We start from the raw sequence: 55183 nt of genomic DNA on the forward strand, positions 1-55183 counted from the left end.
ACGACTGGGAGTTCATCTCCGAATACTCGCCCTACCAGAACATTTCGGCCACGCGCAAATACCCGCCGGTGCTGATGACGACTTCGACGCGTGACGACCGTGTGCATCCGGGTCACGCCCGCAAGATGACCGCGGCGCTCGAGGCCGCCGGTCAGCCGGTCTTCTACTACGAGAACATCGAGGGCGGCCACGCCGGAGCGGCGGACAACGAACAGGTCGCGTTCAAGTCGGCGCTGACCTACTCGTTCCTGTGGCAGATGCTCACGGCCGGCGCGGGATGAACCGGCGCGGGATTGTGGCGCTGCTGGCGGCGGTTGTCCTTGCATGCGGTTATCAAGGCGTCCAATCCCACGGGGACACAACCACTACCGGCCTGCTGCCGGCGGGCGTGCCCACCGAGGGGTCCCGGCCACCGGCCGCGACATTGCCGCCCGCGGCTGAGCCGCAAAACGCGCCGCCGCCGACCGGGACACCGCCGGGCCGGGTGGTGCCGGTCGCCGGTCATCCGGAAGGCGTCGTCGTCGACGCCCTGACCCGCCTCGTCGCGGTCGCCACGCACGATCCCGATCAGCTTGTCCTGCTCAACGCCGACTCGTTGGTCGTATCGGATCGGATTCCGCTGCCGGGTTCGGCGCGCCATGTCGAGTTGGCCGGCCCGGGCGGACCGGTCCTGGTGCCGGTCGAAAGCGCAAATGCGTTGGTGCAGGTGCAGTTACCGAGCGGCGCTGTATCACCGTCCATCATCACCGGCACATCGCCGCATGACGTCGCGGCGGCGTCCAATGGCACCGTCTTCGTCGGAAACGAACTAGGCGGCACGGTCGCCGCGGTGCGCGGCGGCAAGGTCGTGAAGGTCTTCACCGATTGCGTGCAGCCCGCCGGTCTCGCCGCCGCCGGATCGGCCATCGGAATGCTGGATGCGCGGAGAAACACGCTGACGGTCTACGACGCGGAGCGGTTGGCCATCGTCGGGTCGGCTCCGGCCGGCGCTGGACCCACCCACTTGGTCGCCGATCGGCACGGCCGGATGGTCGCCGCCGATACGCGCGGCGACGCTATCCGGGTGTTCGATCCCATGCCGGCGCCCCACGAAGTCGCCGCCGTCAAGCAGCCCGGCGGTCCCTACGGCATCGCCTACGACGCGGTGCGTGACCGTCTCTGGGTCGCCTCCTCGGGCACCAACGAGATCGTCGGCTACGACGTCAGCCAGCCCCTACCTCGTGAAATCCGGCGGATTCCAACGGTGCAGAACCCGTACAGCGTGGGGGTGGATTCGCAGACGGGACGCCTCGTCGTCGCGGGCGTCACCGCCGAGGCGCTGCAGGTCGTCGAGCCCGGCGTCTGAGCATCCGCCCGCCCTTAAGATCGTCAACGTGGCCGCGATTCAACGCATCGAGCTCACCCTGCTGGCGACGGGATTGATCGGCATCCTGGCCTCGGCGGCCCAGGCGCGCTACCGCTTCATCAAGCACCGTCGCGCCGGCCGGCGGTTCTACTGGGCGACCGCGATCATCGGCATCGTCTGCTTTGCGATCGGAACCGGCCAGCTGTGGCCGAATGCCATCCTGGCGGCGGCGGTCTTTTCGGCCATCGTCGCGTTCTCGGCCTACCTCACCACGCCGTATTTGAAGATCGGCGGACGAATTTATGCGTCCTCGCCGGAGAACCGCGAGCCCGATCCCTAAGGACGCCATGCCGACCAGCGACTTCCAGACCCTGCTCTATCGGACGGCCGGCGCGGTAGCGACCATCACGCTGAACCGTCCGGAGCAGCTCAACACGATCGTGCCGCCGATGCCCGACGAGATCGAGGCCGCCATCGGCCTGGCCGAGCGCGACCCGGCGGTCAAGGTCATCGTGCTGCGCGGTGCGGGCCGCGCCTTCTCCGGCGGCTACGACTTCGGCGGCGGGTTCCAGCACTGGGGCGAAGCCATGATGACCGACGGGAAATGGGATCCGGGCAAGGACTTCGCGATGGTCAGCGCCCGCGAGACCGGGCCGACGCAGAAGTTCATGGCCATCTGGCGCGCGTCGAAGCCGGTGATCGCCCAGGTGCACGGCTGGTGCGTGGGCGGCGCCAGCGACTACGCGCTGTGCGCGGACCTCGTGATCGCCAGTGAGGACGCCGTGATCGGCACGCCATACAGCAGGATGTGGGGGGCGTATCTGACCGGGATGTGGCTGTACCGGCTAAGCCTGGCCAAAGCGAAGTGGCACTCGCTGACCGGCCGGCCGCTGACCGGGGCGCAGGCGGCCGACATCGAGTTGATCAACGAGGCGGTGCCGTTCGAGCGTCTGGAGGCGCGGGTCGCCGAAGTCGCGGCCGAGCTGGCGCAGATTCCCTTATCGCAGCTGCAGGCGCAGAAGCTGATCGTCAATCAGGCCTACGAGAACATGGGGCTGGCGTCCACGCAGACGCTGGGCGGCATCCTCGACGGCCTGATGCGCAATACCCCCGACGCGTTGGCATTCATCAAGACCGCCGACGCCGACGGCGTGCGGGCCGCCATCGAGCGTCGCGACGGCCCGTTCGGTGATTACAGTCAGGCTCCGCCGGAGCTACGGCCCGATCCCACGCACGTCATCGACCCTGGTCGCGAGTGATAGTGAGACGGACTAGCGAAATCCTGAGAGTGAGCTGGAAACTATTCCAGTCGGGCCAAAGGGTGTTACCGTAATAGCTATGTCTCGGCTGAGTACTGGCCTGCGTGCAGGCGCCGCGTTCCTTGCTCTGGGTGTTACCGCTGCGATTTTCCCGTCGACGGCGGTAGCCGACTCCACGGAGGACTTCCCAATCCCCCGCCGAATGATCAACACCACGTGCGACGCCGAGCAGATCCTGGCGGCCTCCCGGGACACCAGCCCGGTGTACTACCAGCGCTACATGATTGACTTCGACAACCACCCGAACGTCCAGCAGGCGACGATCGACAAGGCGCACTGGTTCTACTCGCTGTCACCGCAGGACCGCCGCAACTACTCCGAGAACTTCTACGCGCCCGTGTCCGATCCGCTGTGGGTGGCCTGGCCCAACCACATGAAGATCTTCTGGAACAACAAGGGAGTGGTGGCTAAAGCCACCGACATCTGCAACCAGTACCCACCTGGCGACATGTCGGTCTGGGACTGGGCCGAACCAACTGGTCCGCCCGGGTGGCCAGGGCCTGTCAAGGGCAGGGTCGAACCTCCCCAAGGCTAGGGTCCAGTAATTCAGTAACACGGTGAGGGCGCCCGGAACCGTTCGTGGTCCGGCGCGTTGTCCCCTCGGGGCTGTATCAGCGCACCAACCGCCGGCCTAGATTTGTAGGGCCGAAGCAGCTGATGCACTTCTTCACGCCAGCGTGAATCGCGACACTCACGCGCATCGAAGCTCAGCGTGGTTGTACAACTCCGCCCGCCGGGTGCTGGTCGACGTCTTTGAGGATCAGCTCGCGCACGGCGGGACGCGGTCCGTACGGTCGCAGCATCGTGCTGGCCGGCCGTGGACGCACGTGCTGCGGCCACCAGAACCAGCGCCCGAGCAAGGTGGCCAGCGACGGTGTCATGAACGACCGCACGATCAGGGTGTCGAACAGCAGACCCAGCGCGATCGTCGTACCCACCTGGGCCATCACCAGCAGCGGGCTGAACATGAACGTGGCCATGGTGGCGGCGAACACCAGACCGGCGGAGGTCACCACCGAGCCCGAACCGGCCATCGCGCGGATCGTCCCCGTCTTGAGCCCGGCGTGGATCTCCTCCTTGAACCGCGATATCAGCAGCAGGTTGTAGTCCGAGCCGACCGCCAGCAGCAGGATGACCGCCATCGCCAGCACCATCCAGTGCAACTTCAGGCCCAGGATGTACTGCCACACGAGCACGGAGAGTCCGAATGAGGCGCCCAGCGACAGCAACACCGTTCCGACGATCACGAAGGCCGCCACGACGCTTCGGGTGATCACCAGCATGATGACGAAAATCAATGTGGCTGCGGCGATTCCGGCGATCATCAGGTCGATGTTGGACCCGTCGTGCATGTCCTTGTACGTCGCGGCGGTGCCGCCGAGGTAGACCTTGGCGCCCTCCCAGGGGGTGCCCTTGATCGCCTCGTGCACGGCCTGCTTGATCGGTTCGATGTGTTTGATGCCTTCAGGAGTCGCCGGGTCGCCTTCATGGGAGATGATCAGGCGGACGGCGTGCCCGTTGGGCGAGATGAACTGTTTGAGACCCCGCGCGAAGTCCGGGCTCTTGAACGCCTCCGGCGGTAGGTAGAACGTGTCGTCGTTCTTCGCTTTGTCGAAGGCATCGCCTTGGGCGGTGGCGTTGTCGGACTGCGCTCTCGCCTGTTCGTTGAGACCCTGGGTGATCGCATAGTTCGACATGATGGTGTCGAGGTTGCGCTGCTGGCTCTCGATCTGCGGCGGTATCAGCGCCACCAGTTTCGGCTGGATCCGATCCAGCTTGTCGAGATTCGCACTCAGGTTGACGATGTTCTCGGCCACCTGGTCGATGCCGTCGAGCGCGTTGAAGACCGACCGGAGCGCCCAGCACACCGGAATGTCGTAACAGTGCTTCTCCCAGTAGAAGTAGCTGCGGATCGGCCGCAGGAAGTCGTCGAAGTCCGCGATGTCGTCGCGCAACTTCTCGGTGATCTGGACGGTTTCCTTCGTGAGCCTGGTGGTTTCGTGTGTGGTGTTGCTGAGATCCTGGGTCACCTGCATCTGCTCATGCAGCGTTGCCATCGTCTTGTGCAGCTCATCCGCCTGCTTGAGCAGGTTTGCCGCCTGCTCGTCCTGATAGTGCTGGGTCTGTATCCGGCCCGCGGCTTGCGCGCCCATCTGAAACCCGAGGGTGCTGTGGTCGAGCGGCGTGCCCAACGGCCGGGTGATGGTCTGCACCCGGCCGATACCGGGGATGTGGAAGACCGCCTTGGCGACCTTGTCCAGGACGATGAAGTCGGCAGGGTTACGCAAGTCGTGATCGGTCTCGATCATCAGCAGCTCGGGATTGAGCCGAGCCTGGTCGAAGTGCCGGTCCGCGGCGGCATAGCCGACGTTGGCCGGGGTGTCCGCCGGCAGGAAGTGGCGGTTGTCGTAGTCCGTCTTGTAACCGGGCAGGGCGAGCAGACCGACCAGTGCGACCGCGATGGTCACCGCGAGAACCGGTGCGGGCCAGCGGACGATCGCGGTGCCGATGCGACGCCAGCCCCGGGTCTGCAGCCTGCGCTTCGGATCCATGAGCTTGAAGAACGAAGCCACCGTCAGAATCGCCGGACCCAGCGTCAAAGCCGCGAGCACCGCGACCAGCATGCCGACCGCGCACGGCACCCCCAGCGACTCGAAGTACGGCAGCCGGCAGAAGCTCAGGCAGTACATCGCGCCGGCGATGGTCAGGCCCGATCCCAGCACCACATGCGCGGTGCTGTGGAACATGGTGTAGAACGCTTGTTCGCGGGTCTCGCCCAGACCACGGGCCTCCTGATAGCGGCCGACGACAAAGATCGCATAGTCCGTCCCGGCGGCGATCGCCATCAGCACCAACATGTTGTTGGCGAAGGTCGACAGCCCCATGATCCCGTAATTGCCCAGCGTCGCGACGACGCCACGGGCGGCGGCCAGCTCGATGAACACCATCGCCAGCATGATCAGCATGGTGACCACCGACCGGTAGACGAACAGCAGCATCACCACGATCACCAGGAAGGTGATAAGAGTGACGACCGCGACGCCCTTCTGCCCCGAGTGGGACTGGTCGGCGAACAGCGGGCCCGCGCCGGTGACGTATGCCTTGATTCCCGGCGGCGCGGGCACCGAGTCCACGATCTTGCGGACGGCCTCGGCGGACTCGTTCGCCAGCCCGCTGCCCATGTTGCCGGCGAGGTAAACCTGGACGTACGCGGCCTTTTGATCGTGGCTCTGGGAACCCGCCGCCGTCAGCGGATCACTCCAGAAATCCTGGACGTGCTGGACGTGTTCCTTGTCTTGCTCGACGCGCCTGACGATCTCGTCGTAGTAGCGGTGCGCTTCGGCCCCGAGTGGCTTGTCGCCCTCCAGCAAGATCATGGCCGAGTTGTCGGAGTTGAACTCCTTGAACGTCGATCCGACCCGCATCATCGACTGAAAGGATGCCGCGTCAGTCGGACTCATCGACACCGAGTGGGTTTTGGCGACGACCTCCAGCTGCGGGGCCACGGTGTTGGTGACGAACACGATGCCCAGCCACACCAGGACGATCGGCAGGGCCAGGCGGTGGATCATCCGCGGCAGGAACGGCGGGATCAGCGGCTGATCGACGCGCGGCGGCGCCGCGCCCGGCTCGCTCATGCGGACTTGTCCAGGCAGTAGACGAAGGCGTTCACGGTTTGGTTGGGATCTGATCGGTTCGGAGTCTTGATGACGTCACCGCTCCCGTCGTGCTTGTTCACCACGAACTGGCAGGCGATCCAACTGCCGTCTCCTTGCGCCACCAGGTTTGCCGGGATGCCGGGCTTCGTTGAACTCAATACTTTGCTCCAGGGCAAGGGCACGTTGAGGGCCTGCTGCGGGTGGGAGTTTTCGTCGAGGTAGTTGATGGTTGCCGTGCTGCCCGGTGGGCCCCAGACCTGGAGCGTGATCGTCTTGGCGTTGAACTCGTCGAGGACCTCGCCCGAGGTGCCCCCACCGAACGAGCCCTTGTGGACGCCGAAGACGCCGTGCAATCGGTATACGACGAATCCCGACAGCGCGACAACAGCTGCGATCGTGAGCACCAGCCAGAAACGCCCCAGCAGCGCCCATTTCCCAGCCCGCTGCGGAACGACCTTTTTGCCCTCCCCGCCGGCGGAACCCTGTATGTTCAGCGGCTCGGTCCTGGGCTCAGTGGTCGTCATGGGCGCCCCAAGTCCTTCCCGTTCACCGGTTGCAGTTCGCCAAGCCACAGCGCTCCGGCCCCCTTCCTGAGTTCATGAAGCTTCCGAGATGAGCCCGATGCACGTGGCCGTCAGCAGGCGCGTCAGCGCGGACGCGAAATCCAAGTTCCACTCGGGCGGAACGACTTCGGGCTCCTCGGCGTAGACGTCGGTCAGGTGCGCCGGCGGGTTCGCGACTTGCCACAGCGTCGCGGCCAGCGAGTATGCGGCCAGCAGGATGTCGAGCGAGCCGGACCGTCCGAGTTCGGGCAGCGCGCTTCCGATCGAATCCGCCAGCGAGAGTGTGGCCGCGGTGCTGATCCGCCTGACCTCGATGACCCGCTCCGCGTCCACCTCGTGTTCGAGGTGCAGGTGCAGGTTGGCCAGCAGGTCGCAGAACAACGGATCCTCGGCCAGCGCTTCGGCCAGTGTCTCGGCGATGCGCGAGGGCGACTTCACGCCGGGCTCAGCCAGCTTCTCCGACACCGTATTCGACCATCGCACCCACCCCTCGGCCGACAGGTGCAGCAGAACTTCCTTGTGCGAGGTGAAGTAGCGGCGCACCGCCGAATAGTGAATTCCGGCGCGGCTGGCCACCGCGGTCAGGGTGACCGACGCGACGCCCGTTTCCATTGCCAGCGAGCGTGCGGCTTCCACGAGGGCCTCCGCACGTTGGCGCTTCTTCTCCTCGGTGCGGGCGCGCTGGAATGTTAGTTGCGCCACCGGCCGAGCGTAACGCACATTGTGTGATTTGCATAACGCACGTCACGTGATTTGTCCCCGGTCACTCGCGGTCGTCAGACCAGGTAAAGGTGTAACCATGCTCATCGTCCGGCGCCCATCGAAGCCTTCGGAGTAGCCCGTGCTGACCATCGCGCTGATCGGGTTTCTCGGCGGGCTGATCACCGGCATCTCGCCGTGCATCCTGCCGGTGCTCCCGGTGATTCTGCTGTCCGGCATGGACAGCACCCGGGCCGGCACGCCCACCGTGCGTTCCGCGGCGCGGCCATACCTGGTGATCGCGGGGCTGGTGTGCAGCTTCAGCCTCGCCACGTTGATCGGCTCCGCGCTGCTGACGGCGCTGCACCTGCCACAGGACGCGATCCGGTGGGCCGCACTGGTGGTGCTGGTCCTGATCGGACTGGGCCTGATCTTTCCGCCGGTGCAGCACCTGATCGAGCGGCCGTTCGCCTACCTTCCACAGCGTCAAATCGGCTCGGGGACAAATGGTTTCGCCCTGGGACTGACCTTGGGCGCTCTCTATGTGCCGTGCGCGGGCCCGGTGCTGGCCGCGATCGTGGTTGCCGGCGGGACGTCGTCGATCGGGCTCGGCGCTCTCGTGTTGACGGCGACGTTCGCCGTCGGCAACGCGTTGCCACTCCTGGCCTTCGCACTGGCCGGGCGGCGCGTCGCCGAACGAGTCGCCGCGTTCCGCCGCCGGCAGCGCTGGATTCAGATCACCGGCGGGATCGCGATGATCGTGCTGGCCGCGGCGCTGGTGTTCAACCTGCCGGCGATGCTGCAGCGCGCCGTACCGGACTACACGACGGCGATGCAGAACAAGTTGGGGGCCAACGACATCCAGCGCAGCCTTGCCCCGGGTGCGGTGCAACGGCCGAACCATGGCGGCGGCTTGCAGCTGAGCCGGCCGGGCACCACCAACGGCGGGGCACTGAGCGATTGCGCCGGCGTCTCCGCCGGACTGCAACAGTGCGGACCGGCACCCGCCCTCACCGGCGTCACCGGGTGGCTCAACACCCCGGACGGCAAGCCGCTGGACCCCGCGTCGGTGCGCGGCAAGGTGATCCTGATCGACTTCTGGGCCTACTCGTGCATCAACTGTCAGCGCGCCATCCCCCACGTGATCGATTGGTACAACCGGTATCGCGACAGCGGCTTTCTCGTCATCGGGGTGCACACTCCGGAGTACGCCTTCGAGCGGGTGCCCGCCAATGTGGCCAGCGGCGCCGCCGATCTGCACATCACCTATCCCATCGCACTGGACAACGACTACGCGACGTGGAACAACTTTGACAATCTCTATTGGCCGGCCGAGTATCTGATCGACGCGAATGGGCAAGTGCGGCATACCAAGTTCGGCGAGGGCGACTACGACGACACCGAGGGGCTGATCCGCAAGCTGCTACTCGATGCCCATCCCGGCCACACGCTGCCCGCGCCGACAAAGTCGGTCGACATGACTCCGCAGACCAGGCTCACGCCCGAGACGTATCTGGGTGCCGGCAAGTCTGAGAATTACGGCGGCACAGGGGATTACAAAGCCGGCTCCGCGACACTTGGCTTCCCCCCGCGCCTGGCCGACGACAAGTTCGCCCTTAGCGGCCGCTGGATCCTGGACGACCAGGGCGCCACCGCGGACGGCGACGACTCCGTCATCCGGCTGAACTACACCGCGAAAGATGTGTACGCCGTCGTCGGCGGCAGCGGCACCATCACCGTGACCCGGGACGGCAGGACCACCGCGACCCCGATCGGCGGAGCGCCCACGTTGCACCGGATCGTCGCCGACGACTCCGCGCACCGAGATCAGCTGGACATGCGCGTCAGCAAGGGCTTGCAGGTCTTCTCGTTCACCTTCGGCTAGCCGCCGCGCTCACGACTTCTTGGCGAGACCGCCCAGCACCGCGACGATCACGCCGAATGCGACCACCGCCGCGCCGACAAGCAACGTGGCGTCGAGCCATTGGTGCAGACTGGCTTCGGCGTGGTCGATCATCACCTCGGCGACTTGGCGGACGTTGCCGGTGGTGCGATTCAGCGCATCGTTGACATAGCGGCCGGCGACCTCGATGCCCGCCCAGCCGGCCGCACCGACTAGCAGCGCCGAGACGCCGAGGCTGCTCAGCGCCTTGCCGCGGCGGCGTGCGGCCGCCACCGTGAGCAGCGCGCAGAAACCGCAGAGCGCCGCCGCACCCAAGCTCAGCCACGGACCCCAGCTGGACATCCGGCTCAGCCGCCCCTGCCGCATCGAGTGGGGCGTCGAAACAGTCAGCGGGACAATCAGTTTCGCGGGGACCGCCACGTTATGGCGGGCGAGCAGCGGCTCAATCGAGGCATCGTTGAGCATCGGCGCCACGTCGACCGCCCACTGGTTGCCGTTCTCGCCGGCCCCTGGGTCGGCGAACAACCAGCCGTGCGCCGCCCGGTTCGCCTGGGCGAACAGCGGCGGAAACGCCGGGCCGGCGGTGAAGGCGCGGGCGGCCTCCTGTACCTCGGAACCGTCGACCGCAGAGCCACCCCCGCCATGTTCGGCGATGAGAGTCATTGCCCGGCTGCTCAGTTCGGACGCCATCGCGGACTGCAGGGCGGGATCCGTCGCCGCGTGCCGCGCCAGCGCGGCGTAGCCGTCGGCGTCAACGACATGCAGCTGCGTCCACGCCGCGGGTATCGCGACCGCCAGCGCGAGCGTGGTGATGAGCCACAACAGCACGGTCGCCGCGAATCGCACGCCCGCGAATCTACTGAATGCCCCGCACGTACGCAGCCTGCCCGAGGTGCTGGGCGCAGTCGTCGATGATGCTCACCAGTCGCGCGCTGGCCGTCACCGGCGGATCCCAGTTGGTGTCCACGACGCGGGCCAGTTCGTCGGCGGTGACCCCGGCGACGTATTCGAGGGTGAGCTTGTGCACCGCGTGGTAATAGCCGGACAGTACGTCCGCGGGCGCCCTCACCTTGGCCACGTCCTCGGGCCCGTGTCCGTAACCGGTGTCGTCGCGCGGCAGGTCCAGTCCGAACCGGTCCACCCAGCCGTCGCGGAACCACACCTGCTCGACCCCGGCGACGTCGGCCAGCTGGATGTCCTGCACCCGAGCGCTGTGCCAGAGCAGCCACGCGATGCTATTGGCGTTCGGGGTCGGCCGGTAGCCGGACTCCGCATCGGTCAGCCCCTCGGTGATCTGGTCGACGTGCTCGATCAACCGGGTAAAGGCGTCGCGCAGGAGCTCTTGCAGGACGGCGGCGTCGTCGGTGCTGGCCATACTCGCGACCCTACGGGAGGATCCCGTCGATTACCGCCTCGACGTTGTCGGATCGAGGCGCTCGCGCAGAAGATCCTGGCACGACACACCGCCGCGGTCGTAGATTGTTTGAATGACTTACGACCTCATCATCCGCAACGGCACCATCGTCGACGGGCTGGGGGGCGAGCCGTACGTCGGTGACGTGGCGGTGAAAGACAACGTCATCGAGGCGGTCGGCGCGATCAACGGGGCGAGCGCCGCACGGGAGATCGACGCCACCGGGCTGCTGGTCACCCCGGGCTTCGTCGACCTGCACACCCACTACGACGGCCAGTCCATCTGGTCGGAGCGCCTGACCCCGTCGTCGGCGCACGGCGTGACGACGGTGGTCATGGGTAACTGCGGGGTCGGATTTGCGCCGTGCCGCCAGGAGGACCACGACGTGCTCGTCGACGTGATGGCGGGCGTGGAGGACATACCGGGTGTCGTCATGACCGATGGGCTGCCGTGGACGTGGGAGACGTTCCCCGAATACATGGACGCGCTCGAGTCGGGCAAGCGCGACATCGACGTGGCCGCATACCTGCCGCACTCACCGCTGCGGGTGTACGTGATGGGCCAGCGCGGCGCCGACCGCGAGCCGGCGACCGACGACGACCTGGCCAAGATGCGCGAGCTGGCCAAGGAGGCGATCGAGGTCGGCGCGCTCGGCTTCGCGTCGTCGCGGCTGACGATTCACAAAACCGAAAGCGGTTCGCCCATCCCGAGTTACGAGGCCGCCCGCGAGGAGATCGAGGAGATCGCCCGCGGCGTCGTGGACGGCGGCGGGGGGCTGCTGCAGTTCGTTCCCGACATCCCGTCGGGCGGCTATCAGCCCGTGCTGCAGACGGTGTTCGACGTCGCCGAGGACGTCGGGCTGCCCGTCACCTTCACCCTCGTCGTCGCCAACGCCGGCGACCCGACCTGGCCGGATGCGATCACGATGATCGAGAAGGCCAACGCGGCGGGCGGCGACGTCACGGCGCAGCTGCTGCCGCGTCCGATCGGTCTCATCATCGGGTTGCAGCTGTCGGCGAACCCCTTCGTGCTCTACCCCAGCTACCGCGAGATCGCGCACCTGCCGCTGGCCGAGCGGGTGGCCGAGATGCGCAAGCCCGAGGTCCGGGCCCGCATACTGGCCGACAAGCCCGGTCAAGGTCACCCGATTCTGTTCGTGACCCAGATGTGGGACTGGATCTTCCCGCTCGGCGACACCCCCGATTACGAGCCCGACCCGTCGACCAGCATCGGCGCCCGCGCCCGGGCCCGCGGCGTGGAGCCGATGGAGGAGGCCTACGACCGGCTGCTCGACGACGAGGGCCGGGCCATGCTGCTGGTCGCGACCAGCAACCTGCAGAACAATTCGCTGGACACCGTCGGGGAATTGCTGCACCGCGACGACGTGGTGCTCGGCCTCGGCGACGGCGGCGCGCACTACGGGATGATCTGCGACGCCAGCTACTCGACCTATTTCCTCACGCATTGGGCGCGGGACCGCAAGGCCGGCCGGTTCTCCGTGCCCGAAGCGGTTCGCGAACTCACCTCGGTGCCGGCCCGCATCGCCGGGTTGGGTGATCGCGGCCGGATCGCGGTCGGCTACAAGGCCGATCTCAACGTCATCGACCACGCCGCACTGCGGCTACACAAGCCGATGATCAGCTACGACCTGCCCGCCGGCGGACGGCGCCTGGACCAGACCGCCGACGGATACGTCGCCACGATTGTGGCCGGCGAAGTGATCGCCGAAAACGGCGTTCCCACCGACGCACGCCCGGGCAGGTTGGTGCGAGGCCGCCAGCCCATCCCCGCAGCCTCGCGATAACACCACCAAAAGTGGCATATACCAGCTAAGTTGGGTCCGTGACGAGCCCGCATTTTGCGTGGTTGCCGCCAGAAGTCAACTCGGCATTAATTTTTTCCGGTCCTGGCCCCGGGCCGCTGCTTGCTGCCGCGGCGGCGTGGGACGGGCTGGCCGGAGAGTTGGCATCGTCGGCATCGTCATTTTCTTCGGTGACGGCGGATCTCGCGAGCGGGTCGTGGCAGGGCGCGTCGTCTACGGCGATGATGTCGGTGGCCAGCCACTATGTGAGCTGGCTCAGCGCGGCGGCCGCGCAGGCCGAAGAGGTGTCACACCAGGCCTCGGCCATCGCGACCGCGTTCGAAGTGGCGCTCGCGGCCACCGTACAGCCCGCCGTGGTGGCGGCCAACCGCGCCTTGGTGTCGGCCTTGGCGGCAAATAATCACCTCGGCCAGAACACCCCTGCCATCGCCGACATCGAGGCCGCCTACGAGCAGATGTGGGCCTCCGACGTGGCGGCGATGTTCGGCTACCACGCCGACGCCTCGGCGGCCGTGGCCAAGTTGCCGCCCTGGAACCAGGTGCTGCAGAACCTTGGGTTCTCCAACGCCGGCGCCGCCGTCACGCGCCCGGCGCCGCAGTAAATCCCGCGCCTATCCTGGAAGGTCATGCGCACCAAGAAGAAAGTCGATTTCCAGGCGCTGGCCACCGCGCTGGCCGACTACCCGTACGCCTTCTTGATCACGGTCGACGACGAATACCGGGCGCACACGGTGACGGTCGAGCCGCAGCTGCGCGAGGCCACCCTCGATGTCGGACTCATCGGCGGGCGAACACGTAACAACCTCGCCAAGCGCGCCGACGTGACCCTGTTGTGGCCGCCCGCCCAACCCGGCGGCTACTCGCTGATCGTCGACGGCACCGCCGAAGTGACCGCGGCCGGGCCCGAGACCGCCCGCCTGACCGTGGTTCCCACCCGCGCGCTGCTGCATCGTGACGCCGACTCCCCCGACGCGGCGAAGGGCTGCCTGCACGACTGCGTGGTGTTCTCGCTCCCATCGGGCTAGCGGCGATCGCAAGCGCGGCGAAGCCGGGCGCCGCGGGTCGCCGCCATCGGGGCTAGCGGCGATCGCAAGCGCGGCGAAGCCGGGCGCCGCGGGTCGCCGCCATCGGGGCTAGGGCCGTACAGTCTCATCCGTGAGCCGCGTTGCACCCCTCGCTCCGCCGTGGAGCGAAGAAGATGCGGCAGGCATCAACAGCTGGGGCCACCCCGACCGCACCTATGAGCCGCTGCTCTTGGTGCGTTGCCTGCAGCGCCATCCGGTGCTGGCCTCCCGCTTGCGTAAGCTCGGCGAATCCCTTTACGTCGCAGCGCTTTTGCCGGGACGGACGCGGACCATCGCCATCCTTCGCATCTGCGCGTTGGTGGGCTGTCAGTACGAGTGGGGCGGGCAGGCGGCGTTCTGGGGACCGATCGCGGGCGTCAGCGACGACGAGTGCGACGCGCTGGTCACCCGCGGGCCCGACGACCCGCGGTGGAGCCCGGACGAGCGAACGCTGATCGAGGCGGTGGACGAACTCGAGCGCACCGGCACGTGGTCGGAGCCGACCTGGCTAGCACTGGGGCGCTTCCTTTCCGACGAGCAGCGCATCGAATTGCTCACGGCCGTGGGCTGGTATCGCACGATCTGCACGCTGTGCAACGCGCTCGCGCTGCCGGTGGAGGGCTGGATGCGGCCCTGGCCTTCAGCTTGAGGACCGGTCCCTGCGCAGGCTCGGATGCTGGTTGTTCACCAGCGGCAACAACAGCCGGCGCGGCATGAACTGAAACAGGCGGGTGGTGATCTGGCTTGGCAGCCCGGGGATCACGGTACCGCGATCGCGGTCGAGTGCGTCCACCCCGGCACGCGCCACCTCACACGACGGCTTCCACAGGAACTTCGGGAACGCGGCCGCGAAGTCTCGCTCGTCCATGCCGGCAGTCTTCACGAACTCGGTGCGCACCGGCCCCGGGCATAACAGCGCCACGGTGACGCCGGTGCCCGCGAGTTCACCGCGCAGCCCCTGTGTGTAGTTGTTGACGAACGCCTTGGTGGCCGCGTAGCCGACCTGCCCCGGGAAGGGTTGGTAGCCCGCGGTCGATCCGACGTTGAGGATCGCGCCGCGGCCGCGCGGCACCATCTGCTGGACTGCGCGGGTGGTCAGGTCGATGACGGCCTCGACATTGACCCGCACCTGGGCGATCTCGTCGTTGACGGGCATTTTGGCCACCGAACCCATGGTGCCGATGCCGGCGTTGTTGACCAGGATGTCGGCGGTCAGGCCGCGACGATCGACCTCGTCGAACAGGCCGGCGCGAGCGGCGGAATCGCCGACGTCGCAGGCGATCACCTCGACGCGGACGCGGCCGGCGAGATCGTCGGCGAGCTCGCGAAGCCGCTCTTCGCGGCGGGCGACCAGCGTGACGCCGTGGCCGCGGTCGGCCAACTCGCGCGCGATGTCGGCGCCGATCCCCGACGAGGCGCCGGTCACGACGGCGGTGCTGGTGGGTGAGGGGGTCGGGAGGGCCACGGGTTTTACCCTAGAGCGCCGAGGGTGGCGCCGCCGCGGCCGGTCGTATCGGTTATCGCCCCGCGAGGGCAATCGGCGAATTGCCCGCCTCTGAGCGACAACTCGGCCTGTCGCTGCGAGGCGGGCAAAAAAGCGCCGAACCTTCCAGGGGCGGGTGGTGCGGCCGGGGCGCAAGGAACCGGCGGACACGAAAAAGCCCGGCCCCCTTGCGAGGGCCGGGCTTTCCCGTATTCGAGTCGTGGACTTAGAAGTCCATGCCGCCCATGCCGCCGGTCGGGTCGCCCGCGGGTGCGGCCGCCTTCTCCGGCTTGTCGGCGACGACGGCCTCGGTGGTGAGGAACAGGCCCGCGATGGACGCCGCGTTCTGCAGCGCCGAACGGGTCACCTTCACCGGGTCGGCAACGCCGGCCTTGAGCAGGTCCTCGTACTCACCGGTCGCGGCGTTCAGGCCGGTACCGGCGGGCGAGTTGCGGACCTTCTCGGCGACGACGCCCGGCTCCAGACCACCATTGAAGGCGATCTGCTTCAGCGGAGCCTCGAGCGCCACCCGGACGATGTTGGCCCCGGTCGCCTCGTCACCGGTGAGCTTCAGCTCGTCCAGCGACGGGGTCGCGTGCAGCAGGGCCACGCCACCACCGGCGACGATGCCCTCCTCGACGGCGGCCTTGGCGTTGCGGACCGCGTCCTCGATGCGGTGCTTGCGCTCCTTGAGCTCGACCTCGGTCGCGGCCCCGGCCTTGATCACCGCAACACCGCCGGCCAGCTTGGCCAGGCGCTCCTGCAGCTTCTCGCGGTCGTAGTCGGAGTCGCTGTTCTCGATCTCGCTGCGGATCTGGGCCACCCGGCCGGCGATGGCGTCGGAGTCACCGGCGCCTTCGACGATGGTGGTCTCGTCCTTGGTGACGACGACCTTGCGGGCCTTACCCAGCAGGGCGACGTCGGCACTCTCCAGCGACAGGCCGACCTCTTCGCTGATGACCTGACCACCGGTGAGGATGGCCATGTCCTGCAGCATCGCCTTGCGGCGGTCACCGAAGCCGGGGGCCTTGACGGCCACCGACTTGAAGGTGCCGCGGATCTTGTTGACGACCAGGGTGGACAGCGCCTCGCCCTCGACGTCCTCGGCGATGATCAGCAGCGGCTTACCGGCCTGGATAACCTTCTCCAGCAGGGGCAGCAGGTCCTTGACGGTCGAGACCTTGGAGCTGACCAGCAGGATGAAGGGGTCTTCGAGGACGGCTTCCTGACGCTCGGCGTCGGTGACGAAGTAGCCCGAGATGTAACCCTTGTCGAACCGCATGCCCTCGGTGAGCTCGAGCTGCAGGCCGAAGGTGTTGGACTCCTCGACGGTGATGACACCCTCGTTGCCGACCTTGTCCATCGCCTCGGCGATCAGGTCGCCGATCGACTGATCGCCCGCGGAGATGGCCGCGGTGGCAGCGATCTGGTCCTTGGTCTCGACCTCCTTGGCCGACTTGAGCAGGGTCTCGGTGACCTTCTCGACGGCCTTCTCGATGCCGCGCTTGAGACCAAGCGGGTTGGCGCCGGCCGCGACGTTGCGCAGGCCCTCGCGGACCAACGCCTGGGCCAGAACCGTGGCCGTCGTCGTGCCGTCACCGGCAACGTCGTCGGTCTTCTTGGCGACTTCCTTGACCAGCTCGGCGCCGATCTTCTCGTAGGGGTCCTCCAGCTCGATCTCCTTGGCGATGGACACACCATCGTTGGTGATCGTGGGGGCGCCCCACTTCTTCTCCAGGACGACGTTGCGGCCCTTGGGACCCAACGTCACCTTTACCGCGTCGGCGAGGGCGTTCAGCCCCCGCTCGAGGCCGCGACGGGCCTCTTCGTCGTACGCAATTGTCTTGGCCATTGCGAAGTGATTCCTCCGGATTGGGGATGACACGTTCTGGCCGGGTGCAGTGCCCGCGACGGACGGCAGGGTGTCTTCCGCTTGTCGCGGCCCTAGCCTCACCGTCCCGACCTAGCACTCGCTGGTCGCGAGTGCCAACGTCATTCTTAGCACTCGCCTATGTCGAGTGCAAGCAGTGGTCAGCCCTATCGCCCAGCGCGTAAACCGTCGATGACGACGTCGGTCACCCGCTCGGCCAAGTCCGGGTTGTAGGCCTCCATCGCCTGGCACCCGACCATGATCGCCTTCACTTCGCGCACCCCGATGTCCTGGCGGGCGGACCCGGCGCGCTGCGCGGCTCGCAGCAATTCGTCGAGCATGGCCAGGAATGCGTCCTCGGCGTCGGGGGCGGCGCTGGCGATGTCGATCCCGAATCCGGCCAGCGCGTCGACCAGGCCGCGATCCGCCGCGCCCCAGTGCAGCACCATCGACCGCAGGCAGGCGAACAGCGCTTCGCCGGGCCCGACGGATTCCAGCAGGGCGCGGCCGTCGTCGACCAGTCGCTGCATCCGGTCCTCGATGACCGCCTGGAACAGCGCCTCCTTCGTCGGAAAGTGCCGATAGACGGTGCCGGCCCCCACGCCGGCCCGCCGCGCGATCTCGTCGATGGGCACCGAGAGACCCTCGGCCGCAAAGGTCTCGTAGGCGACTTCCAGCACCCGCGCCCGGTTGCGCGCGGCGTCGGCGCGCAGCGGCCGTGCGGCTTGCGCCATCTGTTCACTCCTCGACGGTTGACAAAGCGGGGCGCGCGTTCCATATAGTGGCACCCAACCGGAGCGATCGCCCCGTTTACTCTACAAGTTCAAGGAGCCTCCCATGGCCAAGTGGACCACCGCCGACATTCCCGACCAGACCGGACGGGTCGCCGTCATCACCGGAGCCAACACGGGCCTGGGCTACGAGACGGCCGTGGCGCTGGCCGACCACGGCGCCCACGTGGTGCTGGCGGTCCGCAACCTGGACAAGGGCAAGGACGCGGCGGCCCGGATCACCGCCCAGAGCCCGCACGCCGACGTCGCGCTACAGGAGCTCGACCTCACGTCGCTGGCGTCGGTCCGGGCGGCGGCCGAGCAGCTGCGGTCCACGCACGACCGCATCGACCTGCTGATCAACAACGCCGGGGTGATGTACACGCCGAAGTCGAACACCAAGGACGGCTTCGAGCTGCAGTTCGGCACCAACCACCTGGGCCACTTCGCCTTCACCGGCCTGTTGCTGGACCGGCTGCTGCCGGTGGCCGGCTCGCGGATCGTCACGGTCAGCAGCGTCGGCCACCGCATCCTCGCCGACATCCACTTCGACGACCTGCAATGGGAGCGCCGCTACAACCGGGTCGCCGCCTACGGCCAGGCCAAGCTCGCCAACCTGCTGTTCACCTACGAGCTGCAACGACGGCTCGCCCCGCACGGCACGACGATCGCCGCGGCCGCGCACCCCGGCATGTCCGACACCGAGTTGATGCGCAACATGCCCGCCCCGCTGATCGTCGCCTTCGAGCGGATCGCCCCACTTGTCGCCCAGAACCCGGCCATGGGCGCGCTGCCCACCCTGCGCGCGGCCACCGACCCGGCGGTGCTCGGTGGGCAGTACTACGGACCCGACGGCCCCGCCCAGACGCGCGGCTATCCGAAGGTCGTGGGCTCCAGCAAGAAGTCGCACGACGTCGACATGCAGCGCCGGTTGTGGACGGTCTCCGAGCAGCTCACCGGCGTGGTCTATCCCCTGGACTAGCTAACCGACGTCGAGCAGCTGCTCGTAGAACCCGCCGAAACCGCGCGGGCGATCGACGAGGTGGATCTCGAGGATCCAGTGGCAGATGCGGCCGCGCGGATCGGTGCGGCGCATCGGCTTGGTTGATCCGGGCATGATGTACCACTCGACGCCGGGGCCGGCGATCTTCTTGTGCGGGAACTCACCTATCAGATGTCCGGCGATGCGGCTGCCCCACTCGAATCCCTCGGTACCGGCCACCCCGACGACGTAGTCGAACAGCTCGGCGCCGGTGATGTCGGGATGGCCGGCGAAGTGGTCGCGGCCCGCCTTCCACACGCGTGGCAGGGCGTCGCGAACGGCCTTCTTGTGCGGGTCGTCGCCGAGCACGAACGTTCGCCCGAAATCCGCCTCCCACTCCTCGAAGATCGGACCCAGGTCGAGGAAGACGATGTCGTCGTCGACGATCACGCGATCCGGCGGGCGTTCCTGGAAGGGCTGCAGCGTGTTCTCCCCGGCCCGCACGATCCGCCGGTGCCAGTGCCGGGTCACCCCGAACATCTCGCCGGCAAGCTCGTGAATCCGGTCGGAGAGTTCCTTCTCGGCCAGCCCGGGGCGAATCATGGCCCGCCGCTCTATTTCGTCGAACAGCCGCGCGGCTTTGCGTTCGGCGTCGAGCAACCGTTGCACGCGAACATCTTCGGCGGTCGATCGGTCCACACCGGCGATGCTATGCGCACACTGGAGGCATGTCCCTCGTCGTGCCGCCCTACCCACCAGCCCGATACACCAAAGACGAACCGGAGGTCAGCGCCTGGCTCAAGCGGGCCGATCAGCCGCCCGACTACGAGACGTCCGGGGTCAAGTACCACTACCTGGCCAACCAGCAAGACACCGCCGGCGACTACGGCCTCTATCGCGTCGACATCGCCCCGGCCGGCGGCGGACCCCCGGCGCACTTCCACCGCGCCATGTCCGAGGCGTTCTTCGTGTTGTCCGGAACGATGAAGCTCTACGACGGCACCCAGTGGACGGACGGCCACCAAGGCGACTTCCTCTACGTCCCGCCAGGCGGCGTGCACGGTTTCCGCAACGAGGCGGACGAGCCGGCGTCGATCCTGATGTTGTTCGCCCCCGGCGCACCGCGCGAGGCGTACTTCGAGGGCTTCGGGGCACTGGCCGACATGACCGACGACGAGCGCCGGGAATGGTTCATTCGCCACGATAATTTCTGGGTGCAGTAAACCCTGGCGTTAACGCGAGATTTCCTCTGCCGTAACGTTTCTGCTTATCCTTCGCCGCGAGGCCGATGCGCGTAGGGTGTGGCCGTGCATACGGGAAAGCCGTCGAAGCGGGCTGCGGCCTGGATGCGGCAGCGGATCGATTGGTCGATGAGCGCACCGGTGATGATCGATCTGCGGATCAAGCGGCGAAAACCCCGGAGCACGCCGGCCTTTCGGCCGCACCCACCGGCGCCGGTCGCCGCGCGGGCGCCGGTCGCCGGCGTCATCGGCTATCAGCGCGGCGGGCGTGGACTACGTGAGCGGGCGCGGGCACGCTTGACCCTCGCACCGCCCGCGGTGACCCGACGGCCGCGCGCGTCGGGTCACCGTCGGCGCGCTGCCGCCGTCGCGGCCAAGAACTACGGACGCAGCAGATAATCCTCGGCGACCATGCCGCGAGTGCGCTCGAAGAATGTCCGGCCGCTGTAGGGCAATTGGGTGACGACCTTTCCGCTGGGATGTCGAAAGTAGTTGGTACAGGCCAGCCAGACCTTGCCCGTCATCGCGGCCTGGATCTCGTCGTTGTAGCGGCGCTGCGCCGCGGCCGTCACCTCGACGGTGCGCGCCCCCCGGGCGCCCATCGCGTCCAGGATGTGCCGAACGAAGGTCGTCTGCGCCTCGTGGATATAGATGATCGAGTTGACGCCGTTGGTGTTAGGGCCATACAGCACAAAGAAATTCGGATATCCCGTAACAAGCGTGCCCAGGTAGGCCTCGGCGCCGTCACTCCAGTCGTCGCGCAGGTGGCGGCCACCGGCGCCGTACACGTCGATGCTCGCCAGGTAGTCGGCGGCGGTGAACCCGGTGCCATAGATGATGGTGTCGACGCGGTGTTCGACGCCGTCGACGGTTCGCACGCCGCGTTCGGTCAGTTCGGCGATGGGCGTTGTTTCCAGGCTGACGTTGGGCAGCGCGAACGTCGGATACCACTCGCGCGACATCAGCGGCCGCTTGCATCCGGCGGGATAGTTCGGTGTCAGCTTGGCACGCAACTCGGGGTCGGCCACCTTGCGGGCCAGATAGCTGCGGGCAAGCTCGGTCGCTTCGAGGGTCTGCGGGTGGCCGACGTCGAAGCTGGCCGACTCGTAGGCGTCGAAGGCCTCGTCGCGCAGCTTCTGCGCGGCGGCCGGGTCACGTTCGAACAGCTCGTGCTGATCGGCGGTGAACGGGAAGTCGAATCGGGGCGCGATCCATATCGGTGTCCGCTGAAACACGGTCAGGTGGGCGGTCTTTCGCGCTATCGCGGGCACGTATTGAATCGCGCTGGCGCCGGTGCCGATGGAAGCGACGCGTTCTCCGTCGGTCGACTTGCTGTGATCCCAGCGCGAGGAATGAAACTGGCGCCCACGAAAGCGCTTAGCCCCCAAGATGTCCGGAACGTACGGCACGTCGAGCATACCGACAGCGCTGACCACCACATCGAAGTCGTACTGTCGGCCGTCAGCACTGGTCAGCGTCCAGCGGCGCCGCGAGTCCGACCAGCGCGCGGCGGTGATCGTGGTGTTGGCTAGCAAGTGTCTGGCCAGCCGGTGGTCGGCCGCCACCCTCTCGAGATAGGCGAGGATCTCGGGCTGGTTGGCATACGTCTTGCTCCAACGAGGGTTGGGCGCAAAGGAATACGAGTAGAGGTGGGACGGAACGTCGCAGGCCGCGCCAGGAAAGGTGTTGTGGCGCCAGGTCCCGCCGAATCCGTCGGCTCGGTCGAAGATCGTGAACTCGTAGCCCGCGTCGGCGAGCTGGATCCCCATCGCGATGCCGCCGGCGCCGGCGCCGATGATCCCGACCGAGGGCTTCGGGCCCACTATGCCCACTGCGCAAAGTACGGTCGCCCGGGCCGGCTCTTTTCCACCAGGATGAACACCACGCCCCATGGATCGACGAACCAGGTGGTACGAAGCCGCGCCACGTCCGCGATTCCGCTGACCAGGAAGCGCACCCCCTTGGACTCCAGTTCCGCGCGCGTGGCGTCGATGTCCGCACAGATCAGCCCGATGTGCGAGAGCCCGGGGTCGGTCAGCGTCCGGCCGTCATCGGGCGGCCCGTTTTCGACTCCGAGGTATTCGATCACCTCGAGCACCCCGTCGCCGTCGTCTTCGAATCCGAGGATGGCCGCTTTCATGCTGGGATCGGCCATCAAATCACCCATGTCCTCGCGAATGTCGTTGCCGGACATGACATACGGCGGCGAGAGGACGCGCAGGCCCAACACGTCTCGGTAGAACGCCACCGCGGCCTCGCAATCCGGAACGCACACCCCGGTGTGAGCCAAACCGGTAATCACGTTCTCACCTTACGTCGTCCGGCCCACCCGCCCATCCGGCGGCGGCAGAACCGAATGAGTATGTTTTGGGCCATGCCTTCCAACGACGAAGAGACCCGCTCATGGTCGGAGGGTGACGTCCCGGATCAGAGCGGCCGCGTGGTCGTCGTCACCGGCGCCAACACCGGCATCGGTTACGAGGCTGCGGCCGTACTGGCCTACCGCGGCGCCCACGTCGTGCTCGCGGTGCGCAACCTGGAGAAGGGCAATGCGGCGCTGTCGCGCATCGTCGCCGCCAGTCCGCGCGCGGATGTCACGTTGCAGCATCTGGATCTGACCTCCCTGGACTCCATCCGCTCGGCCGCCGACGCGCTACGCGCGGCCTACCCGCGTATCGACCTGCTGATCAACAACGCGGGGGTGATGTGGACGCCCAAGCAGGTCACGCAGGACGGGTTCGAATTGCAGTTCGGCACCAACCATCTGGGGCACTTCGCGCTGACCGGGCTGCTCCTGGAAAGCCTGCTGGTGGTGCGGGATTCGCGGGTGGTGACGGTCAGCAGCCTCGGGCACCGACTGCGGGCGGCGATTCACTTCGACGACCTGCAATCCGAACACGGCTACGACCGGATCGCCGCCTACGGGCAATCCAAGCTGGCCAACCTGCTGTTCACCTACGAGCTGCAGCGACGGCTGGCGGCCAAGCCCGACGCGAAGACCATTGCCGTCGCGGCGCACCCGGGCGGTTCCAACACAGAGCTGGCCCGCAACCTGCCGAGCGTCTTCCGTCCGGTGAAGGCCGTGCTGGCCCCCGTGCTGTTCCAGAGCCCGGCCATGGGCGCGCTGCCCACACTGCGGGCCGCCACCGACCCTGCCGTCGAGGGCGGCCAGTACTACGGCCCGTCCGGCTTCCTCGAGCAGCGGGGCCGCCCGAAGCTGGTGAAATCCAGCGCCCAGTCCCACGACGAGAAGCTGCAGCGCCGGCTCTGGGCCGTCTCCGAGGAACTCACCGGCGTCAGCTTCCCGGTCTGACGCGCGGATAATGGCTTCGATGCGTTCAGTCGCCGAACATCAGCGGGTCGTCACCGAGTTGATCCGTGCGCGCCCGCCGGTCTCGGTTCCCCTAACCGACGCTCAGGGCATGGTCTTGGCCGAGGACGTGGTGGCGCCGCTGGCGTTGCCGGTCTTCGACAACTCCGCGATGGATGGCTACGCGGTGCTCGCCGAAGACACGACCGGGGCCACGCCGGAGAATCCGGTGGTGTTGCGCGTCGCCGAGGACATTCCGGCCGGGCGCACCGACGAACTGACGTTGCAGCCGGGGACGGCGCACCGCATCATGACGGGCGCACCGCTGCCGGCGGGGGCTACGGCCGTCGTGCCGGTGGAGGACACCGACGGCGGCGTGGACGTGGTGTCGATCCGCGCGCCCCGCGAGGCGGGCAGGCACATCCGCCGCGCGGGTGAGGACGTCTCCCCCGGCACCACGGTCTTGCGCCAGGGTCAGGTCGTGACGCCGGCCGTGCTCGGCCTGGTGGCGGCGCTGGGCATCGCCGAATTGCCGGTGATCCCGCGCCAGCGGGTGCTGGTGATCTCGACCGGATCGGAGCTGGTGACACCGGGCACGGCGCTGCTGCCGGGGCAGATCTACGAGTCCAACTCGATCATGCTGGCCGGCGCCGTCCGGGACGCGGGTGCGGATCTGGTAGCCGTCGCGACGGCGGAAGACGAAGTGGCCCAATTCAGTTCGATCATCGACCGATACGCGGGCGACACCGACCTGATCATCACCAGTGGCGGCGTCAGCGCCGGCGCCTACGAGGTGGTCAAGGACGCGTTCGGGCGCGAGGGCGACCAGGGCGTGGAATTCGTCAAGGTCGCCATGCAGCCGGGCATGCCGCAGGGCGTGGGACGGGTTGCCGGCGCCACGATCGTCACGCTGCCCGGCAACCCGGTCAGCGCCCTGGTGTCTTTCGAGGTGTTCATCCGGCCCGCGCTGCGTAGGGCGATGGGCCTGCCGGACCCGGAACGCCCGCACCGCACGGCGGTCCTCGCCGAGTCGCTGACGTCGCCGCCCGGCAAGCGACAGTTCCGGCGCGCGGTGCTCAACCAGGACGCCAGCACGGTCACCAGTTACGGACCACCGGCGTCTCACCACCTGCGCTGGTTGGCATCGGCGAACGGACTGCTGGACATCCCCGAGGACGTCGTCGAGGTGCCCGAGGGAACCCAACTGCAGGTCTGGGACCTGCGTTAGCGGGCTCACTAGGCCGCGGGCGTGGCCACGTCGCGATGGAACTCGTCGGCCTTGTCGAAAGCCCCACAGCGCCAACGCACCGAACAGGGCGGCGACGGACCTTGCCAGGCCGACCGTCGTTCCGGCCACGACATAGCCCGCCACGGTGACCGGGATCAGCCGGCGGCTGCCCCAGCGGGGCAGCGCCCAGTGGCTGAGCAGGGTGGCCACCACCGATCCCAGCGGCGCGCCGAACAGCGCCGTTCCAAGCGCCGCGTCGGAAAGGCCGAGCTCGGCCTTGACGTGGGGAATGTGAGCGGCCCAGGAGGAGAACACCAGACCGTGCGCGATGAATACGGCGGTGACCGTGACTTTCACCCCAAGCAGCTGTGGTGCTCGCCAATCGTCCGATTGCATGTCGAAGGTGGGCGTTCCCTCTGCGGGCGGCCACGAATCAGTCGTGCGCTCCGTAAGATGGCCGCGTGGCACGACGCCCTCGCACTATCGGCCCCTCTGCTCAGGATCCGGGCTTCAGCCCGCAGCATGCGCTGGACCTGGTGCGCTCCGCCATCCCACCGGTGCATCCGGCGGGACGTCCGTTCATCGGCGCCGGACTGGCGCTGGCCCTCGTGGGGCGCAAGCACCGATGGGTGCGACGGGCGGGCCTGCTGGCCGCGGGCGCCTGCGCGGGTTTCTTCCGTCACCCACCGCGAGTGCCGCCCACCCGGTCCGGCGCGATCGTCGCACCCGCCGACGGCGAGATCTGCGTGATCGACTTCGCCGCCCCGCCGGCCGAACTGAGCATGGGCGACGGGCCATTGCCGCGAGTCAGCATCTTCCTGTCGCTGTTGGACGCCCATGTGCAGCGCGCCCCGGTTAGCGGCGAGGTGCTCGCCGTGCAGCACCGGCCGGGCCGATTCGGCTCGGCCGACCTGGCCACGGCGAGCACCGAGAACGAACGCACCAGCCTGCACCTGCGCACCGCCGACGGCGCGGACGTCATCGCGGTGCAGGTCGCCGGGTTGCTCGCCCGGCGCATCATCTGCGACGCCCACGTCGGGGACAAGCTGTCGATCGGTGACACGTACGGCCTGATCCGGTTCGGATCCCGGCTGGACACCTATCTGCCTGCGGGGTCGGAACCGCTGGTGAAAGTCGGCCAGCGCGCGATCGCCGGCGAGACCGTCTTGGCCGAACTGCGATGATCAGCAAGCCGCGCGGGCGCCCGGCGGTCAACCTGCAGATCCTGCCGAGCGCCATGACGGTGCTCTCCATCTGCGCGGGACTGACTTCGATCCGGTTCGCCCTCGAACACCAGCCCAAGGCCGCGATGGCGCTGATCGCCGCGGCCGCCATCCTCGACGGACTCGACGGGCGGGTGGCGCGCATCCTGGACGCCCAGTCGCGGATGGGCGAAGAGATCGACTCGCTGGCCGACGCGGTGAACTTCGGCGTGACCCCGGCGATCGTGCTCTACGTGACGCTGCTGACCACGTCGCCGGCCGGGTGGGTGGTGATCTTGCTTTATGCCGTCTGCGTGGTGTTGCGGCTGGCGCGATTCAACGCCCTGCAAGACGACGGCACCCAGCCCTCCTACGCGCACGAATTCTTCGTCGGCATGCCCGCGCCGGCCGGCGCGATCTCGATGATCGGTCTCATCGGGCTCAAGCTGCAGTTCGGCGACGGCTGGTGGACGTCGCCGCTGTTCCTGTGCATCTGGATCACCGGGACCTCGATCCTGATGGTCAGCAAGATCCCGATGCGCAAGATGCACGCGGTCGCGGTGCCGCCGAGTTGGGCGGCACCCCTGCTGGCGGTCCTGGCCATCTGCGCGGCCGCGGCGGTGCTGGCGCCCTATCTCTTGATCTGGGTGATCATCGTCGCCTACCTGTGTCACGTGCCGTTCGCCATCCGCAACTCGCGCTGGCTGGCCGCGCACCCCGAGGCGTGGGACGACGAACCCCGGCAACGCCGCGCGGCGCGGCGGGCGATCCGCCGGGCACAGCCCAACCGCCGGTCGGTGGCGCGGCTGGGTCTGCGCAAGCCGGGCAGGCGCTTGCCGTGAGTCGCTCCGGCGGCGACGCAGACCGCTCCGCCTCGATCCGTCAGCTGACCCTGACCGCCCGGCTGAACACCTCGGCCGTCGACTCCCGTCGCGGCGTCATTCGGTTGCATCCGAACGCCATTGCCGCACTGGGGATTCGGGAGTGGGACGCGGTGTCGCTGATCGGGTCTCGCACCACGGCGGCCGTCGCGGGCCTGGCCGGCCCGGGCACACCGGTCAGCACCGTGCTGCTCGATGACGTCACGCTGTCCAACGCGGGACTGCGCGAGGGAACCGCGGTGGTCGTCGGCGCGGTCACCGTCTACGGCGCGCGGTCGGTGACGCTGTCCGGCTCGGCGCTGGCCACCCAGTCGGTCACGCCCGTCACGCTGCGACAAGCCTTGCTGGGCAAGGTGATCACCGTCGGCGACGCCGTGTCGCTGCTGCCCCGCGACCTCGGTCCAGGCACCTCGACGTCGGAGGCCACCCGCGCGCTGGCCACCGCGGTGGGCATCAGCTGGACCTCGGAACTGCTCACCGTCACCGGCGTCGAACCCGAGGGACCGGTGAGCGTGCAACCCAACTCGCTGGTCACCTGGGGCGCCGGTGTTCCGTCCGGCGCCGGGGCATCGCCGCACATTTCGGTCGAGATCGCCAGGCCGGAGATGGTCGTCGAGGAATTGAAAGGCACGCAGCCGCAGGCGGCCAAGCTCGTCGAATGGCTCAAGCTGGCCCTGGATGAACCGCACCTGCTCAAAACCCTGGGTGCCGATGCCAACCTGGGTGTGCTGGTATCGGGCCCGGCCGGTGTGGGCAAGGTGACGCTGGTGCGTGCGGTGTGCGGTGACCGCAGGCTGGTCACGCTGGACGGCCCGGAGGTCGGCGCGCTGGGCGCCGAGGATCGGCTCAAGGCAGTCGCTTCGGCGGTGCAGACGGTCCGCGACGGGGGCGGCATGCTGCTGATCACCGACGTCGACGCCCTGCTGCCCGCCACCGCCGAGCCGGTGGCCTCGCTGATCCTGGGCGAGCTGCGTACCGCCGTGGCCAGCGAGGGCGTCGCCCTGATCGCCACGTCGGCGCGGCCCGACCAGCTCGATGCCCGGCTGCGGGCCCCCGATCTGTGCGACCGCGAGCTGGGCCTGCCGCTCCCCGACGCCGGCACCCGCAAAGCGCTGCTGGAATCGCTGCTGCGAAACGTGCCGACCGGCGATCTCGACCTCGACGAAATCGCTTCTAGGACACCGGGTTTCGTCGTCGCCGACCTGGCCGCGCTGGTGCGCGAGGCGGCGCTGCGGGCGGCGTCGCGGGCCAGCGCCGACGGCCGGGCGCCCGAGCTGAAACAGGAGGACCTGACCGGTGCGTTGACCGTCATCAGGCCGCTGTCCCGCTCGGCCAGTGAGGAAGTCAGCGTCGGCAACATCACGCTCGACGACGTCGGTGACATGGCCGAGGCCAGACAGGCGCTGACCGAGGCCGTGTTGTGGCCGCTGCAGCACCCCGACACCTTCGCGCGGCTGGGGGTGGAGCCGCCGCGCGGGGTGCTGCTGTACGGGCCGCCGGGCTGCGGCAAGACCTTCATCGTGCGGGCGCTGGCCAGCACCGGACAGCTGTCCGTGCACGCCGTGAAGGGCTCCGAGCTGATGGACAAATGGGTGGGCAGCTCCGAAAAGGCTGTGCGCGAGCTGTTTCGGCGCGCCCGGGATTCGGCGCCGTCGCTGGTGTTCCTCGACGAGGTGGATGCGCTGGCGCCGCGGCGCGGGCAGAGCTTCGATTCGGGCGTGACCGATCGAGTGGTGGCCGCGCTGCTGACCGAGCTCGACGGCGTCGACCCGCTGCGCGACGTGGTCGTGCTGGGCGCCACCAACCGGCCCGACCTCATCGATCCCGCGCTACTGCGCCCGGGCCGGCTGGAGCGGCTGGTCTTCGTCGAGCCGCCCGACGGCGCGGCCCGTCGCGAAATCCTGGGCACGGCAGGCAAATCCATTCCGCTGAGCGCCGACGTCGATCTGGACCAGGTGGCGGCCGGACTCGAGGGCTACAGCGCCGCCGACTGCGTCGCGCTGCTGCGAGAGGCCGCACTGACCGCCATGCGTCGATCCATCGACGCCACCGACGTCACGGCCGCCGACCTCGCGGCGGCACACCAAAACGTCCGCCCCTCGTTGGATCCCACCCAAGTCGAGTCGCTAAGGGCGTTCGCCAAAGCTCTGTAGCACGGCCAGGGCCGAGGCCGCCACGTCCCTTTCGAGCCAGGCCGGCATCGGGTCGTCGTGCGCGTGGCGCCGCACCACGGCGTAGGGCAGGTCGGCGACCGCCCGCGCGACGGCGTCGATCGATCGCGCCTTGGTGTTCCCATACAGCTGCCGGGCCAGATCCGCGACGCGCTGCGTCAGCGGGGCGTTCATCGCGGCGAGCGTCCGCTGGAATGCCGCGTCCGGCTCGTCGTCGAGCAGATCACCGGGCCGGATCGTCAACAACAGCCGGGCATCCTCGGGCAGGGCGCGGGCGAAGCCGACGGCGGACACGGCCATCGCCACGGCGGTGTCCGTCGGGGTGTCGCCGTCGGCGGCGAGGGCCCGCGCCTGGAAGCGTTCCAGCGCGCGCAGCCACGCCGCGGTCAGGATGCCGTCGCGGTTGCCGAATCGGTGATACAGCGTGCCCGCGGGCGCGCCACTGGCTCTCGCGATGGCGGCCACGCTGGGCGCGCGCGGGCCGCCGTCGAGCACCAGCGCTCGGGCTGCGTCGAGGATCACATCGGTTTCGTGCTTCCGTGGAGGTGCCACGATCTAGTACATTCCTTCTATATGGAACGATTACCCTATATCGACGAGCATGCCATAACCATCGACGCCGGCCGCGAAGACGCGTGGGCGGGGCTGCTGCGGGTGATGTGCCGCGATGCGCACGACCCGTCGACCGTGCCGTTCGGCTTCACCCTGGACGAGGCCCGACCACCGGCACGATTCGCGCTCAAGGGCCGCCACTGGTTCGCCGTCTACCGATGGGTCTTCGAGTTGGACGCGCTCGACGGCCCCGCGCGCACCCGGCTGCGGGCGGGGACCTGGGCGGACTTCCCCGGTATCCATGGCAAGGCCTATCGGGCGCTGGTGATCGGCACCGGCGGGCACCGGATCGTCGTGCGGCGGACCCTGAAACGTGTTGCCGCGGCGGTGCTTGACGCGCGGGCGCAGACCGGCGAGGCCGCGGCCGACTACGTGGACGTCTTCGAGGTGCCCATCGCCGCCGGCGACGCACGCACCGCAGAACAAGCCTTTCGCGACGGGCTCGGTAACAGGCCGGGAGCGGGCGGGCGCCTGGTGCTGTGGATCCACCACCACGTCTTGAGGTTGCGGCTGGGTCCGCCCCGCTCCGCCGGTCACCTCATCGGCTGGCCGATCGTTCGTTCGGATCCCGACGAGCTGGTGTTGGCGACGCGCGGGCCGCTGATGCGCGGCGAGCTGACGCTGCGCCGCCAGGACGGCCGGCGGGCGGTCCTCACCACCCGTCTGCACTACCGCCGCCGGGTCGCCGCCAAGGCGGTCTGGGCGTTGGTCGGTCCCGTGCATCGGATGGTGGCGCCCCGGCTGATGCGGCGCAGCGCGAGCCGAGGCGTCCGCGCCATGGCGGAGATGAGTTAGTCCGCATAACCAAACGAGCGGCCGAACTGTGGGAACTCTCCGAAACGCTCTGCGCCACAACATGATCACTCATAGCTCGGGAAGCGGAGACCATTCGCGGGACAGCCGCGCGGTGAAGCGGGGCGGCCGGTGCTCGAGGAATGCGGCGACGCCCTCGGCGGCGTCACCGCCGCCCATCACCCGTTCGTGCAGAAGGGTTTCCAGCGCGGCGACCTGTCGCGGCGTGTAGCGATTGATCGCGCTGTCCCACAGCAGGCGTTTGCACAGCGCGGCCGACATCGGCGCCACGTTGACGGCGATGTCGCGCGCCACGGTCAGCGCGTGGTCGAGCACCTGCTCGGCGGGCAACGCGCGGTTGGCGATCCCGAGCGCGGTGGCCTCGGCACCGCCGAACGTGCGGCCGGTGATCAGGATGTCGGCGGCCACCCCCAGGCTGGTCAGCTGGGCCAGCGTCCAGTGCGCCATGCAGTCGGGTAACACACCCCGGCGGACCTGCACCGCACCGTATTTCGCGTCCTCGGCGACGAGCCGGATGTCCGCTTGCAGCGCGATGGTCAGCCCGATGCCGATGGCGTGGCCGTTGACGGCGGCGATCACCGGTTTGCGCAACTCGAACGCCGCCGGGTTGATCGGCGAAGCCGAGAACGTGCCGTCGTCCGCGGGTGCATCGAACGGGCTTGTGTCGCCAGAGAAATCGGCCCCGGCGCAAAAGGCGCGCCCGGCGCCGGTGAGCACGATGGCCCGGACGTCGTCGTCCTCGTCGCAATCCCGATAGGCCCGGCTCAGCAGCGCGCCCATCCCGGCGGTGTAGGCGTTGAGACGGTCGGGCCGGTTGAGCGTGAGCACCGCCACGCCCGAATCGATTTCGACGGTCAGGTCGGTGCTCATGGCAGCGCGGGCACCCGGTGCAGGGCGCCGATCATGTCGGCGACGTCGGCGGGGCGGGGGGCGTAGCCGGGGAAGTAGCAGCACACCTCGTCGGCGTGCTCGCCGAACCGGGCGGCGATCTGCTGCGCGCATTCCTCGGGCGTTCCGACGATCCCGATCCGGGCAACCATCTCGTCGGTGACCAGCCGGCGCATCTCGGCGAAGCGGCCCTGCTTGGACAGCGCGTTGAGTTCGGGTTGGACGTCGGCCCAGCCCTCGACCTGCAGCACGGGCAGGTAGGCCGGCGTCGAGCCGTAGAACGCGATCAGGGCAGCCACCCCGTCGAGCGCGGTCGCCAGGTCGGCCTCGTCGCGGCCGACGGCAACCATGGCCTGGGCGACGATCTGGAACTCATCGAACCCCCGCCCGGAGCGGCGCAGCCCCTCGCCGATTGCGGGCACGGTGCGTTCGGCGAAGTGGTTGGCGCTGTTGAACGGCATCACCAGGAGGCCGTCGGCGACCTCGGCGGCGGTGCGCGTCATCACCGGCCCCAGCGCGCCCAACAGCACCGGCGGGGGTCCGAACGGGTTGGGGCCGGGGTTGAAGTTGGGCGCCATGATGGTGTGCGTGTAGAACTCGCCGCGAAAGTCCAAGCGCGCCTGACCTTCCCAAGCAGCGAAGATCGCCTTGATCGCGGCGATGGCTTCGGACATCCGCGGCGCCGGCCTGTCCCAACTACTGCCATAACGCTTTTCGATGTGCGCCTTGATCTGCGACCCCAGGCCGAGGCGGAACCGGCCGCCGCTGTAGAGCTGCAGGTCATAGGCGGAGTGCGCCATGTGCAACGGACTGCGTGGCGGGGCGATCGCCACGTTGGTCATCAAGTCCAGGCCGGTCGTTCCGGCCGCGATCAGCAGCGGGAAGAAGACGTCGTGCTGGCCCTCGAAGGTGAACAATCCGTCCGCGCCGGTCGCGGCGATCTCGGCGGCCCTCGCCGCCGCCTGCACCGGTGAACCGCTGACCTGAAGCTGTACCTTCATGCACCCGCCCTTCACGCGCCCGGTCACTCGGAAAGCTGAAACTCCACCACTTCGGCGACCGCGTCCACGGCTTCGCGCAGCGCGGCAAGGCGGTCGGCGGCCCCGGGCGCCGACAGCACCGAGTAGCGGTCGGCGGTGCCGATGGGAATGCGAGACGCCAACGCGAACAAGCGCTGCCCCACCGGACCGGTCCGGTCATGCCCGAGTATTACCTCGCGACCCGGGAGCTTGATGTCGCGCGCCTGCGCGATCCGCTCGAAGAGGGCCATGGCGCGGTCTTCGACGTCGAGCAGCTCGGCGTCCGACACCGCATCGCCGGGCTCGTCGGGCCACAGCTCGACCGCCGCTCGCGGATACGGGTCGTCGGGCAGCCACTCGGACACCCGAATACGTTCTCCCGTACGGCAATTCATCGTGTATCGCCCCTCGCCATGGTCGATGCAGTCGGCAATCCGGGACAAAACGCCGATGTCGCAACGCGCATCACCGCCACCCACCTCGCGTCCGCGCGAAATCAGTACCACCCCGAAGGGATCACCGGTGTCCATGCAGTGCCGCACCAGCGCGCCGTAGCGTGGCTCGAAGATCCGCAACGGCAGGTCCTGGTCGGGCAGCAAAGCCGACTCCAGCGGAAACATCGCCAGCTCGAGGGATTCGGTCATCAGATCTCCAGTTCGGCCACCAGCGCGTCGACGACCGCACGCAGGTCGCCGTCATGTTCTTCGGCCACCCTGCGCTGCCGCTGGTAGGACGCGCCCTGCCGCGGGATGTCGGCCACCGCGGCCAGCTCGTCGACGCAATTCAACTTCTTGGCCACCGGCTCCAGCCGGTTCAGCACCTCGTCGAGATCCTCGGTGACCAACCGCTCGTTGCTGTCGGCGTCGAGGATGATCACCGCGTCCAGGCCGTAGCGGGCGGCGCGCCACTTGTTCTCCTGGTTGTGCCACGGCGGCATGCTCGGCAACGACTCGTCGGCCTCGAGTCTGCGGTCCAGGTCGACCACCAGGCAATGGGTCAGCGCGACCAGCGCGCCCAGCTCGCGCAGGTTGGACACGCCGTCGCAGATCCGCATTTCGAGGGTGCCCAAGTGTGGTGAAGGCCTGATGTCCCAACGGACTTCGTCGACGTGGTCGATGATGCCGGTCTTCTTCTGGTCGTAGACGAAACGTTCGAACTCCGCCCACGTCTGGAATTGGAACGGCAGCCCGGCGGTCGGCAGTTGCTGAAACATCATCGCGCGGTTGCTGGCGTATCCGGTGTCCACGCCCGTCCACCACGGCGACGACGCCGACAGCGCCAGCAGGTGCGGGTAATAGTTGAGCAGCGACGTCATGATCGGCATCACCTTGTTCGGCGAGGAGATGCCGACGTGCACGTGGACACCCCAGATCAGCATCTGCCGTCCCCACCATTGGGTGCGCTTGATGAGTTCGGCATAGCGCGGGGCGTCGGTGAACTTCTGAGAACTCCACTGCGCGAACGGGTGTGCGCCGGCGCAGAACAGCTCCATGCCGCGATCCCGGACGACGCGGCGCGCCGGCCCGATGGTCTGGCGCAGGTCCTCCATGGCCTCGCCCGCGGTGCGGCAGATGCCGGTGACCACCTCGACGGTGTTGCGCAGCAATTCCTTGTGCACGCGCGGGTTTTCGCCGATCTCGGCGATCACCGCGGTGGCTTCGTTGCTCAGGTCGCGGGTGTGCGCGTCGACGAGCGCGAACTCCCACTCGACCCCGAGGGTCGGCCGTGGTGAACGGGCGAAGTCGATGCGCGAGTTGGCCCTGTTAACCGGCACCGATGACACCGCACGCCACCCGCTTGCCGGGGTCACCGGTACTCGTCGTCATGTCGTTCGGGCCCGGCGTGCCACTGGTCTGGTTGCTGCCCGCTGAAGGGGCGTTGGCGGAACTTGCCGCACCGGCGTGAATGATGATCGCGGTCTTCTGCCCCGTGAGCAGGTCCTGCATGGCGAACGCGTCCGTGGTGGTCATCATCGTTCCGGAGCCGTCCTTGCGGACCTGCAAGGGGGGCAGGTCTCCACTGGCGGGCTCGCCGGTGTGACCGGGGGCCTGGAAATGGTCGCCGGCGGAAAGGAAGTCCCCCGGGGCGCCGCCGGTCGGGGCCACCGAGTTGGGCTCGCACTTGCCGACTTTGTGGATGTGCACGTCGTGGAAGCCGGGCGTAAGCACGCCGTTGGCGGTCGTCTCGATGGTGATGGTGGCGTAGCCGTTGTTGAATTCGAATTTCGCGGTGGCGACCTGGGTGCCGTCCGGCGCCTTCAGGTGCGTGATCATGCCCGGGGCCGCCTCGGCTCCGGGCTCCGAGGCTTTGTCGCCCGACGGTGACGGCGATCCGGTCCACACCGCGGGGGTGGTGCCCGGAACCGACGACGCGTGCTGGGGCGACGAACAGGCGCCTAGCAGCAGGGCGCAACCGGCCAGAACCAACGGGGGCAGCTTAGGCATAGCCAGCAGCCTATCGCGCAGTCAGCCCGCGACGAGGACGATGACACCCGGCGGCTCGCCGCTGAGCGCGGGAATTCGCGGTTCGACGGGTGCGCCCAGGCTCTTGCCCACCGCATCGGCCGTCGCGTGCTCGTCACCGGCGTCGGTGTAGTAAACCGTGGTGGCCGAGACGTCGGGCACGGTCATGTTGTCGACTTTGGTGACTTTGAATCCGGCTGACGTCAGCTGGTCCTTGGTGCGCGCTGCCACACCCTCTTTCGAGGAGATGTTGTAGATCTGCACCTCGGCCTGGGTGCTCGCCGGCTTGTTGGTGGCGGACGTCGTCGCCGAGCTGGTTTGGCTGGCGCTGGACACCGCTGACGCGGAATCGTCGTCAGAGCTCCCGGAAGACCCCAGCGCCTGCCAACCGAGCAGCAGGAAAATGACGCCGAGGAACAACAGCACCATCACCATTGCCCGCAGCGGCAGCCCGGTGGAGTCGGGAACTCGTTCTTTCATCGAGCCCTACTGTAACGAGTCAGGTCACCTCGAAGCCGAGGCGCCGCGCCGCGCGGGCCTTCTGCCTGCTGGCGCGCAGCCGGCGCAGCCGTTTCACCAGCATGGGGTCGGCGGCCAGGGCCTCGGGCCGGTCGACGAGCGAATTGAGCACTTGGTAGTAACGCGTCGCCGACATCGAGAACAACTCCTTGATGGCGTCTTCCTTCACGCCCGCGAACTTCCACCACTGGCGCTCGAAGGCCAGGATGTCGTGCTCGCGGCGGGTCAGCCCATCTGCGATCTCAGAGTCGTCCCCCGATCGATTTGCCCGCGCCATGGCGCTGTCCATATCGCTTCCCCTGGACCCTTCCGGCGAATTCCGAACTGCTCGAATGACTTGACTTAGCTAAGGGCGTGTTTCGGCGAATATTGAAACACGCGCCAAACCCTCAAGCCGTCATCCAGACCCGCGAGTCGGCCGATTGACCAAGATTGCCCAGACCGATCGCAGGCTGGGTGCCCCACCGGCGTGCGGTAGCTTAGCCGACCATGGCAGTCGTTGCGATCCGCATCGTGGGAGATCCCGTCCTGCACACCCCGACACAGCCGGTGCCAGTCGCTGCCGACGGCTCGCTGCCGGCGGATCTGGCCGAGCTGATCGCGAACATGTACGACACCATGGATGCGGCGCACGGGGTCGGGCTGGCCGCCAACCAGATCGGGGTCGGCTTGCGGGTCTTCGTCTACGACTGCGCCGAAGAGCGGGGCCGCACCGACCGCCGGCGCGGTGTCGTCGTCAACCCGGTCCTGGAAACCTCCGAGATACCGGAGACCATGCCCGACCCGGACAACGACGACGAGGGCTGCCTGTCGGTGCCCGGCGAGTCCTTCCCCACCGGCCGCGCCAAGTGGGCCCGTGTCACCGGCCTCGACGCCGACGGCAAGCCGGTCACCATCGAAGGCAACGACCTGTTCGCGCGCATGCTGCAGCACGAGACCGGGCACCTGGATGGTTTCCTGTACCTGGATCGCCTCATCGGGCGGCACGCCCGCAGCGCGAAACGCGCCGTCAAATCCCACAACTGGGGCGTTCCCGGCCTCTCCTGGACACCCGGCGAGGGACCAGATCCGTTCGGTCACTGATGGTTTCGTGGCCCGACCCGGGAACCAGGGTGACGGTTCGTTATCGCCGCCCGGCCGGTTCGGTGCCGCCGTTGACCGATGCGGTCGGCCACCTGCTCGCGGCCGACCCGATGGTGCGGGTGCGGACGAAGACCGGCGCGATCGTCGAGTTCGCCCCCTCCGATGCGGTCGCGCTGCGGGTGCTCACCGACACTCCGGTCCGCACGTCGCATATCCGCGCGCTCGAGCATGCCGCCGCCGCGGCCTGGCCGGGCGCGGAGCATCTGTGGCTGGACGGCTGGCTGCTGCGGGCCGGTCTCCCTACCAGTAAGGGCGTCGGGCTCGCCGCGAATTCCGCAGTGCCGCTGGGTCTTTCCGCTCAAGCGAGCACCGTGCCCGCGATCGTCGACTGGTATGAAGACCGCGGCCTGACGCCACGACTTGCCGTGCCCGACCGGGTGCTGGTGCTCCCGCCCGGCTTGGCGGTCGAACGCACGGAACAGGTTGTGGTGCGCGATCTTTCCGGCGTGGCCGTCCGCGATGCCGGCCGGTCCGTCACAGTGTCACCGCGCCCCGATGACGCGTGGCTGCGGATATCCGGTGGCACGGTTGCGGTCGAGGTGCTCACCGCCGTCATCGACGGCGAGCTCGCGTTCGGGATGCAAGGCGACATCGCGGTCGCGCGTGCCGCCGTGACCGAGGCGCCCGATGGCGCGCGATGGGTGGGCGTCTCGGCCGTGCGCTCCGCGACGGGAGCCGGCGAGCGGTCGGCGGCGGAAGTATGCGAGGCGTTGTTGGCCTGGGGCGCCGATCGCGGTGCGACGCGCGGCTATATGCGAGTGCCCGACACCGGCGCGACGACGTTCTTCGCGGTGCTGGGATTCCGCCTGCACCACCGCCGTCGCTACCTCCCGGTGCCGCGGGCTAGCGTCTAGCCATGCCCGAGCCGACTATTGATGGCGGCGATCAGCCGCTTCCGGCTTCGCCGCGCTCGCGATCGCTGCTGCGGATAGCGACCTGGAATGTCAACTCGATTCGTTCCCGGCTGCCCCGCGTCACCGACTGGCTGGCCCGCGCCGATGTCGACGTGCTGGCCATGCAGGAAACCAAATGCTCCGACGGACAGTTCCCCACGTTGCCGTTCTTCGAACTCGGCTACGAGGTGGCCCACGTCGGTTTCAACCAGTGGAACGGCGTGGCGATCGCCTCACGCGTCGGCCTCGACGATGTGCAGATCGGATTCGACGGCCAGCCCACCTGGAGCAGCAAGCCAGAAGTCGCCGCCACCGCGGAAGCCCGTGCCGTGGCCGCCACTTGCGGCGGCATCCGGGTATGGAGCCTCTACGTTCCCAACGGCCGGTCTCTGGGCGACCCGCATTACACGTACAAACTCGAATGGCTTGCCGCATTGCGTAATTCGGCGTCGCACTGGTTGCGCGACGATCCCACCGCGGCGATCGCGCTCGCCGGCGACTGGAATATCGCCCCGCAAGACGACGACGTCTGGAGTATGGAGTTCTACACCGGCGCCACGCATGTCTCCCAGCCGGAGCGCGACGCGTTCCACGCCATTGTCGAGGCGCAATTCACCGATGTGGTACGCCCTTTCACGCCGGGGCCCGGTGTCTACACGTACTGGGACTACACCCAATTGCGGTTCCCGAAGCGACAAGGCATGCGCATCGATTTCATCCTGGGCTCACCGGCTTTGGCGGGCCGCGTTGTCGACGCGCAGATCGTCCGCGAAGAACGCAAAGGCAAGGCGGCCAGCGATCACGCGCCGGTGCTCATCGATGTGAGGCGTGACGGGCCACGTCCATAACGGCCGGGCGGACCGCACCTCACATCAAGCTCAGGCAATTCTCATGCGGATTCTCGTTGTATGCGCGATGACATGGTGGCAGGCTTTGAAAATCACAGCAAAGACAGGGAGTCATCATGAGTGTCATCGGCGGAGCAGTCCGCGGCGTGAGTCAGGCGGTGAACCGCGCGGCGACCGCGACGACCGCGGCCGCCGGTGCCGTGGGTGGCGCGGCGGTCAACGGTGTCATCGGCGGCGTCACCGGAGCCGCGGAGGGCGTCAAGCGCGGCATGAACAGCGGTAGCCACTCGGCGCCCGCGGCGGCGCTTGCCTTCGGCGCGCTGGGCGTCGCCGGATTGGTCGAGTGGCCGCTGCTGCTGGCGGTCGGTGGCAGCGCTCTGCTGTTGCAGAAGTTGAGCCGCAAGCAGGAGGGCGAGACCCGCGCGGCCAAGGCGAACCTCAAGGCGGTGCCCGCGCAGCCGGCGCCGCGAAAATCGGCGCCCGCGAAAACTCCCGCCAAGTCCACGGCCAAGAAAACGACCGGACGCCGGGCGGGCGCCACGAAGTTGCGCAGCACCAACTAACGCCGCTCAGCCGGTCGCTTGGCTATACCGCCGGGTCCAGTTGCCGCAACGGCAGGCGCACCACCCGGTCGTTGGAGTGGGCGGATGGATCCGGACAGATCGGGCCCCGAACCGACCGGGCCCGCGCCGTCGCACCGAGACGAGGCACCCGATCGTCGTGCCGGATCTCGACAACCCCGACGCGCCACAACAGCGCATAGAGTTCGATTAGCGGCACCCTCAGCACCGAAGCAAACGACGAAACTAGCGGATCGCCCCCGGTGTCGGTCATCGTCGACATAAGTCCGACGGTGGACGCGCGACCCAGCGAGATGGGAAACCCTTCGTTACCGAAAGGCAAATGATGGCGGAAAAGAAGTCGCGGCGCGGCACATCCCAGCGCGAGGCGGTGGAGAAGGTCCGCGAGGGCGAAACCTTTGTGGTGAACCTGCCGGCGGTCGGCCAGGTGGAAATCCCCAGGCCAGAGCAGCTGGCGTACTTCGGCGGCCTGGCGGCGCTGGCGGCCCTCGAACTCATCGACTGGCCGGTGGCCCTGGTCATCGCCGCCGGACATTTTTTGGCAAGCAACCACCACAACAAGCTGCTGGAGGAGCTCGGCGAGGCGATGGAGGAGGCCTAGCCGGTCAGCTCGCGGCCGAGCTTCCCGCGACCGCATGGTCGAAACGCAGGGTGACCCGGGTGCCGGCCGGGGTGCGCCGCGTCTCGACGTCGTCGGCCAACCCGCTCATCAGGGTGAGCCCGCGCCCGCGCCGGCGGCTGCGCAGGCTGGCCGACGAATCCCCGACCCACCGCCCGGTGTCACTGACCGTGATCACGACGGTGTCCTGCTGCAGAAAGGCCTCGACCGACACCGTCTCGCGTGGCTCGTTTCGGCTGCCGTGTTCGATCGCGTTGGTGACCGCTTCACCGGTTGCCAGCAGGATGTCCGTTTCGCGGCGCGGCGCTACGACGATGGTGTTCAGCCAATCGCGCAGCTGCTCGCGCGCGACGGGAATCTGAGCGGGTGCGGCCGGCACCACCGTGGCGAAGCTGCCCGCGGCCACGTGGCTCGGCCGTAGCGCGAGCACCACGACGTCGTCGCGGTAGCCCGCGGGCGGGGCCATCCGGGCCAGCAACTCCGCGCAGATCTGTTCCACCGGCAGCCCGGCGCATTGCGCCGCGACCGCCTGTAGCCGGTCGAATCCGTCGTCGAGCGACTCGCCGGACCGTTCGATGAGTCCGTCGGTATAGAGCAGGATCAACCCGCCCGCCGGCAGCTCGGCCGTCGCGGTGTTGCCGGGCGGTTGGTAAGCCGCGTCGTGGACGGCGTTTCCCGTCACCGACACCGGGGCACGCCGGCCGGACTCGAGATAGAACGCCCGCCCGCCGGGCAGCACCAGCAGCGGATAGGGGTGCCCGGCGCAGCTGTAGCTGACGGTGGCGGCGTCGCCGCGGGCTTCGGTGTCGATCTGCGCGTAGGCCACCGTCGCGCAGCGCGCGCCGTCGACGCTGGCGGCGTAGCGGTCCAGCGCGCCCAGCACGGCGTCCGGTTCGCCCGCGGTGAGCGCGGAGGCGGCGACCGCGGCACGCAGCCTGCTCATCACGATCGCTGCGGCCAGGCCGTGCCCGACCACGTCACCGACCGATACCGCGATCCGGCCGGGGTGATCCAGCGGGGTGACCGAATACCAGTCGCCGCCGACCCGCATCGCCTCCCCGGCCGGCTGGTAGACGGCCGCCACGACTGCGGCGGTGGAACCCCGATCCAGGTCGAGCAGGTGTTCCTGGAAGTCGATGGCGATCTCGTGTTCGCGGGCCATCAGACGAACCCGGTCCAGGGCCGAGGAGGTCAGCTCGCCCATGCGGGCGAAGGCTTCGAGTTCGGCGGTGTCGAATGTGCGCGGAGCCGGCCACAGCAACGCCAGCACACCCAGGATGCGGCCGGTGTCATCCCGCAGTGGGTGGACCACGCAGGCGCGGATGCTCGCCGCGCTGTCCCGCACGGCGTGCTCGTACCGCGGGGGCAGCTCGAACGTGTCGCTGACGATCATCGACTCGCCGGTGCGCGCGACATCGGCTCCGATCAACGGGGCGTCGAGTGCGACGACGTGGTAGCGGTCGCGGAATTCCGACGGCAGATCGCCGGCGTATTCGAACCTCAGGTACTGCTCGCCGTCGACGACTCCGATCGCGACCGCACCGGCGTCGCCCGAGCCGAAGGAGGAGCCCAGGAGGGCGTCCATGATTTCGCCGACCGAGCCCGCGCCCTGCAGCGCCGAGTCGAGGCGCACCAGATCGGCCGCCAGGCCCGACTGTGCCTCGCGACGCTGCCGGTCACGCTCGCGGCCCACGGCGGCCAACCTCGACGCCACCCGGTCGATCAGCTCTTGGGATCGAAACGGCTTGGGCAGGTAGTCGTCGGCCCCGCCGGCGTAGCCCTCGTCGACGGCCTCGGCGCCGGCGCGGGCGGACAGCATCAGGATCGGCGTCGCCGCCAATTCCGGGTCGGCGCGCACGGCGGCGACGAATCCGAAGCCGTCGAGCCCGGGCATCATCACGTCGGTGACGATCGCGTCCGGGCGCAGGTTGCGCGTCGCCGCCAGCGCCGACTCCCCGTCGCCGACCAGAGCCGTCTCCCAGCGGGCCGACAGCACCCGGTCCAGGTGCGCCCGCATGTCGGCGTTGTCGTCGGCGATCAGCACCAGTTGGCGGGCTCTTGCGGGCGCGACGGTGACGGTTTCGGCGGTCGTCATCACCCACTGACTGGCCTCGGCGACATAGGGATTGGTCTCATCCAGCCCGGCGGGCGACGGGTCGACGACCGCGCGCGAGACCGATCGCGGCACCCGGATGGTCACGGTCGTCCCGCGGTCCACTTCGCTGTCGATCCCCACCGTGCCGCGGTGCAGTTCGACCAGCCCACGGACCAGGGACAACCCGATTCCGGTGCCCTCTACGCTGCGGCCGCGAACGTTGTCGGCGCGGTAGAAGCGCTCGAACAGCAGCTTGACATCGTCGGCGCCGATCCCGACCCCGGTGTCGCGCACAGCGATCACGCAGTCCCCGGCCTCCGTTCGCACCTGCACCGAAATCGTGCCGTGAAGGGTGTATTTGACAGCATTGGACAGCAGGTTGAGGACGATGGTCTCCCACATCCCCGGATCGACGTCGGCCAGGGCCGGCGCGCAGTCCAGCTCGAGCTCGAGCCCGGCGCGGCGACACAGCTCCGTGAACGAGGACGCGATGTGCGCGGTGAGCGCGCCGACGTCGGTGCATACCAACTTCGCATCTGCCCGGCCGGCCTCGATGCGGGAGAAGTCGAGCAGCGAGTCGACCAGGCGCTGCAGCCGCCGCGCGTTGCGGCTTGCGGTCGTAAGCCGCTCCGCGAGAACGCTTTCCGGCGCGGCGTCCAACAGCGCGTCGTCCAGCGGTCCGAGCAGCAGGGTCAGCGGGGTGCGAAACTCGTGGCTGACATTGGTGAGGAAGGCGGTCTTTGCCCGGTCCAGCTCGGCCAGGACATCGGCGCGGTGCCGTTGCTGCTCGTAGGAGACGATCGAGGCGAAGGTCGACGTCAACTGGTCTGCCAACAGCTGGCAGAACCCCTGAAATTGCGTGTCGAGGGGGCGCCGCGGGCTGGCGCCGACTACCAAAGCCCCCGCGGTCGAGGCCTCCCCCAGCGGCAACACCAGTATCTGCTGCGGACAGTCGGCGCCCAGGACCTCGTCGATACCGGGAATCGCGTCCGCGACGTCCTCGATGACCTGCGTTTCGGCCCGGGACCGCGTCGTCGCATCCGTGCTGGTCAGCTGCGCCAGTTCGCTGGGCAGCAGCGCCAGCACCGATGGCGTCGCGCCGCGCAGCGTGACGTCCCCCGTCTCGGAGGCGTCGGCGTACACGGCGATGAACGACAGTTCGGCGGGCTGCGCTGCGCACACCCTGACCGCGACGCCGACCGCGTCGTCGATGCTGCGACTCTCGACTATCGCCGAGCCGACGGTGTTGAGCAGATGCAAGCGGCGCTCGCTCAAGACCCGCTCGGTGGTCTCTGTGACCGCGCAGAAAATCCCAGAGACGTCGCCGCTCGTGGCGATCATCGGGCCGTAGGTGAAGGTGAAATATCGGTCTTGCCGTCGGCCTTCGATCATCATGGACAGCAACAGGTCGCGCGACCACGTTGCCTGACCGGTCGCCACGACCCCCGCGAGCATCGGTCCGATGGAGTCCCAGATGTCCCACCACACTTCCCGGCCGCGCCGCCCCAGTGCGGCCGGATGCTTGTCGGCCAGAGCAGATATGTAGGCATCGTTGTAGACGAGGAAGAGATCCTGCGGCCCCAGCCACAGCACGATCGGAAACCGCGACGTCAGCGCCGTCGTCACCGCCGCACGGAATTCTGCCGGCCATTGGTCCGGCGGCCCCAGCGGATGAGTGTCCCAGTCGAACTCGGCGAACCGCCGGCCCATCTCACCGCCCAAGGAAACAGCAGCGGCCAGGTCAGCCGGCAGTCGCGAGTCCGTCACTGTCGTCTTCGTTGCAACGCCGCGGACAGTGTGGGGTAGATGTCGAAGACGCGGTCCAGTTCGGTGACCTGGATCGGTCGCAGCACCTGGTCGTGGTCGGCGACCAGGCGGACCGACGTCCCCCCGGCTTTTCCGCCCTCGTGACAGTCGAGCACCGCGTTCAGCGCCGCGCTTCCGAAGAAGTCGACAGCCTGCAAATCGATGATCACCGGCCGGACCGGCTGCGCCGCGGCCAGCCCGAGCGCGGTGGTCAGCTGAGCGGCAAGCTCACCGACGGTACTGGAGTCGACATCGCCTTTGACGCTCACAATCACCGCATCGTCGTGGGCCTCGTGTTCGACCGCCAACAACTTCATGCCTTTCGCCACAGCCAACGTTGGGATCTGCAGCCGCTAAGCCCGATGACGCGGCGGGGATGCGCCGTGACGCATCGCAGATCACCCGAGATTAACCCCTACCCGAACTGCTCGTTTGCCGATTCGCCCGTTACCCGGTGGGCTCGGGCGGAATCCTCTCGTGCACGGTCAGCAGCAAATGGTCGAACTGACTCTGCAGAGAGGCCGCCGGTGCCTGCAGAGTGGCCACTTCGGTGAGCAACTGCTTGGCTAGCGCACGCAGTTTCACATTGGTTTGTTGCGACCGCCACTGCAACACCCCAAACGCCTGCTCGGCGCTGACCCGGTAGACGAACATCAGCACGCCCTTGGCCTGCTCGATGGCCGCGCGATTCTCGAACAGGTCCGGCAGCGCCGTGTCGAGCACCGCCTGCCGGGTCTCGTCGAAGGTGTCGGTGAGGTCGATGTAGTAACCCTCGGTGCCCAGCACCGCTCCCGACTCATCGCGCATGCGATCGGCGACGACAATCGCGTCGTGCACCCTGCCCGCGGTGTCGATGAACCGGTGCCTGCTCGAGAACGACTCCTCGGACTGCAACGCGTAGTCGAGCAGCTCCTGCACATGCGCGCGGTCGTCGGGATGTTTGTGGGACATCAGCAGTGTGGTCGTCGGCTCGACCTCGCCCGGTTCGTAGCCGTGCATCCTGGCAACCTCGTCCGACCATTCCCAGCGTTGACCCACGAACCAGAAGCGGAACGCACCGACGTTCAGATACCCGGGGGCCGGCTCGACGGGATCGGAAAACCGCACGCCACCCCCTTCGGTTGACGATTCCCCTGTTCGTCCGCCCTGTTGCACGTTTGCATTTTTCCACCCGGGGAATGTTTTCGGCTACCGCCCCGGCAGAAACCGCCGTCGACCATGTCACTCGGCGCGGGGTGGGGGTAACGTCGCGTGCGGACCCATCCATAGGACGCGGGAGCGCACGCCGAGTGCGCTGAGAGGACGGCTCGGGGCCGTCGACCGTACGAACCTGACCGGGTAATGCCGGCGTAGGGAGATGAAAATGACTGATGTCCTTTCCGGAACCGTCGACGCGTCGGTGACCACCGGCCCGATCGCGGGCAGCAGCAAGGCCTACCGCAACATCGAGGGCCCGGACGGGGTCATTCTGCGGGTGCCGCTGCGGCGTGTGCACCTGTCCACCGGCGACGACTTCGACCTGTACGACACGTCGGGGCCATACACCGATCCGGACGCGACGATCGATCTGACGGCCGGGCTGGCGACGCGGCCGGGCGTGGTCCGCGATCGCGGCACCCAGCTGCAGCGCGGCCGCGCCGGCGAGATCACCGCCGAGATGGCCTTCATCGCAGCCCGCGAGGGCATGCCGGCCGAGCTGGTGCGCGACGAGGTCGCGCGGGGCCGTGCGGTGATCCCGGCCAACCACAACCACCCCGAGATCGAGCCGATGATCATCGGCAAGGCTTTTGCGACCAAGGTGAACGCAAACATCGGCAACTCGGCGGTGACGTCCTCGATCGCCGAGGAGGTCGACAAGATGGTGTGGGCCACCCGGTGGGGCGCCGACACCATCATGGACCTGTCCACCGGCAAGAACATCCATGAAACCCGTGAGTGGATCCTGCGGAATTCGCCGGTGCCGGTCGGCACGGTGCCGATCTATCAGGCCCTCGAGAAGACCAAGGGTGATCCGACCGAGCTGACGTGGGAGCTTTACCGCGACACCGTGATCGAGCAGTGCGAGCAGGGCGTCGATTACATGACCGTGCACGCCGGCGTCCTGCTGCGTTATGTGCCGCTGACCGCCAAGCGGGTCACCGGCATCGTCTCCCGAGGCGGCTCGATCATGGCGGCCTGGTGCCTGGCGCATCACCGGGAGTCGTTCCTGTACACCCACTTCGACGAGCTTTGCGAGATCTTCGCCCGCTACGACGTCACCTTCTCCCTCGGCGACGGCCTGCGGCCTGGCTCGATCGCGGACGCCAACGACGCGGCGCAGTTCGCCGAGCTGCGCACCCTGGGCGAGTTGACCAAGATCGCGAAATCCCATGGCGTGCAAGTGATGATCGAGGGACCGGGCCACGTCCCGATGCACAAGATCGTCGAGAACGTGCGGCTGGAAGAGGAGTGGTGCGAGGAGGCCCCGTTCTACACGCTGGGCCCGCTGGCCACCGACATCGCGCCGGCCTACGACCACATCACCTCGGCGATCGGCGCGGCGATCATCGCCCAGGCCGGCACCGCGATGCTCTGCTACGTGACCCCCAAGGAACACCTGGGGCTGCCGGACCGCAAGGACGTCAAGGACGGGGTCATCGCCTACAAGATCGCCGCCCACGCTGGCGACCTGGCCAAGGGCCACCCCCATGCGCAGGAACGCGACAACGCGCTGTCGACGGCACGGTTCGAGTTCCGGTGGAACGACCAGTTCGCGCTGTCGCTCGACCCGGACACCGCGCGGGAGTACCACGACGAGACGCTGCCCGCCGAACCCGCCAAGACCGCGCACTTCTGCTCGATGTGCGGGCCGAAGTTCTGCTCGATGCGCATCACCCAGGATGTCCGCGACTACGCCGCCAAGCACGGCCTGGACAGCGAAGAAGCGATCGAGGCGGCCATGTCCGAGGGCATGGCGGAGAAGTCGCGTGAGTTCGCCGAGCACGGCAACCGGGTGTATCTACCGCTGGCCCAGCAGTGATCGAAAGCGCGGCCGTGGCGATCGCAAGCGCGGCGCAGCCGGGCGCAGCGGGTCGCCACCATCCGGCCGTGGCGATCGCAAGCGCGGCGCAGCCGGACGCAGCGGGTCGCCACCATCCGGCCGTGGCGATCGCAAGCGCGGCGCAGCCGGGCGCAGCGGGTCGCCACCATCTGGCCCAGTGACGTTCCTGCCGCTGCCCGCCCCGGGCACGACGCCGCGGCGGGTGCTGTCCATCGCCGGGTCGGACTCCGGCGGCGGCGCGGGCATCGAAGCCGACATGCGCACGATGGCGCTTTTGGGCGTGCACGCGTGCGTCGCGGTCACCGCGGTCACCGTGCAGAACACGTTGGGCGTGCAAAGTTTTCACGAGGTGCCCGGTGACGTCGTCGCCGGGCAGATCGAAGCCGTGGCCGGCGACATCGGAATCCAGTCCGCCAAGACCGGGATGCTCGCGTCGCCGCGCATCATCGACACCGTGGCCACCACCTGGACCCGCCTCGGGTTGACGGTTCCGCTCGTCGTCGACCCAGTGGCAGCGTCCATGCACGGCGATGCGCTGATGGCGCCGGCCGCCCTGGATTCGCTTCGCAATCAACTGTTTCCGTTGGCGACGCTGGTGACACCGAACCTGGACGAGGTGCGTCTGCTGGTCGACATCGACGTGGTGGACCCGGCGTCACAGCGGGCGGCGGCCAAGGCGCTGCAGGCCCTTGGCCCGAAGTGGGTCCTGGTCAAGGGTGGTCACCTGCGGTCCTCGGATCGCAGCTGCGACCTGCTCTACGACGGCGCCGATTTCCACGAGTTCGACGCGCCGCGGATCTCCACCGGCAACGACCACGGCGGCGGCGACACCCTCGCCAGCGCCGTCGCGTGCGCGCTGGCGCACGACTTCACCGTGCCGGACGCGGTCGGCTTCGGCAAGCGATGGGTCACCGAATGTCTGCGCGCCGCCTACCCGCTGGGCCACGGCCACGGGCCCGTCTCACCACTGTTTCGGCTGTCATGACCGCCCGCCTCTCCCCCGCGAGCGGGCGGTGCCCCCAACCCGCTTCGTTCCGGAGCGCATTGTCGGCGGGCACATGAACCTGGATCAGATCGCGGGCGTCGCGCACGAACCCGACGGCGCACCGGAAGGCGTGGTGGTGCTGACGCACGGCGCCGGCGGTAACCGGGATTCCGTCCTGCTGCAGCAGGTTTGCGACGAATGGGCGCGGCGCGGCTGGCTCGCGGTGCGCTACAACCTGCCCTACCGCCGCCGGCGCCCCACCGGCCCGCCCTCCGGTTCCGCCGCCACCGACCGGGCCGGCATCGTCGAGGCCATCGGATTGTGCCGTGGCTTTGCCGACGGCCCGCTGATCGCCGGTGGACATTCCTATGGCGGGCGGCAGACCTCCATGGTGGTTGCGGCCGGGGAGGCCGCGGTGGACGCGCTGACGCTGTTCTCCTATCCGGTGCATCCCCCCGGCAAACCCGAACGCGCCCGCACCGAACACCTGCCCGACATCACGGTGCCGACGGTGTTCACGCACGGCACGTCGGATCCATTCGGCACACCGGACGAATTGCGTGCAGCCGCCGCGTTGATCACCGGGACGACCGCGGTCGTCGAGATCGCCAGTGCCCGACACGATCTGCGATCCAAGACGTTGAACGTGCCGGCGCTGGCCGTCGATGCCGTCCTGCAGCTGCTCGGCCGGAATTAGGCAGTCAAAACTGGACAGTTTTGACTGTCTACTTTAAAGTGGTTGGGTGGATGGCATCAGCGACTCCGCGGTAGCGGCGGCACGCGATATCCGGGTGGTGTTCAGCCGGCTCCGCCGCCGGTTGAGGGACGTCGCGGTCGACGGTCTGACACCATCGCAGACCGCGGTGCTCACCCGGCTGTGGAAGGACGGGCCGTCGTCGGCCAGCGCATTGGCCGGCGCGGAACAGGTACGGCCCCAGTCGATAGCGACCATTCTGGCCGCCCTGGACCAGCGCGGGCTCATCAAGCGCGCGCCTGACCCGAATGACGGTCGGCGTCAAGTGGTCTCGCTGACCCCGGCCGGCAAACGGCGTGCCGAGAGCGACCGGCGCGCCCGTGAGGAGTGGTTGGCGCGCACCATCCAGGAGCGCTACACCGAGGGCGAGCGGCGCGTCATCGTCGATGCGTTGTCGCTACTCGAGCGCTTGACCGAGCAATGAGGACGCGAAAGGATCTAAGCGGCAATGGAATTGGGATTGCACTTCATCGACTTCCTGCCGGGAGACCCGGCCAGGCTGGGCCCGACACTGACCGAGGCGGCCAGAGCGGCCGAGCAAGGCGGCGCCACCCTGTTCACCCTGGCCGACCACTTCTTCCAGATGGAAGCCATGGGACGGGCGGAAGACCCATTCCTCGAGGGGTACACGTCACTGGGATTTTTGGCCGGACAGACGTCGAGAATCGAACTGAGCCTGCTGGTCACCGGCGTCACCTACCGGTATCCGGGACTGCTGGCCAAGGCGGTCACGACGTTGGACGTCTTGTCGCAGGGCCGGTCGATGCTGGGACTCGGCGCGGCCTGGTACGACCGGGAGCACGCCGCCCTGGGCTTCCCGTATCCGCCGGTGAGCCGGCGCTTCGAGATGCTCGAGGAAACACTGCAGATCTGCCGGCAGATGTGGAGCGACAACGACGGCCCCTACGAAGGCAAGCACTATCAGCTGGCCGAGACGATCTGTTCGCCACAACCGATTCGGCGCCCCCCGGTGCTGATCGGCGGGGACGGTGAGAAGAAGACCCTGCGTCTGGTCGCGCAATACGCCGACATCTGGAATTCCACGGTGACCGACGTCGATGCGATCAGGCACAAGATCGAGGTGCTGCATCGTCATTGCGACGCGGTCGGCCGCGACCCTGGTGAGATCCGCAAAACGGTCGGCTACTTCGTCGATCCGTTCGAGGATCTCGACGGATATCTCGGGACCGTCGAGGGCTACGCAGAACTCGGCGTCGAGCTGGTCAATGCCGGGCCATTCCCCGGTAATCCGGACCCGGTCGGTTTCGTTCGGCGCCTGGGCGACGAGGTGATTCCCCGGCTCGCCGACATAGGTTGACCGGATGACCGTTCGCTATCCGGGATAGCGGGAGTAACAGGCGTCCGCGTTGCCGGTCACGCCTCCGCGGAACGCCGCGATACGAGTGAAGCCGGCCGGCACGCTGGTGCCGTCGGCGTCGCTGGCGACCAGATGGTTGGTGAGCAGGCCGGCAACCGCTTCATCGAGATCACCGGCGGTCAGCAGCAATTGGTTGTGCGACGGCAGGTCGATCGGTTCGGCCATCTTGCGATGCGCCACCCCGGTCAGGCATGCGGTCCGCAGCGCGGTCCACGGGCTCTGCATCGCCAGGCCGCGCTCATGCTGCACCGCCAGCGCGTATCTCGACATCACGACGGACAGCGCGGTGTCGTCGCCTTGCGGGAGGGTCTGTTGCTTCTCGTCGGCGACGGTGCCCATGGCGGCGAGCCCGGGCAGGTCGACCACGATGGTGTTGGTGGCCGGGCAGTAGGACGCCGGTGGGGTTGCCTTGGCGTCCGGGCAATCGGCCGGCTGATAGGACAGCGCCGGAGGGTTGGCCGGGGCGAAGATCTTTCCCAGCAGCTCCATCAAGTTCGACAAGGTGTCCTGGTTGATCGGCACCTCACCGGTCTCCGTTGCCCCGGAGTTGTCGACCCGCAACGCGTTCGGCAGATCGCCGCGGCGCTTCTCGATTTCGTTGCGGTTGATCGCCGCGCAGGCCGAGGCGCCGTTGAGGAAACCCATCTGGAAGGCGCTGACGCGGTCCAGGGCCGAACCGTGCGCGTCGTCGTTCTGTGTCTCGCTGTCCATCACCGGATCACGGGTGGTGATGATCCCCGCCAGCACGTGGTCGAGCCCGTCTGCGGTGCTCAGCGTGAATCGCGGCGACTTGCCGTCGGCGACCCAGTACAGATAGACACCCGCGAAGCAGTCGGCCTGCTGCTCGCGGATGATGGTCGCGTCCCGTCTGGTCACCAGCTTCGCCATCTGCTGCAGCGCATGCCCGAATTCATGCGCCAGCACACCCGTGACGGACATGTCGCCGAAGTACTTCTGCGCGCTGGGCATGAATACGCCGCGATCCCAAGCGATCAAGTTGCACCTGCCGGTATAGAAGGCATTGACGAGTTCGTAGGTCTCGTTGTGGCACACGATCGGACTGCTCGGGTCGGTCGAGTCGTAAGACACCATCTTGCTCAGCGGAACGAACTTGCCCGGCAGCGATCGGTCGTACACCGACTGCCAGTAGTCCTCGATGTCGTTGACCGACAGCAGCCCCAGGGTGTCGATCGGCCCGTTGTCGGTATTGAGCACCTTGCCTTTGGGACTGGGCGCGTTCGAACGGGTTCCGCTGGGCCCGTTGGTCGCCGGCAGACCACCGACCAGAAAGGGATCGTTGAGCATCGACAGCGCGCGCCCGCCGACCACCGTCGTGCAACCGGCGACCACGAGCACCGCCGCCGTCCACACCAGTGCCGACCGGAGTGCACGGCTATTCATGACCAACCTCATCCCGACCGGCTACAGCGCAGCATCAAGGAAACTCATCCTAGAGGCATTGACCCTACACGGCAGCACAAATCGACCAACCCAGCAAACATCGGGCGGGCGCGTTTGCCGAGCGGCGACTCGCGCTTGTCGGTTGTGGCAACTCGATCAGGGTGCCAATCCTGACCCGATGCGCATCGGTGCGCCGAAGCGGGTCCGTGACGCTATGCAGCCCCCGGCGGCGGCAAGGGAATCCAAGGGATGTCCCACCAGGCGGGCGGGGGTGGCGGTTCGGTGGTCGGTTCGTTGAGGTGTTGTGGGCAATAGGCACTGACGGCGCTTGTCGTGAAATGGGTCGCGTCGGCCACGGTGAATCCGGCATTTTCCGACGACACACTCTGGATGACATCGGCCTGGGAGTGGCCCTGGTCCATCAATTCACAGGCCTTCTTGCCGACCCGGATGGCGACGGCGCCGTTCTTGTAAGGGACGCCGGCCTGATCGAGCGCGGCCAAGAAGTTCGCATCTGGGCTGCCGCCCGGCTCGGCCTGTGCTGCCGGGGCCGCCCCGATGACCGCGGCGACGCTCGCCAGCACGAGAAGCATTCGCACGGCTTCATCCTTCTACAAAAAGCCGGTGTTGTCCTGTCACGAATTCGCGTTGATGGGGCGCGGCGAAGGGCGGGTGACAATGACACACCGACTCCGGTGTACCGGCACTCGAACACAGGTTCTGGTACGCCCGCTGGGTGGGACACGCCGCGTCCTCACGGCACCCGGGTGCGATGCCTCTTGTTGTGCGGCGGCACACCGTTGACCCCACCGATCGACTCCGCGTAGCTGCCGACGGCGAACCCGACGCCAGAACCCGTGACCGCCAGAGCATCCCGGTTGATGTTGTCGACGGTGTCGCGAGGGCTCTGGAAGTTCGGGTCGAACGCCACGCCGGCCTGGCCGCCCCATAACCGGGCCTGGACGGGGGTTTTCGGCTGCGAGGCCCCGGTGGTCATGCCCCCGACGGGCACGCCCGCAACCAGGAAGGGGTGGTAGTCGGCCCTGGTGTCCAACGGCATGTCCGCGGGCCGCCGGCCGGCAAGGTTCAGATACCCGGCCAGGGTGCGTTCGATGCCGGCGGAGCCCTCCGGCACATCCGCGGCAGACACACCGGGTCCGGGCGGGCCGGACTGATCGCCGTCGTCGGTGAAGAATCCGGCATTGGGCGAACCCAGCATGGTGAAGTTCAAGTACAGCGCGATGTCATTGAGTTGCTCACGGTCCATGCCGAACACGTAATCCATGACGCCGTTGCGCCCGTCCTCGTCGGCGCCCCAGAACACGAACCGCACCGCGTTGTTCACCGGTGCGAGCGGGCCCAGTTGCAGTGCCGTTTCCAGCACCGCGGCCACTCCGGAGCCGTCATCGTTGATCCCGGGTCCGGCGCGCGAGCCGTCCAGGTGCGCACCCACCACCACGACGTCATTGGCCGAGCCGGTCTTGGTCTGCGCCACCACGTTTCGGGACGTGATCTTGACGTTCTGCGCATCCAGCACCAGCCGGACGGGTGCGGTCGAGCCCGCCAGCGCGGCGGCGCCGGAGGAACCCAGTACGGCGACCGGCACGGTCAGCTGCTTGAAGTAGCCGGTGGTGAACAGAGTGGGTGGGGCTCCACGCCCGGTGGGGGAACTGAGCACGATCAGCGCGCTGGCGCCCTTGGCCACTGCGCTGTTCTGTTTGTCGACCACCGAACACTGCGCGTCGTCGACGACGGCGATCGCACCCTTGGGCACGACGGCCGGGTAATCGTTGGCCCTGCAGCCCGACGGCTGCGCCGGACGGATCGGCTGTCCGGTCAGTCCGCCGGGCGGTGTCTGCACCAGCAGCGACGCCTGGTCGACGGGATAGGTTCGGCCCGCAACGGTCACCGCGGGCTTACCCAGGGACACGGTGTAGAGCCGGTCGAACTGGGGCGTCTGAACGTCGAAACCCTTGTTGTGCAGTGCTTTAGCGACGTATTCCACACTGGCGTTGAAACCCGGCATCCCGTCCGCGCGGTTGCCGCCATTGGCGTTGGCGATGTTCTGCAGGGCGCGCAGGTGCCTCAGCATGCCCTCGGCAGTCACCTTCTTGGCCAGGCTGTGCCCGAGGTCCGGCGTCGCGGCCGGCAGCGCCAGCCGCGTCGACGAGCAACCGGCGACCAAGGCGATCAGCAGCAGGGACGCGCCCAGTCGGGAGATCATGATTTGACGAGCACGTGCCGGGTGCGGTCCGCCATGGCGGGAACGCCGTTGTGCCCGCCGATGTCTTGCGCGTAGAAACCCATCGCGTAAGCCACGCCGCCACCATTGATTCCGAGCGCGGTGCGGTCGACGTGGTCGAGGGTGTCGGTCTTCTGGTGGTAATTGGGGTCGAACGGTTGATCGGCGGTACCGCCCCACAACTTGGCCTGGTCGGCGGACATCTTGCCCTCGGCGCCCGAGAACAGGCCGCCGGCGGGAATCCCCGCCAGGGTGAACCCGTCGTAATCAGACCGGCCGTCGAACGAGGTGTCCTGCGCGGTCTTTCCCGCCGACTTCAGGTACGCGACCAGCGTGCGCTCGATTCCCGCCGAACCCTCGGGCACCACCGGCTGGCCGCGGGCATCCGCGGGCAACGACTGGTCGCCGTCGTAGGTGAAGTAGCCCGGATTCGGCGAGGCGAGCATGTCGAAGTTCAGGTACAGCGCAATGTTTTTCAGCGCCGTCAGGTCCAGTGACTCGACATAGTTACGTGAACCGATCAGCCCGAGTTCCTCCGCACCCCAGAAGCCGAACCGCAGCGCATTGTGCACCGATGGCGAACTACCTAGACGCACAGCGGTTTCCAGCACCGCAGCCACACCAGATCCATTGTCATTGATGCCTGGCCCCTGCGGAACGCTGTCCAGGTGCGCCCCCGCCATCACCACGTCCGTCGCCGATCCGGTTCTGGTCTGCGCAATCACGTTTCGCGCTCGAAAGCTCTGGGCGCTGGCATTGAGTTTGATCGTGGTGGGCCCCGGCTGGCCACGCAACTGCAGCCCCACCGATCGGGTCACGCTCAGCACCGGAATCTTCACCTCGGTGTTTGGCCCCAGCGTGCCGCCCATCTGCTGCTCGTCAACGTTGTCGGCGATGATCATCGCCACGGCGCCACGCTGCGCTGCGGCGTCTTCCTTCTGAGCGAAGGGACAGGTGCCACGATCGACCAGCACCACGGCGCCGCGCAGCGGGAGGTTGGCGTAATCGGAGGCCGCGCAGCCGAGATTGTCCGGCGGCGCGGCGACCAGCGGCCCGCTCACGCCGTCCGGCGCGGTGCCAAGGCTGAAGTCCAGTGCGTGGGCCTCCACCGGCTTACCGCCGACGGTCACCACCGGCTTGTCGCCATGGAACACTCGCGCCGAGAACTCGGGAGTTTGCACGTCGAATCCACTGCCGCGCAGTACATTCACCACGTAATCGACGCTGGCCTCATATCCGGGTGTGCCCACCGCCCGGGTGCCGTTGTTGGCGTTGGCGATGTCTTGCAGCTTGGTCAGGTGTGCCATCATCGCGTCCGTCGTGACTTTGTCGCGCAATGCGGAGGCGAATTCGCCCGCGGCGGGATGTGTTTGCTGCGAGTCAGACGACCGATGGAAGCAGCCGGTCGAGACCGCGGTCAGGGCGACCACCGCGAGCAACGCCGGAATCGTCGTGGATTTGTTCACCATCGCGCCCCAGGTTAGACCGCGGCCCGGGCGGGCCGGTTCAGGACACGGCGGTGTCAGACATACAGAGCGCTGAGGGGCCAAACGGGGACGTTGCGCACCACGAACCAGGCCAACATCAACGACAGTGTCGCGACCGCCGCCCAGCGTCGGTGCTGCCAACCGCGGATCCGCCGGCCCACCAGGCGCCCGTAGGTCCAGGAGACATACGCCCACACCAACAGCACGACAGCCGCCAGGCCCAACGCGTTGAACCTGGCGGCCGCCAGGAGATTGCCGTGCATGAGCGAATACACCATGCGCAAGCTGCCGCATCCGGGACAGTCGATACCCAGCAATGCCTTGGTCGGGCATACCGGCAGCGGGCCGTTCGGCGTGGTCGGATCACCCGCCCAGATGGCGGCGCACATCAGCGTCGTGGATGCCGCCACCACCAGTGGTGCAACCAGATTCGCGTGCGCCGCCCCCCAGCGGGTCACCATGCTCGACAGACTTTAGAACATCGCGGCGAGCGCCGCGTTGGTGTTCGTGTTCAGCGCACCGATCGCCATCAAAATGCCGTAGATGATGCCTACGACGACGCCGATGACGGCCGACCAGATCACCCATCTCTTGGCGCTCTCGGCGGACGCTTGCGCCTCGGCGTAGCGTCCCTGCGCCCACAACCCATTGACCTGGCTCGACTTGACGATC

The 55183-nt window shown here is 68.0% G+C and carries 58 protein-coding genes, 1 pseudogene and 1 riboswitch (1 of these 60 cut by a window edge); of the genes and pseudogenes, 29 read left to right on the forward strand and 30 right to left on the reverse strand.

Annotated elements, in window-relative coordinates:
• The 5 genes from AC5Y4H_RS21890 to AC5Y4H_RS21910 form a co-directional block, all read left to right on the forward strand.
• Nucleotides 1–281 (forward strand): prolyl oligopeptidase family serine peptidase (locus tag AC5Y4H_RS21890; RefSeq protein ID WP_499984975.1); only part of this gene is annotated, 281 nt, incomplete at its 5' end.
• On the forward strand, nt 251–1345 hold the full coding sequence (locus AC5Y4H_RS21895; RefSeq protein WP_499984977.1) for an NHL repeat-containing protein: 1095 nt from the start codon (nt 251–253) through the stop codon (nt 1343–1345). The genes AC5Y4H_RS21890 and AC5Y4H_RS21895, both read left to right, overlap by 31 nt.
• 28 nt (nt 1346–1373) lie before the next feature.
• A complete protein-coding gene (locus AC5Y4H_RS21900) occupies nt 1374–1685 on the forward strand; it encodes a hypothetical protein (RefSeq protein ID WP_499984979.1) in 312 nt (103 codons plus the stop codon).
• Between the two features lie 7 nt (nt 1686–1692).
• A complete protein-coding gene (locus tag AC5Y4H_RS21905; protein WP_499984981.1) occupies nt 1693–2604 on the forward strand; it encodes a crotonase/enoyl-CoA hydratase family protein in 912 nt (303 codons plus the stop codon).
• 79 nt (nt 2605–2683) lie between these two features.
• Nucleotides 2684–3199, forward strand: coding sequence for a DUF5078 domain-containing protein (locus tag AC5Y4H_RS21910; protein ID WP_499984984.1), 516 nt, complete (start codon nt 2684–2686; stop codon nt 3197–3199).
• A 172-nt stretch (nt 3200–3371) separates the two neighbouring features.
• Here AC5Y4H_RS21910 and AC5Y4H_RS21915 read toward each other — a convergent pair whose 3' ends face one another.
• The 3 genes from AC5Y4H_RS21915 to AC5Y4H_RS21925 form a co-directional block, all read right to left on the reverse strand.
• The gene (locus AC5Y4H_RS21915) at nt 3372–6302 is read right to left on the reverse strand and encodes an MMPL/RND family transporter (RefSeq protein ID WP_499984986.1); all 2931 of its coding nucleotides are present in this window, start codon (nt 6300–6302) and stop codon (nt 3372–3374) included.
• Nucleotides 6299–6847: an MmpS family transport accessory protein gene (locus AC5Y4H_RS21920; RefSeq protein ID WP_499984990.1), complete on the reverse strand. Its 549-nt coding sequence runs from the start codon at nt 6845–6847 to the stop codon at nt 6299–6301. The genes AC5Y4H_RS21915 and AC5Y4H_RS21920 overlap by 4 nt, the downstream gene beginning before the upstream one ends.
• Before the next feature lie 72 nt (nt 6848–6919).
• The gene (locus tag AC5Y4H_RS21925; RefSeq protein WP_499984994.1) at nt 6920–7606 is read right to left on the reverse strand and encodes a TetR/AcrR family transcriptional regulator; all 687 of its coding nucleotides are present in this window, start codon (nt 7604–7606) and stop codon (nt 6920–6922) included.
• A 121-nt stretch (nt 7607–7727) separates the two neighbouring features.
• Between AC5Y4H_RS21925 and AC5Y4H_RS21930 the strand changes: the two genes are divergently transcribed.
• Nucleotides 7728–9470 carry a cytochrome c biogenesis protein DipZ gene (locus AC5Y4H_RS21930; protein ID WP_499984997.1) on the forward strand — a complete coding sequence of 581 codons (1743 nt, stop codon included), beginning with the start codon at nt 7728–7730 and terminating at the stop codon, nt 9468–9470.
• Nucleotides 9471–9479: 9 nt separating this feature from the next.
• Here the strand turns inward: AC5Y4H_RS21930 and AC5Y4H_RS21935 are convergent, their stop codons facing one another.
• Together AC5Y4H_RS21935 and AC5Y4H_RS21940 are read right to left on the reverse strand one after the other, a co-directional pair.
• Complete coding sequence (locus AC5Y4H_RS21935) at nt 9480–10334, reverse strand: hypothetical protein (RefSeq protein ID WP_499985001.1); 855 nt, start codon at nt 10332–10334, stop codon at nt 9480–9482.
• Nucleotides 10335–10344: 10 nt separating this feature from the next.
• Entirely contained in the window at nt 10345–10863 is a 519-nt protein-coding gene (locus AC5Y4H_RS21940) for a mycothiol transferase (RefSeq protein ID WP_499985006.1), read from the reverse strand.
• A 112-nt stretch (nt 10864–10975) separates the two neighbouring features.
• Here AC5Y4H_RS21940 and AC5Y4H_RS21945 point away from each other — a divergent pair, with 112 nt between their 5' ends.
• From AC5Y4H_RS21945 to AC5Y4H_RS21960, 4 genes are all read left to right on the forward strand, one after another.
• Nucleotides 10976–12706, forward strand: a complete 1731-nt coding sequence (locus AC5Y4H_RS21945; RefSeq protein WP_499985008.1) for an N-acyl-D-amino-acid deacylase family protein — start codon at nt 10976–10978, stop codon at nt 12704–12706.
• A gap of 38 nt (nt 12707–12744) precedes the next feature.
• Nucleotides 12745–13326, forward strand: coding sequence for a PPE family protein (locus AC5Y4H_RS21950; protein WP_499985011.1), 582 nt, complete (start codon nt 12745–12747; stop codon nt 13324–13326).
• A 24-nt stretch (nt 13327–13350) separates the two neighbouring features.
• Nucleotides 13351–13749 carry a pyridoxamine 5'-phosphate oxidase family protein gene (locus AC5Y4H_RS21955; RefSeq protein ID WP_499985014.1) on the forward strand — a complete coding sequence of 133 codons (399 nt, stop codon included), beginning with the start codon at nt 13351–13353 and terminating at the stop codon, nt 13747–13749.
• Nucleotides 13750–13879: 130 nt separating this feature from the next.
• On the forward strand, nt 13880–14437 hold the full coding sequence (locus tag AC5Y4H_RS21960) for a carboxymuconolactone decarboxylase family protein (protein WP_499985016.1): 558 nt from the start codon (nt 13880–13882) through the stop codon (nt 14435–14437).
• Here AC5Y4H_RS21960 and AC5Y4H_RS21965 read toward each other — a convergent pair.
• From AC5Y4H_RS21965 to AC5Y4H_RS21975, 3 genes are all read right to left on the reverse strand, one after another.
• Nucleotides 14429–15253 carry an SDR family NAD(P)-dependent oxidoreductase gene (locus tag AC5Y4H_RS21965; protein WP_499985019.1) on the reverse strand — a complete coding sequence of 275 codons (825 nt, stop codon included), beginning with the start codon at nt 15251–15253 and terminating at the stop codon, nt 14429–14431. The two genes, AC5Y4H_RS21960 and AC5Y4H_RS21965, sit on opposite strands and share 9 nt — an antisense overlap.
• A 244-nt stretch (nt 15254–15497) precedes the next feature.
• On the reverse strand, nt 15498–17123 hold the full coding sequence (groL, locus tag AC5Y4H_RS21970; protein ID WP_007768358.1) for a chaperonin GroEL: 1626 nt from the start codon (nt 17121–17123) through the stop codon (nt 15498–15500).
• Between the two features lie 185 nt (nt 17124–17308).
• On the reverse strand, nt 17309–17875 hold the full coding sequence (locus AC5Y4H_RS21975; protein WP_499985021.1) for a TetR/AcrR family transcriptional regulator: 567 nt from the start codon (nt 17873–17875) through the stop codon (nt 17309–17311).
• A 103-nt stretch (nt 17876–17978) separates the two neighbouring features.
• Between AC5Y4H_RS21975 and AC5Y4H_RS21980 the strand changes: the two genes are divergently transcribed.
• Nucleotides 17979–18893, forward strand: a complete 915-nt coding sequence (locus AC5Y4H_RS21980; protein ID WP_499985024.1) for an SDR family NAD(P)-dependent oxidoreductase — start codon at nt 17979–17981, stop codon at nt 18891–18893.
• On the opposite strand, the gene AC5Y4H_RS21985 is transcribed toward AC5Y4H_RS21980, so the two are convergent.
• Nucleotides 18894–19592: a M24 family metallopeptidase gene (locus AC5Y4H_RS21985; RefSeq protein WP_499985028.1), complete on the reverse strand. Its 699-nt coding sequence runs from the start codon at nt 19590–19592 to the stop codon at nt 18894–18896. It abuts the gene before it with no gap.
• A 29-nt stretch (nt 19593–19621) separates the two neighbouring features.
• Between AC5Y4H_RS21985 and AC5Y4H_RS21990 the strand changes: the two genes are divergently transcribed.
• A complete protein-coding gene (locus AC5Y4H_RS21990; protein WP_499985032.1) occupies nt 19622–20116 on the forward strand; it encodes a cupin domain-containing protein in 495 nt (164 codons plus the stop codon).
• An 84-nt stretch (nt 20117–20200) separates the two neighbouring features.
• The gene (locus tag AC5Y4H_RS21995; protein ID WP_499985034.1) at nt 20201–20533 is read left to right on the forward strand and encodes a hypothetical protein; all 333 of its coding nucleotides are present in this window, start codon (nt 20201–20203) and stop codon (nt 20531–20533) included.
• Here the strand turns inward: AC5Y4H_RS21995 and AC5Y4H_RS22000 are convergent.
• Together AC5Y4H_RS22000 and AC5Y4H_RS22005 are read right to left on the reverse strand one after the other, a co-directional pair.
• The gene (locus AC5Y4H_RS22000; protein WP_499985036.1) at nt 20515–21957 is read right to left on the reverse strand and encodes a flavin-containing monooxygenase; all 1443 of its coding nucleotides are present in this window, start codon (nt 21955–21957) and stop codon (nt 20515–20517) included. The two genes, AC5Y4H_RS21995 and AC5Y4H_RS22000, sit on opposite strands and share 19 nt — an antisense overlap.
• Entirely contained in the window at nt 21957–22436 is a 480-nt protein-coding gene (locus AC5Y4H_RS22005; protein WP_499985038.1) for a VOC family protein, read from the reverse strand. The genes AC5Y4H_RS22000 and AC5Y4H_RS22005 overlap by 1 nt, the downstream gene beginning before the upstream one ends.
• Nucleotides 22437–22508: 72 nt before the next feature.
• Between AC5Y4H_RS22005 and AC5Y4H_RS22010 the strand changes: the two genes are divergently transcribed.
• Both AC5Y4H_RS22010 and moeA read left to right on the forward strand, forming a co-directional pair.
• Complete coding sequence (locus tag AC5Y4H_RS22010; protein WP_499985042.1) at nt 22509–23447, forward strand: SDR family NAD(P)-dependent oxidoreductase; 939 nt, start codon at nt 22509–22511, stop codon at nt 23445–23447.
• A gap of 19 nt (nt 23448–23466) precedes the next feature.
• Nucleotides 23467–24672: a molybdopterin molybdotransferase MoeA gene (gene moeA, locus AC5Y4H_RS22015; RefSeq protein ID WP_499985044.1), complete on the forward strand. Its 1206-nt coding sequence runs from the start codon at nt 23467–23469 to the stop codon at nt 24670–24672.
• 48 nt (nt 24673–24720) lie between these two features.
• Here the strand turns inward: moeA and AC5Y4H_RS22020 are convergent.
• Nucleotides 24721–25068: pseudogene (locus tag AC5Y4H_RS22020) on the reverse strand (MFS transporter); the annotation flags it as partial.
• Between the two features lie 65 nt (nt 25069–25133).
• On the opposite strand from AC5Y4H_RS22020, the gene AC5Y4H_RS22025 reads away from it, so the two are divergent.
• Genes AC5Y4H_RS22025 through AC5Y4H_RS22035 form a run of 3 tightly spaced genes read left to right on the forward strand, consistent with a single transcriptional unit; the run spans nt 25134 to nt 28908 of the window.
• Nucleotides 25134–25856, forward strand: a complete 723-nt coding sequence (locus AC5Y4H_RS22025; RefSeq protein WP_499985046.1) for a phosphatidylserine decarboxylase — start codon at nt 25134–25136, stop codon at nt 25854–25856.
• Complete coding sequence (gene pssA, locus AC5Y4H_RS22030) at nt 25853–26716, forward strand: CDP-diacylglycerol--serine O-phosphatidyltransferase (protein WP_499985048.1); 864 nt, start codon at nt 25853–25855, stop codon at nt 26714–26716. Before AC5Y4H_RS22025 ends, pssA begins: the two co-directional genes overlap by 4 nt.
• 35 nt (nt 26717–26751) lie before the next feature.
• Nucleotides 26752–28908 carry an AAA family ATPase gene (locus tag AC5Y4H_RS22035; RefSeq protein WP_499985130.1) on the forward strand — a complete coding sequence of 719 codons (2157 nt, stop codon included), beginning with the start codon at nt 26752–26754 and terminating at the stop codon, nt 28906–28908.
• Here the strand turns inward: AC5Y4H_RS22035 and AC5Y4H_RS22040 are convergent.
• Complete coding sequence (locus AC5Y4H_RS22040) at nt 28882–29478, reverse strand: TetR/AcrR family transcriptional regulator (RefSeq protein WP_499985050.1); 597 nt, start codon at nt 29476–29478, stop codon at nt 28882–28884. The two genes, AC5Y4H_RS22035 and AC5Y4H_RS22040, sit on opposite strands and share 27 nt — an antisense overlap.
• Before the next feature lie 21 nt (nt 29479–29499).
• Between AC5Y4H_RS22040 and AC5Y4H_RS22045 the strand changes: the two genes are divergently transcribed.
• Nucleotides 29500–30333, forward strand: a complete 834-nt coding sequence (locus AC5Y4H_RS22045; RefSeq protein WP_499985052.1) for a DUF2867 domain-containing protein — start codon at nt 29500–29502, stop codon at nt 30331–30333.
• 69 nt (nt 30334–30402) lie between these two features.
• On the opposite strand, the gene AC5Y4H_RS22050 is transcribed toward AC5Y4H_RS22045, so the two are convergent.
• The 7 genes from AC5Y4H_RS22050 to napA are packed head-to-tail and all read right to left on the reverse strand — an operon-like array spanning nt 30403 to nt 35528.
• Nucleotides 30403–31221, reverse strand: a complete 819-nt coding sequence (locus AC5Y4H_RS22050; RefSeq protein WP_499985055.1) for an enoyl-CoA hydratase-related protein — start codon at nt 31219–31221, stop codon at nt 30403–30405.
• The gene (locus AC5Y4H_RS22055; RefSeq protein WP_499985058.1) at nt 31218–32240 is read right to left on the reverse strand and encodes a TIGR03617 family F420-dependent LLM class oxidoreductase; all 1023 of its coding nucleotides are present in this window, start codon (nt 32238–32240) and stop codon (nt 31218–31220) included. The genes AC5Y4H_RS22050 and AC5Y4H_RS22055 overlap by 4 nt, the downstream gene beginning before the upstream one ends.
• 23 nt (nt 32241–32263) lie before the next feature.
• Nucleotides 32264–32902 carry an LON peptidase substrate-binding domain-containing protein gene (locus tag AC5Y4H_RS22060; protein ID WP_499985062.1) on the reverse strand — a complete coding sequence of 213 codons (639 nt, stop codon included), beginning with the start codon at nt 32900–32902 and terminating at the stop codon, nt 32264–32266.
• Nucleotides 32902–34041: a glutamate--cysteine ligase gene (locus tag AC5Y4H_RS22065; protein WP_499985132.1), complete on the reverse strand. Its 1140-nt coding sequence runs from the start codon at nt 34039–34041 to the stop codon at nt 32902–32904. The genes AC5Y4H_RS22060 and AC5Y4H_RS22065 overlap by 1 nt, the downstream gene beginning before the upstream one ends.
• A complete protein-coding gene (sodC, locus tag AC5Y4H_RS22070) occupies nt 34022–34702 on the reverse strand; it encodes a superoxide dismutase[Cu-Zn] (RefSeq protein WP_499985065.1) in 681 nt (226 codons plus the stop codon). Before sodC ends, AC5Y4H_RS22065 begins: the two co-directional genes overlap by 20 nt.
• A 21-nt stretch (nt 34703–34723) precedes the next feature.
• Nucleotides 34724–35200: a LytR C-terminal domain-containing protein gene (locus AC5Y4H_RS22075; protein ID WP_499985067.1), complete on the reverse strand. Its 477-nt coding sequence runs from the start codon at nt 35198–35200 to the stop codon at nt 34724–34726.
• 19 nt (nt 35201–35219) lie between these two features.
• Nucleotides 35220–35528: a nucleoid-associated protein NapA gene (gene napA, locus AC5Y4H_RS22080; RefSeq protein WP_067103956.1), complete on the reverse strand. Its 309-nt coding sequence runs from the start codon at nt 35526–35528 to the stop codon at nt 35220–35222.
• Nucleotides 35529–35728: 200 nt separating this feature from the next.
• Here napA and AC5Y4H_RS22085 point away from each other — a divergent pair, with 200 nt between their 5' ends.
• From AC5Y4H_RS22085 to AC5Y4H_RS22100, 4 genes are all read left to right on the forward strand, one after another.
• Nucleotides 35729–36322: a peptide deformylase gene (locus tag AC5Y4H_RS22085; RefSeq protein ID WP_499985070.1), complete on the forward strand. Its 594-nt coding sequence runs from the start codon at nt 35729–35731 to the stop codon at nt 36320–36322.
• Nucleotides 36322–37236 carry an N-acetylglutamate synthase, CG3035 family gene (locus AC5Y4H_RS22090; protein WP_499985072.1) on the forward strand — a complete coding sequence of 305 codons (915 nt, stop codon included), beginning with the start codon at nt 36322–36324 and terminating at the stop codon, nt 37234–37236. Before AC5Y4H_RS22085 ends, AC5Y4H_RS22090 begins: the two co-directional genes overlap by 1 nt.
• A 68-nt stretch (nt 37237–37304) precedes the next feature.
• On the forward strand, nt 37305–38123 hold the full coding sequence (locus AC5Y4H_RS22095) for an exodeoxyribonuclease III (RefSeq protein WP_499985134.1): 819 nt from the start codon (nt 37305–37307) through the stop codon (nt 38121–38123).
• 116 nt (nt 38124–38239) lie between these two features.
• Complete coding sequence (locus AC5Y4H_RS22100) at nt 38240–38686, forward strand: hypothetical protein (RefSeq protein ID WP_499985074.1); 447 nt, start codon at nt 38240–38242, stop codon at nt 38684–38686.
• Nucleotides 38687–38708: 22 nt separating this feature from the next.
• On the opposite strand, the gene AC5Y4H_RS22105 is transcribed toward AC5Y4H_RS22100, so the two are convergent.
• A complete protein-coding gene (locus tag AC5Y4H_RS22105; protein ID WP_499985139.1) occupies nt 38709–38957 on the reverse strand; it encodes an Rv1535 domain-containing protein in 249 nt (82 codons plus the stop codon).
• A 72-nt stretch (nt 38958–39029) separates the two neighbouring features.
• Between AC5Y4H_RS22105 and AC5Y4H_RS22110 the strand changes: the two genes are divergently transcribed.
• The gene (locus AC5Y4H_RS22110; protein WP_221046257.1) at nt 39030–39305 is read left to right on the forward strand and encodes a hypothetical protein; all 276 of its coding nucleotides are present in this window, start codon (nt 39030–39032) and stop codon (nt 39303–39305) included.
• Between the two features lie 4 nt (nt 39306–39309).
• On the opposite strand, the gene AC5Y4H_RS22115 is transcribed toward AC5Y4H_RS22110, so the two are convergent.
• From AC5Y4H_RS22115 to AC5Y4H_RS22125, 3 genes are all read right to left on the reverse strand, one after another.
• On the reverse strand, nt 39310–43185 hold the full coding sequence (locus tag AC5Y4H_RS22115; RefSeq protein ID WP_499985077.1) for a SpoIIE family protein phosphatase: 3876 nt from the start codon (nt 43183–43185) through the stop codon (nt 39310–39312).
• On the reverse strand, nt 43182–43541 hold the full coding sequence (locus AC5Y4H_RS22120; protein WP_499985079.1) for an STAS domain-containing protein: 360 nt from the start codon (nt 43539–43541) through the stop codon (nt 43182–43184). The genes AC5Y4H_RS22115 and AC5Y4H_RS22120 overlap by 4 nt, the downstream gene beginning before the upstream one ends.
• Before the next feature lie 130 nt (nt 43542–43671).
• Nucleotides 43672–44331 carry a PAS and ANTAR domain-containing protein gene (locus AC5Y4H_RS22125; protein WP_499985082.1) on the reverse strand — a complete coding sequence of 220 codons (660 nt, stop codon included), beginning with the start codon at nt 44329–44331 and terminating at the stop codon, nt 43672–43674.
• A 155-nt stretch (nt 44332–44486) separates the two neighbouring features.
• A riboswitch (TPP riboswitch) is annotated at nt 44487–44597 on the forward strand.
• On the opposite strand from AC5Y4H_RS22125, the gene thiC reads away from it, so the two are divergent.
• The 5 genes from thiC (at nt 44588) to AC5Y4H_RS22150 (ending at nt 49321) form a co-directional block, all read left to right on the forward strand.
• Entirely contained in the window at nt 44588–46243 is a 1656-nt protein-coding gene (gene thiC / locus AC5Y4H_RS22130) for a phosphomethylpyrimidine synthase ThiC (RefSeq protein ID WP_499985086.1), read from the forward strand. It overlaps the preceding riboswitch by 10 nt.
• A 178-nt stretch (nt 46244–46421) precedes the next feature.
• Entirely contained in the window at nt 46422–47249 is an 828-nt protein-coding gene (gene thiD / locus AC5Y4H_RS22135; RefSeq protein ID WP_499985088.1) for a bifunctional hydroxymethylpyrimidine kinase/phosphomethylpyrimidine kinase, read from the forward strand.
• A gap of 73 nt (nt 47250–47322) precedes the next feature.
• A complete protein-coding gene (locus tag AC5Y4H_RS22140; protein WP_499985090.1) occupies nt 47323–47946 on the forward strand; it encodes an alpha/beta hydrolase family protein in 624 nt (207 codons plus the stop codon).
• A gap of 46 nt (nt 47947–47992) precedes the next feature.
• Entirely contained in the window at nt 47993–48427 is a 435-nt protein-coding gene (locus tag AC5Y4H_RS22145) for a MarR family winged helix-turn-helix transcriptional regulator (RefSeq protein WP_499985092.1), read from the forward strand.
• A gap of 24 nt (nt 48428–48451) precedes the next feature.
• Nucleotides 48452–49321: an LLM class F420-dependent oxidoreductase gene (locus AC5Y4H_RS22150; protein ID WP_499985094.1), complete on the forward strand. Its 870-nt coding sequence runs from the start codon at nt 48452–48454 to the stop codon at nt 49319–49321.
• 15 nt (nt 49322–49336) lie between these two features.
• On the opposite strand, the gene AC5Y4H_RS22155 is transcribed toward AC5Y4H_RS22150, so the two are convergent.
• From AC5Y4H_RS22155 to AC5Y4H_RS22180, 6 genes are all read right to left on the reverse strand, one after another.
• Nucleotides 49337–50782: a neutral zinc metallopeptidase gene (locus tag AC5Y4H_RS22155; RefSeq protein ID WP_499985097.1), complete on the reverse strand. Its 1446-nt coding sequence runs from the start codon at nt 50780–50782 to the stop codon at nt 49337–49339.
• A gap of 212 nt (nt 50783–50994) precedes the next feature.
• A complete protein-coding gene (locus AC5Y4H_RS22160) occupies nt 50995–51375 on the reverse strand; it encodes a DUF732 domain-containing protein (protein ID WP_499985143.1) in 381 nt (126 codons plus the stop codon).
• Nucleotides 51376–51536: 161 nt separating this feature from the next.
• Nucleotides 51537–53006, reverse strand: coding sequence for a M28 family peptidase (locus AC5Y4H_RS22165; protein ID WP_499985099.1), 1470 nt, complete (start codon nt 53004–53006; stop codon nt 51537–51539).
• Nucleotides 53003–54493: a M28 family metallopeptidase gene (locus AC5Y4H_RS22170; protein ID WP_499985101.1), complete on the reverse strand. Its 1491-nt coding sequence runs from the start codon at nt 54491–54493 to the stop codon at nt 53003–53005. The genes AC5Y4H_RS22165 and AC5Y4H_RS22170 overlap by 4 nt, the downstream gene beginning before the upstream one ends.
• A gap of 53 nt (nt 54494–54546) precedes the next feature.
• Nucleotides 54547–54972, reverse strand: a complete 426-nt coding sequence (locus AC5Y4H_RS22175) for a DUF2752 domain-containing protein (RefSeq protein ID WP_499985105.1) — start codon at nt 54970–54972, stop codon at nt 54547–54549.
• A 12-nt stretch (nt 54973–54984) separates the two neighbouring features.
• On the reverse strand, nt 54985–55183 hold the 3' portion of the coding sequence (locus AC5Y4H_RS22180; RefSeq protein WP_499985107.1) for a CD225/dispanin family protein. It continues 149 nt past the right edge of the window; the window shows 199 of its 348 coding nt (coding positions 150–348); its start codon lies off the right edge, out of view; its stop codon occupies nt 54985–54987.

Source organism: Mycobacterium sp. NGS58 (genome assembly GCF_059812385.1).

Coding starts and splice junctions, on each gene's coding strand:
- AC5Y4H_RS22175 (WP_499985105.1), bottom strand. CDS start 54,972: ATGGTGACCCGCTGGGGGGCGGCGCACGCGAATCTGGTTGCACCACTG.
- AC5Y4H_RS21955 (WP_499985014.1), top strand. CDS start 13,351: ATGCGCACCAAGAAGAAAGTCGATTTCCAGGCGCTGGCCACCGCGCTG.
- AC5Y4H_RS22165 (WP_499985099.1), bottom strand. CDS start 53,006: ATGATCTCCCGACTGGGCGCGTCCCTGCTGCTGATCGCCTTGGTCGCC.
- AC5Y4H_RS22045 (WP_499985052.1), top strand. CDS start 29,500: ATGGAACGATTACCCTATATCGACGAGCATGCCATAACCATCGACGCC.
- AC5Y4H_RS22100 (WP_499985074.1), top strand. CDS start 38,240: ATGAGTGTCATCGGCGGAGCAGTCCGCGGCGTGAGTCAGGCGGTGAAC.
- AC5Y4H_RS22105 (WP_499985139.1), bottom strand. CDS start 38,957: ATGACCGACACCGGGGGCGATCCGCTAGTTTCGTCGTTTGCTTCGGTG.
- AC5Y4H_RS21980 (WP_499985024.1), top strand. CDS start 17,979: ATGGCCAAGTGGACCACCGCCGACATTCCCGACCAGACCGGACGGGTC.
- AC5Y4H_RS22055 (WP_499985058.1), bottom strand. CDS start 32,240: ATGAAGGTACAGCTTCAGGTCAGCGGTTCACCGGTGCAGGCGGCGGCG.
- AC5Y4H_RS21905 (WP_499984981.1), top strand. CDS start 1,693: ATGCCGACCAGCGACTTCCAGACCCTGCTCTATCGGACGGCCGGCGCG.
- napA (WP_067103956.1), bottom strand. CDS start 35,528: ATGGACAGCGCCATGGCGCGGGCAAATCGATCGGGGGACGACTCTGAG.
- AC5Y4H_RS22150 (WP_499985094.1), top strand. CDS start 48,452: ATGGAATTGGGATTGCACTTCATCGACTTCCTGCCGGGAGACCCGGCC.
- AC5Y4H_RS22155 (WP_499985097.1), bottom strand. CDS start 50,782: ATGAATAGCCGTGCACTCCGGTCGGCACTGGTGTGGACGGCGGCGGTG.
- AC5Y4H_RS22075 (WP_499985067.1), bottom strand. CDS start 35,200: ATGAAAGAACGAGTTCCCGACTCCACCGGGCTGCCGCTGCGGGCAATG.
- AC5Y4H_RS22010 (WP_499985042.1), top strand. CDS start 22,509: ATGCCTTCCAACGACGAAGAGACCCGCTCATGGTCGGAGGGTGACGTC.
- AC5Y4H_RS22160 (WP_499985143.1), bottom strand. CDS start 51,375: ATGCTTCTCGTGCTGGCGAGCGTCGCCGCGGTCATCGGGGCGGCCCCG.
- AC5Y4H_RS21910 (WP_499984984.1), top strand. CDS start 2,684: ATGTCTCGGCTGAGTACTGGCCTGCGTGCAGGCGCCGCGTTCCTTGCT.
- groL (WP_007768358.1), bottom strand. CDS start 17,123: ATGGCCAAGACAATTGCGTACGACGAAGAGGCCCGTCGCGGCCTCGAG.
- pssA (WP_499985048.1), top strand. CDS start 25,853: ATGATCAGCAAGCCGCGCGGGCGCCCGGCGGTCAACCTGCAGATCCTG.
- moeA (WP_499985044.1), top strand. CDS start 23,467: ATGCGTTCAGTCGCCGAACATCAGCGGGTCGTCACCGAGTTGATCCGT.
- thiC (WP_499985086.1), top strand. CDS start 44,588: ATGACTGATGTCCTTTCCGGAACCGTCGACGCGTCGGTGACCACCGGC.
- AC5Y4H_RS21940 (WP_499985006.1), bottom strand. CDS start 10,863: ATGGCCAGCACCGACGACGCCGCCGTCCTGCAAGAGCTCCTGCGCGAC.
- AC5Y4H_RS22110 (WP_221046257.1), top strand. CDS start 39,030: ATGGCGGAAAAGAAGTCGCGGCGCGGCACATCCCAGCGCGAGGCGGTG.
- AC5Y4H_RS22170 (WP_499985101.1), bottom strand. CDS start 54,493: ATGGTGAACAAATCCACGACGATTCCGGCGTTGCTCGCGGTGGTCGCC.
- AC5Y4H_RS21975 (WP_499985021.1), bottom strand. CDS start 17,875: ATGGCGCAAGCCGCACGGCCGCTGCGCGCCGACGCCGCGCGCAACCGG.
- AC5Y4H_RS22050 (WP_499985055.1), bottom strand. CDS start 31,221: ATGAGCACCGACCTGACCGTCGAAATCGATTCGGGCGTGGCGGTGCTC.
- AC5Y4H_RS22060 (WP_499985062.1), bottom strand. CDS start 32,902: ATGACCGAATCCCTCGAGCTGGCGATGTTTCCGCTGGAGTCGGCTTTG.
- sodC (WP_499985065.1), bottom strand. CDS start 34,702: ATGCCTAAGCTGCCCCCGTTGGTTCTGGCCGGTTGCGCCCTGCTGCTA.
- AC5Y4H_RS21915 (WP_499984986.1), bottom strand. CDS start 6,302: ATGAGCGAGCCGGGCGCGGCGCCGCCGCGCGTCGATCAGCCGCTGATC.
- AC5Y4H_RS22090 (WP_499985072.1), top strand. CDS start 36,322: ATGGTTTCGTGGCCCGACCCGGGAACCAGGGTGACGGTTCGTTATCGC.
- AC5Y4H_RS22140 (WP_499985090.1), top strand. CDS start 47,323: ATGAACCTGGATCAGATCGCGGGCGTCGCGCACGAACCCGACGGCGCA.
- AC5Y4H_RS21990 (WP_499985032.1), top strand. CDS start 19,622: ATGTCCCTCGTCGTGCCGCCCTACCCACCAGCCCGATACACCAAAGAC.
- AC5Y4H_RS21920 (WP_499984990.1), bottom strand. CDS start 6,847: ATGACGACCACTGAGCCCAGGACCGAGCCGCTGAACATACAGGGTTCC.
- AC5Y4H_RS22085 (WP_499985070.1), top strand. CDS start 35,729: ATGGCAGTCGTTGCGATCCGCATCGTGGGAGATCCCGTCCTGCACACC.
- AC5Y4H_RS21945 (WP_499985008.1), top strand. CDS start 10,976: ATGACTTACGACCTCATCATCCGCAACGGCACCATCGTCGACGGGCTG.
- AC5Y4H_RS22120 (WP_499985079.1), bottom strand. CDS start 43,541: ATGAAGTTGTTGGCGGTCGAACACGAGGCCCACGACGATGCGGTGATT.